The following is a 57034-nucleotide window of genomic DNA, read 5'->3' on the forward strand; positions in this document are numbered from 1 at the left end:
AAGAAAACATGAAAGCGGCGATTAAAGCCGGATTCCTGAATGCAACGGAAGTGGCGGATTACTTAGTGAGCAAAGGGACTGCATTCCGCGATGCCCATGAAATTGTAGGGAAAATCATCATTTATTGTGAAAAAGAAAAGAAAGCGATTGAAGAGTTGACTGTACAAGAGCTCGCTCAATTCAGCCAGCATATTGCAGATGATATTTACACCTATATTGACTATGAAAACATTTTAACAAAAGGAAATAAAGGTTTGATGAAGGAAATTGGTGAATAAATCACTCGAAAAATGAAAAAACCCGCGTGAGACCAAGACAATCTTGGCTACACGTGGGTTTTCACTTTTTCTGTATTGTGTATTCAATCGTCAGGAATGGAAGGGAAAACAACCACATTTTGTGTGTCGCAACCAATTGCCCATCCTTACCTTCTTTCACAAAAAAGTTTTCTTCAATAGGCAGTTTGCTGTACTCACCCCATCTGGATGATAAGTAAATGCCTGCGTCGGAAGCGGCATCTGATCTTTTGCTCGTGAGCTGCAAACTTTCGCCGACGGTTCTGACTTCCAAAACACCTGTCATTGTAGAGAAGGGGAGGGGTAACGCAATATTCATAAATACCTTTCCGTCGTTCTTTTCGTGATAGGAGTAAATTGCAATGAAAGTCATTTCATCCTCAATCTTCCGAATCCATGCGCGGGGCTTGATGCGGCCGTCCATTTCATCCACAGATACAATTTCACCAGTCATTTCGATTTCATTTGCATGAAGGGGTAAATTGATTTGCTCCGTTTTACGGCTAATGAATGAATAGATAAAAGCAAACGGTTTGAACCACTTTTTCCATCGAACGGTTGCAAATAGACGATAGTCCGTCGTGTTTTCATAGAAATCGGCTATAGTAGGGGCAATGTCTAAGTTGTAGATCCCCATTGCATCTACAAGGCCACGTTGTTCCCCGGCCACGGCAAGTTTCGTCACCGATTGTTTGCCTCTAATACGACTAACTGAAAATGAGGGTCTGTGGACGTTGGAATGTGGAATGGCCAAAGACCAACCGATAATACCTAGCAGTGCAAAGACAATGCAATTCAAAACACCATGAAATCGGAGCATAAAGTCGATTGTAATCGACGTGAGTCCGAAGCCATTGCCTAGCACATAGAGAAGCGAAAAAATGATTGTGACGCCTAAAGAAGTGAACGACGTGACGAGTAGCCATTTTTGCATACGGCTTGTAAAACGTGCACGCCATGCAATTCCAATCATTCCCGCTAACCCGACGATGTATAAAAGGACTGCAAACAATTCAATCCATCTCGAAAAAGTGATGCCGATTGCCACGATCATAGGAGCAACGAGCAATAACGTACTAAAAAATCGGTACGAACGGGCCTTATACAATCTGCCTACCAAACCGATGAAAATGGGCAATAGAAAAGCGGAATAGTGAAAATGAATACCGGTTAACCAAGTGATTAGTGGTGTAAAACCTGTATCTATTCCAGCAATATAGGCGAAATACCAGCCTCCTCCTAAAGCGATATACATCATACCGAGGTCAATCGCGAATTCTTCACAGTTCGTAAAACCCCTTTTCAAAAATCTTGTCAATCCATACAGAGCGATACAAACGGTAAATGCAGAATAGATGAAAGCGAATAGTGCGGGAAATGTTGGTGTTGTTGTTTGTAAAATCGCGATTGACACATAGGCAGGAATGCTAAAAAAAGAATAGTATTTGGAAAACCAATCTGACTTGTTCATGACCATCTTCAACGCAATCGGCACATAGACAAGTTGAGCAACTGTTAATAAGAGATAGGGCCAAGGATCTTTTGAAAGGAATGCGATAACGATAAATAAAAAGCTATGAAAGAAAGCAAATTTACGCATGTTGAACAAACTCCCCTTCATACGAAAATAGATTGCCAATCAAAGGATTCCGAACAGTTACAGCGATGCGATACATTTCCTGTTCTTCGTCATAGCTTTCGGTTACCGTCGCCAAGCCTTGCAACAATCGAGGAAGTGGAATTTCCAACTTTCCGAGTACGAGTCGTTGTTGCAAAGATTGAATCGTGAGCGCGCCATCATCTTTTACAATAAACGCCAAGTCTGCATACAGCAATGCAGGTTCTCCGAGATAATCTTTAATGATCCCACGTTTCCTATCCAAACTCATTAATGCATTGAAATATCGACGCGTAGACCCAAAATGAAAAACCCGTTCCCAATGAATTTGCGCCTCTCCATTTGCGCCGAATCGCGCACTGTTTGTAATCGTAAAAGGGATGTTCGTTCCTCGTTCAGGAAATAATAGCTTCCAGCCGACTCCTAATTTGAAAAGAGGATACAGCCAATTTGGACCGCCTGTAATAGCTGTCATTGTACCCTTTCCGTGAAAAGGGGTATCCGGTTCAATGTGATAACGCTTTTGCAGCATAGGATGCAGTTTAGTGAAGTCATCACCTAAAAGATGTTTGTAGATAGACATTGTCGAATCACCTTTTTCTTTTGCAACTTTTAGCGGTAGGAACATCACCACTACTAAAATAGCCAATTATTGATAGGGTAAGTAAAGCCAAATTGAAAGTAATCGGGTTGAACGGATGAACTGCAGTCTCTGGAACAGCTCCAATTGCAGCAATTGTCAATAACGGAAAAACTGCAAGCTGTAACGCAAATAAGTGCTTTTTCTCTCGATAGAACAGCCAAAGCAATCCGAAGAGCACTTCGACAATCCCAATGCCAAACACAATTGACGAAGTTTGCGTTGGACTAGTGGAAAACGCGCTTGCCACCATCGCCATTTCTTCAGGATGTTTGGCGAGTATTTTGGGGATGAGTCCTTGGTACATCCATACAAATGCAAACAATAGGGCGAGACCATATGAGTAAAAAAATCGTATGTATTGCGAGCGAGGAGCCTCCCCCTGTTCAAGCCATCTTTTTAAGACATCAAAACTTAACGCAGTTGCCCACCCCATCATTGGCTTGAATAAGCTTCGATCGATAATTTTTCCGAATGAAGAAAAATTCGGTTCATAATCATACTGTGTTAAAAACTTCACGCCCCCTTCCATCGGCTCATACTTCCAGAACCCTCTCCCTTCTCGGATAGGGGAAAACCATTGGTCAGTCCCAAAATGAAGAGCGGATGACCGTGAGCCATTTGAATTGTTAGTAGCCCCCGAACTCTTCCCCCAGCCTTTTACCGTAAGAAAAGGAGCAACACGCCGCTCATAAGTGAAAGCTTGCGGTTCATCAGCTTGTTTCGGCAAATACGTGATGGACGAAAACCGAACATCCCATTTTGCATGCAAGTCAGGTTGTTGCGTAGCATGCCACACATCATCCATTGATGCTTGAATGTCAATTTCCACGTAAATCGGCTTACTTTTCAATGTCATCACCTCACTAGTAGGACGATTTTGACTTGTGGAAGTTACAAAATTGGATGGTTTTGATTCAAAATATAAAATAATCAGTTCTGCGTTGCGCACCATTTTTTCTATCAATCAAATTAGCCTTTCTATCAATCACTTGACACGTTCTATCGTTCAGTTTGATGATTCTATCAATCACTTTCACAATTCTAACGAACATTTTCGAGCTTTGAGTTCACTCGGTATACGCCTAATTACTACAATTTTTTAACCCATCAAAAAAAGAAGCCCCAACGGCTTCTTTTTCTTTATCCCATAATATGATAACCTGCGTCGACGTAGATGACTTCACCAGTTACGCCGCTGGACAGGTCGCTTAGCATGGCGATGGACATTTTCGCGACTTCTTCATTTGTAATATTGCGTTTTAATGGAGCTTTTTCTTCAATTTGACCTAGGATCGTGTTGAAGGAAGGCACACCTTTTGCAGAAAGCGTACGGACAGCACCGGCAGAAATTGCATTTACGCGGATTGCGTCTTTTCCTAAATCGTTTGCTAGGTAGCGCATGGATGCTTCTAGTGCAGCTTTTGCCACACCCATGACGTTGTATCCGTCAAGGACGCGCTCAGCTCCTAAATAACTCATCGTAATGATGGATCCACCGTCAGTCATGTATTTACGAGCTTCCCGTGCAGTTGCGACAAGGGAGTAAGCACTTGAATCTTGGGCAAATGCATAACCACTTCTTGTTGTTTCAACGAAATCGTTGTGAAGGTCTTCTGCATGCGCGAAAGCGACAGAGTGGACGAGTCCGTGGATCGTTCCGAGTTGTTCACCAATTGTAGCGAATGCTTGTTGGATGCTTTCATCTTCATTGACATCACATTGGACAATCATTTTTGCTGCTAGTCCATTGCTATCTAATGCTTTTTCAAGTTTTGCAAGAGAGCGTTCTTTACGGTACGTGAAAATGACGTTTGCACCAACTTCAAACAGTGATTTAGCGACGCCCCATGCGATGCTTCGTTCGTTCGCTACACCCATGACTACAATATTTTTCCCTTTTAACTTCAATAAGTCTTCCATAATAGCCTCCTCAATCGGTAAAAAACCTATCACCTTATATTAGTACCAGATAATAAATTCAGTATACCATATTCGCTTGCGTTACAAAACTATGAAAGGATTAATTCACAAATAAAAAATCTATAAACTTATAAAAATACAGTTGACTTTATAAATATGCATACGTATACTAGGTCTAACGATAAAAGGGGTGGCCGTTATGAAGATTGGAATCGTTGGTGCTTCTGGGTATGGCGGGCTCGAACTAATCCGTTTGCTACATCAGCATCCGGAAGTCGAACAAATTGATTTATTCACTTCGTCGGAAGAAGGGTCTATGTTCTCAGCGAAATATCCTCATACGTTAACATTGTATGACCGTGCACTAAAAGGAATTAATGAAGACTCGTTAAGTAGTTGTAATGTCGTTTTTGCAAGTACCCCTGCTGGCGTGACAAGTGAGTTACTGCCTCCACTCATCAGTGAGGAACGGCGGCTCATCGATTTGTCCGGTGATTTTCGATTAAAGGACCCAGCTGTCTATAAGCACTGGTACAAGAAAGAGCCTGCGCCGATCGAAGTGATTGAACAAGCGACATATGGATTAACGGAGTGGAACAGGGATGCAATCCGACAAGCTCGTCTCCTCGCAAATCCGGGTTGTTACCCGACTGCGGTGCTCCTTTCTTTATTGCCACTTATTAAAGAACGGTTAATTGACCCAACACAATTGGTAATTGATGCGAAAAGTGGTGTGTCGGGTGCAGGGAATACACCGAGTCAAATGACGCATTTTAGTGAGACGAATGAAAACCTTTCAATCTATAAGATTCATGCACATCAGCATATCCCGGAAATTGAGCAAGCGATTGAGCAGTTTGCGAATGCATCAATTGCCGTGACATTTACAACACACTTAGTGCCGATGACGCGTGGAATTATGACAACGAGTTATGCACCCGTTTATGAAGGGATTACGGAAGAGGATTTGCTAAATTGTTTACAGGAGACGTATCAATCAAGCCCGTTTGTCAGAGTGATGCAAGATGCCAAGAAATTCTGTACGAAACAAGTTTATGGATCGAACTTCTGTGATATTCACGTGAAATTGGATCGCCGGACGAATCGGGCGACAATTATTTCAGTCATTGATAATGTCGTGAAAGGCGCCGCTGGGCAAGCAATCCAAAACATGAATATACAGATGGAATTGGATGAAACAACCGGTCTCACGCATGTACCTTTATTCATTTAATGAAGCACCCGATGATTTTTAAAGAAGAATCATGTGATTGAAGAAGTTCCGTATTGAAGTGACACGAACATAGAGGGAGGAAATTGTATGGCAGTAGCAGTTCAACAACTAAAGCGCGTTGCAGGGAAGAATATTGTAACGCCAAAAGGGTTTAAAGCAGTTGGCATCCATTGTGGATTAAAACATAAGAAATACGACTTGGCGGTGTTAGTAAGTGAAGTGCCTGCAAGTGTGGCAGGGGTATTTACGACGAATGCGATACAAGCTGCCCCTCTCATCGTGACGAAAGAAGTGGTCCAACAACAAAAGCAGATGCAAGCTGTAATCGTCAATTCCGGCAATGCCAATGCATGTACCGGTAAGCAAGGCATGATAGACGCGTTGCTGATGCAAGAAAAGACCGCTGAGAAGTTCGGGATTTCCTCTTCATTAGTCGGTGTTGCTTCGACAGGTGTCATCGGGGAAAAAATGAACATGGAACCTGTCCTAGCGGGAATTGAGAAATTGAATCCGGTCGATAGTCTTGAAGGCTCCATTCAATTTTCACAAGCCATTTTAACGACGGATACGGTGACGAAAAACACTGCGTATCGAACGGAAGTCGATGGGAAAGAAGTAATTGTGGCAGGAACGGCTAAAGGCTCTGGCATGATCGAGCCGAATATGGCAACAATGCTCGGGTTCATTACGACGGATGCAGCAATTGAATCCGATTATTTACAAAATGCATTAAAAGCCATAACAGACGTTACGTTTAATGCAATTACTGTCGATGGGGATACGTCGACGAATGATATGGTATTGGTGCTCGCAAACGGAAAGGCGGGCAATGAACCGTTACACCCTGATCATCCGGATTGGGAAGCGTTCATCCAAGCACTGCATACAGTTTCCCAAGATCTCGCGAAGATGATTGCGAAAGACGGGGAAGGGGCAACAAAACTGATTGAAGTGGAAGTGTCAGGTGCGGTAACAGCTAGTGAAGCAAGAAAAATTGCTAAAACGGTCGTCGGCTCACCGCTCGTTAAAACCGCTGTATTTGGATGCGATGCCAACTGGGGGCGTGTCATTGCTGCAATCGGTTATAGCGGTGCAGCGGTTAATCCAAATACAATTACAATAAAAATTGGGGAGCATGTTGTCGTAACAAATGGTGAACCTGTCGTATTTTCAGAAGAACTTGTCATGCTTTACTTAAAGCAGCCAGAAGTGAAAATACATGTCGAGTTAAATAATGGTAACGGTAAAGGAATCGCATGGGGGTGTGATTTGACTTATGACTACGTCCAAATCAACGCATCATATCGCTCGTAAACGGATTGTCATTAAGTTAGGTGGAAGTATGTTAGAAGGGTTATGTACGACGTTTTTTGAGCAATTCCATCAGCTTCAACAGGATGGTTATGATGTGGTTATCGTCCATGGAGGTGGCCCATCGATTAACGCTGCGCTAGCAAACGCCGGAATAGAAAGCAAAATTGACAATGGATTACGGGTGACTTGTGAAAAATCGAGCGACGTCATTAAGCACGTGTTAATTAGCGATGTGAATACGGTACTTGTCCATCAGTTAAATAAGGAGGGCATTCCAGCAATCGGACTGAGTGGTTTTGATGGAAAGTTGCTGACGTGTTCATTGTTGGATGAGGCAAGATATGGCCTTGTCGGCAAAATTGAAAAAGTGAATGCACATTTACTCGATACGCTTCTTAAAGCAGGCATATTGCCAGTTGTTTCGTGCATCGGTGCATCTGCTGAAGGAAAAGCGCTGAACATTAATGCTGATACAGTCGCCAGTGAAGTTGCACTTGCGATTGGGGCAAAAAGTTTAATGCTCGTCACTGATACGCCCGGAATTCATGTCGGGAATGCTAAACAACATGCCGCAACACCTTCACTACTTGCAAAATGGATCACGGAAGGAGCAATTTATGGTGGCATGATTCCGAAGGTGGAAGCCGCGCTTACATGCCTAGAAGCAGGTATTCCTGCGGTGCATATTGTTGATCAGCAACTTGAGGGAACTGTCATTGAAATTGAGGAGGTGTTCAGTTGAGTACGTTGTTCAACAACTATGCAAGACGATCCGTTCATCTTGTGAAGGGAAAAGGTACGTATATATACGATGCGAATGGAAAAGAGTACCTAGACTTTACAAGTGGGATTGCGGTCGTCAGTTTAGGGCATGCGCACCCGTCAATTGTGCAGGCACTTACGAAACAAAGCGAGAAGCTTTGGCATACGTCAAACTTGTTTGAAAGCCCTGAACAGGAAAAATTGGCACATTCACTTGTGCAACATACGCCTTTTTCAAAAGCGTTCTTTTGTAACAGTGGAGCAGAAGCGAATGAAGCAGCCATTAAACTGGCACGGAAACATACAGGTAAGCACGCCATCATCACGTTTGAACAATCATTTCACGGACGCACATTCGGGGCCATGGCCGCAACTGGGCAAGAAAAGGTGAAGCAAGGCTTTGGTCCGATGCTTGAAACGTTTATAACCATCCCATTCAATGACTGTACTGCATTAGAACAAGCGATTGATGAAGATGTAGCGGCAATCATGTTGGAAGTGATTCAAGGGGAAGGTGGGGTACATGCCGTTACTCCACAGTTTGCTTCTACAATTCAAAGGCTATGTAAAGAGAAGGAGATCCTTTGCATTGTTGACGAAGTACAAACCGGAATCGGAAGGACGGGAACACGCTATGCGTTTGAGCAAACTGGCTTGGAGCCGGATATCCTCACACTTGCGAAAGGGTTAGGGGGCGGTTTCCCTATTGGAGCAATGCTTGGACATGAGAAATTAGGTGAAGCCTTCGGACCAGGTACACACGGTACGACATTCGGTGGCAATCCGTTGGCTGTAGCTGTCGCGCAAACGGTCGTTGATCATGTGTTTGACGAATCGTTTTTAAAGGAAGTGCAGCAAAAAGAAGCGTACATGAAACAGAAGCTGACAGCCGTTTTGCCAGCAGAGCGATTCAGTGTCCGCGGGAAAGGGTTATTAGTCGGCATTGCATGTACGGAAGATGTCGCACCTTTTATCCAACAGGCTGAACAGAATGGATTACTGCTTGTTCAAGCGGGTCAGGACGTTATCCGCTTGCTACCGCCACTAACTGTGACGAATGAAGAGATTGACGTAGCAATCGAACGGCTAACGGCCATTTTGCTTGAACCAAGTTTGACGTAATGACTTTATTGAATTAAGGTGCTTCGGTGAAACACTATTCAACAAACAAGAACATAAAGGTACATACAAGGCGGATCTCACGGACTGGGGGGATCCGTTTTTGTATGGGGAAGAGTGTTCTGAATACTACTAAATTTAACGTGCATCATTTCAATTCTTTTAAGAAATGTGTCCATATGATATGCTCTTTAAGCATTTATATAATGTGGTATGAATCCTCTAAAATGTTGGTGGATACTATTCAGAGATCATTTAAATTAGAGTGAATTCAAAAAGAAAGAGGAGGAGATGTCATGGATGCTCAACATCATTCTAGAAAACTTACATTTACAAAGCAGACATGGCTTTTAGTGATCGGCATTGTTTTCATCGCTTCAACCCTTCGATCACCCTTAACTTCAGTTGGACCAATTATAGGGCCAATCCGAGATAGCTTGAACATGTCGAACGTGTTAGCAGGTTTCTTAACAACCATTCCATTATTAGCTTTTGCAATCATTTCACCTTTTGCGCCTAAACTGGCAAATCGGTTCGGTATGGAGCTGACATTGTTTGTATCGCTTTGTCTACTCACGATAGGCATTGTTATCCGATCTATTGGAGCAATTCCCTTATTATTAATCGGGACATTTTTAATAGGTGTCGCAATCGCATTTGGAAACGTGTTATTGCCAGGCTTATTAAAACTGAATTTCCCGCTTCAGATTGGATTAATGACAGGTATCTATTCAGTATCGATGAACATTTCTGCAACAATTGCTTCGGGAATTAGTGTGCCAATTGTGGAACAGACAAAATTCGGTTGGCAAGGGGCGTTAGCAATATGGGCGCTATTAGCCGGACTCGCCATCTTTTTATGGCTTCCACAGTTGAGAAGAAAAATGGACATTCAAGCAAAACCATCTACTGGAACAGCGAACAAAGGCAATCCTTTCTGGCGTTCCCCAATTGCTTGGGCGGTCACATTCTTCATGGGATTGCAATCGTTATTGTTTTATTCGACCTCTGCGTGGATGCCTGAAATGCTTACGAGTGGGGGGATGAGTGCCGCTCAAGCGGGATGGATGTTATCTTTGTTACAATTCTCGCAATTGCCGATGACATTCATCATTCCGATACTTGCTGGAAAAGTGAAAGACCAACGCAGCATTGTAGTGGGAATTGTTGCCCTTTACTTAATTGGATATGGTGGGGTTTGGTTAAGTGGAGGTTCATCTTTTACAGCTCTTTGGATGGTGGCTATCGGTATTGCTGGCGGTTCATCTTTTGGGCTGTCGATGATGTTCTTCACGCTCCGAACGGAAACACATATGGAAGCCGCTACTTTATCTGGCATGGCGCAGTCATACGGGTACTTGCTCGCGGCCAGTGGACCAGTTCTATTCGGTTTTCTACATGATTTAACTGGCTCATGGAACAGCTCTATGTTCATCTTCCTGATCGGATCATTGCTACTGTTCTTATGTGGCATGCAAGCCGGAAAAGATCGGAAAATTATTTCGTAATAAACGTTAAAGAGGAATTCCTTATTGTGGGAGTTCCTCTTTCGCATTTTCTTCAATTCAACCTTCACTGCAAATACGGGATAATTTCTTCAATTGCTTGCTCGCCGGCTAATGCCCATTTGCTTTTATCGTGTATTGTTGCGTCTTTGTCGATCGGCTCTTGGAATTGGTTAAACGTAGCGGTGCCGAGTGAACTCATGTCACTGTCTAGTCCAACGTTAACGACATGTTTAATGACATAAGGCTTTGTAAATTCGATACCTGCATATTGGTCATCTAGTATCCCGTCACGAACTAAGAAGGGCATACGCAAATAGATGGTTTCTCCACCTTCACGATGTAATATAGAGTCAAAACAACCTGAATGGTAATCCCATCCGCCGCCTAAATGATAGCCTTTGGGCTCAATCAAATTAAGGAATTCTCCAAAATGGGTTCTTTTTCCTTCCAATTCTGTTTGCAATTCCAACATGCTGTGCACTCCCTTTTTTGATAGTCATTTCTAACATTCACGAAATTGAATATTGCTATACATATTTGAAAAAAGAGTTGTAACTTTTAGCAATGTTTTCCGTCTAATCAGTGAATACCTAATGTCAGGAGAGAAAGAGATGAAAAAATTAGGAGCAGTGGCATTAACCGTACTTCTAGCAGGAAGCCCAGTTGTCGCTCACTCGGTATCAGCAAAGGAGGCAAACGTACAAGTGAGCAAAGAGCAAGCTGAACACGCCAGTGATTATATGAAAGCGAGTGGTGTCATTACAGCAGTCGAAGCATCTAAAAGTTCTTTGAGAGTAACAATTGAAAATGAGGAAGGAATTGAAGAAGTTTTAATCATCAACGAAAAATCATACTTATTGAGCAACAAAACGACAGCAACGATTGCGAGCGATCGTTTGAAAAAGGGAATGCATGTGGAAGCCTATTATGACAAAAACAAACCGATGATTTTAATCTATCCTGCGCAATACACACCTGAACTTGTCGTTGTAAAAGATGAAAATGGTCAAAACGTAAAGGTAAACAAATTCGATGATGAATTCCTTAGTTTAGATAAAGAATTGAAATTGACGATTGCGGGAGATACAGTCCTCCAAAACCAACAGGGCAAAGCGATTGGGAAAGCTGATTTGAAAGGGAAAGAGCTGATGGTATTTTATACAGCAACAACGAGAAGCATTCCGCCACAAACGACACCAACAAAAGTGATTGCTTTGGATCCATTGGAACAATCTGAAGAAGCAACTGTTAACAAAATCATTAAAGCGGATCACTACATGAAAGACGGGGTCAAAATGATTCCACTGCGCAAAGTTGCAGAGGCTCTAGGCTACACAGTCGTATCTCAAGGGCATATCAATGGAGCGCTCGTAAAGAAGGAAAACCGTTCTTTCACGATTACACGTGGAGAAAAGAAGTATGGTCTAAATAAAAGCCTTCGACAATTTGCAATCGCACCGGAATTAATTGGTGGGAATAAGACCTATGTTTCAGAGGACTTTTTAGATGCAATGTTAAGTGACCAATAAGGTCATTTCTGCTAAGATGATGAACGACCACTCTACAACTCTACAACCAATAAGGTCAACTTAATCCAAACATAAACAAGCCCTACATCTCTGCTTCTAAAGGCTGCAGAGACGTAGGGCTTTCTTTGTCATTCGTTGATAGTGTCGTTAAATAGTAGGCCATCATCGTGTAAGTCGATAATTTTTAGGCGTTGATCGTGTTTAACGAAAATACTTTTATAGATTTTCTCTCCGACTTCATTGGAAAACAGGATGACTCGCTTTCCTTCATTGTCCTCCACAACACTTGCTATGTAGGCATCTACGTCAATTTCGCTTGACAGAACATCGTATTCTTCATAATCAGTCAAGTCAGCCACATGATCTGCACTCGTGTTTGTTTCAACGTCTTTGGATGGTGATTCAGCCTGTTCATTGCTTTCTAGGGCGGAGTCAGGTTTCACTTGTTCTTCTGCGTTGTCATTTGCACATCCCGCGAGCAGGAGAGCACCACAAAATAAGGCTAGTCGTTTTTTCATGATGATGAACACCTCGATGCGAATTGTTTTCACTATTGCGTAAGATATAGTGGAAGTTCATTGTAAAGGAGCGTTTATGAAAAATCAAATGATTGAACAATCCATCCTGCTTTTCCATATAGTATAGAAAGGAAGCAAAAGGTGAGTGAACGAATGTATAACCATTTTCAGCAACATGGAAAATCATCCTATACAATTAGTGACCTCTTAAAAGGAAAAGACATTGAAATCATTGCAGCAACGCTTCTTTTACTCGGCAAACTAAAAGTGGACTCCGTACAAATTTATAGAAGTCAGCCAATCATTTATGTATCTTTGTTAGGTGAATTCAAATCATCTAAAGCCGATCAAGTGAATACGTTAACGGATTTCTTGGCAGCAAACGGTGATTTGACAATGGATGAAGTGTTTGAAGGAATTAAAAAACGGATGAACAGTGAGGAGGAGGGACAGTAATGGTTGAGAAAAAAGAATTTGACGCTCCATCCTTTATCAATAAAGTGATTCTCGTGCTCTTCTTGCTCCTGCTCATTTTTGGTTCAACAAAATTGGAAGGCTTAACTGTAGCGGAAGATATCGTAGGCCCGTTGTAAACGTTTGAGCATTGAAAAAAGGCTACAAAGAAGCAAGATCACCTCTTTGTAGCCATGTAATCCGTTAGGACAACCGTTCCTTAAAATCTTCGTAGTTAAATGACTTAATGACTTTTGGTCCTTCATTCACCGTATTTAATACGATAGACGGCAAGTTCATGCCATTGAACGTATTGTTTTTCACCATCGAGTAATGGGCCATGTCACAAAATACGAGTTTGTCGCCAGGTTGTAACGGTTCGTCAAATGAATAATCACCGATGACATCCCCCGAAAGACATGTTGGTCCGCCTAATCGGTACGTAATTGCTTTTTCATTTGCGACGCCTGCTCCGACGATTTCCGGCCGGTATGGCATTTCCAATACATCTGGCATATGACAAGATGCGGAAGTGTCAACAATTGCTATCGGCATGCCGTTGTGCATTGTATCCAACACGGTCGATACGAGGAAACCCGTGTTAAGGGCAACCGCTTCGCCCGGCTCCAAGTACACATCCAAGTCATACTTATTTTTCATGAACAAGATAGATTCAATAAGGGTTTCGATATCGTAATCAGGTCGTGTAATGTGATGACCACCACCGAAATTAATCCATTTCATGCCGTGTAAATACTTGCCGAACTTCTCGTCAACAACTTTGATTGTACGTGCCAGTGTATCGGAGTTTTGTTCGCACATCGTATGGAAATGCAATCCGCTAATGCCTTCCAACTCATCCGGTTCGAAGTTTTCAAGCGTCACACCAAACCGAGAATTCGTAAAGCAAGGGTTGTACATATCGACTTCGATTTCCGAGTATTCTGGGTTGATGCGAATGCCGCATTCAATCTGCTTCGGATAGTTTTTCACTTTGTCGCGGAAACGTCGCCATTGTTCAAACGTATTGAACACTAAGTGGTCAGAGTAGGAAAGGATTTCATCAAAATCCACTTCCGAAAAAGCAGGTGCATACGTATGCACTTCTTTCCCCATTTCCTCGTACCCTAGTTTCGCCTCTAACAACCCACTTGAAGTAACACCATTCAAATACTTGCCGATGAGCGGATAGACGGAAAACATCGAAAACCCTTTTTGTGCGAGCAAGATTTTGCAACCGGTTCTGTCAATGACCGACTTGAGCAACTCCAAGTTTTTGATAAGCAATGCTTCATCCACAACATAGGAAGGGGAGGGAACAGCGTTTGGATCGAAATTCAATTTCATTGTTTGCATGCCTCCCATCAGTCGATTAGTTCAGGATTGAAATCTTCTTGCCAAGGAAGTCCGTATTTGTTTAATGCATCCATGAACGGATCTGGATCGAACTCTTCAACGTTGAACACGCCTGGTTTTTTCCATGCACCCGTCATAATGAGCATTGCACCGATCATGGCTGGAACACCTGTTGTATAAGAAATCGCTTGGGAACCGACTTCGCGATAACATTCTTGGTGATCACAAATATTGTATACATAATACGTTTTCTCTTCGCCGTCTTTAACGCCTTGGAAAATACAGCCGATGTTCGTTTTTCCTTTTGTGCGTGGTCCAAGAGAAGCCGGGTCAGGAAGGATCGCCTTCAAAAACTGCAATGGGACAATCTGTTGTCCTTCGAATTCAATTGGTTCAATCGATGTCATTCCGACATTTTCAAGCACTTTCAAATGTGTCAAATAGTTTTGGGAGAATGTCATCCAGAAACGGATTTTCTTAATCCCTTTAATGTTAACAGCTAATGATTCTAATTCTTCATGATAGAGAAGGTACACATCTTTTGGTCCGATTTCAGGAAGATCGTACACACGTTTTTCAGAAAGTGGCGGTGTTTCGATGAACTCACCGTTTTCCCAATAACGACCGTTCGCTGTAATCTCACGGATGTTGATCTCCGGGTTGAAGTTTGTTGCAAATGGATACCCGTGATCACCTGCATTTGCATCTACGATATCGATCGTATGGATTTCGTCAAAATAATGCTTCTGTGCATACGCAGAGAATACACCAGTTACACCAGGATCAAAGCCGCTACCTAATAGTGCTGTAAGTCCAGCTTGCTCAAACTTCTCTTTGTACGCCCATTGCCATTTATATTCAAACTTCGCAGTATCCAACGGTTCGTAGTTTGCTGTATCTAAGTAATGCACACCTGTTGCAAGACATGCATCCATGATTGTTAAATCTTGATATGGAAGTGCAACGTTAATGACGATTTCCGGTTTGAAATCGTTAATTAATTCGATGAGTTCGTCCACATTGTCAGCATCCACTTGTGCCGTTTGGATTTTCGTACGCCCACCATCAAGCTTTTCTTTTAACGCATCACATTTTGATTTTGTTCGGCTTGCGATACAAATCTCTTCAAACACATCCGGAACTTGACAACATTTATGAACAACTACACTTGCTACTCCACCTGCACCAATAATTAACGCTTTACCCAATCAAAACACCACCCATAATTATTTTTGTTTATGAATTGCCAATAGTAATTCACGAAGTACTTTACAAGCGACGGCAGTTGAAACGCCACTTTGGTCGTAGACCGGTGATAATTCGTTCACATCACAACCGACGATATTCAATTCACTGACCGTCAAGATCCCTTGCAATAAATCCATGAACGAAACACCGCCAGCTTCTGGTGTACCTGTCCCTGGGAAAACCGAAGGGTCTAACACATCCAAGTCGATTGTTAAATACACAGGTTTCCCTTTCAACTTCTCAACAATGTCTTCTAAGCCATTAAAGTTGAACTTGTTTGTGTATACATGGTCTTTGCCCCACTCAAACTCGCTACGATCACCGGAGCGGATTCCAAATTGGAAGATCCGATCATCTCCGACAATATCCCATACGCGATGGATGACGGATGCGTGTGAAAGTTTCTCATCAAGGTACTCGTCCCGCAAATCGGCATGAGCATCGAATTGTACGATGTGCAAATCTGGATACTGTTCAGCAACAGCGCGAACTGATCCAAGCGTCACTAAGTGCTCTCCACCAATCATGCAAGGTATTTTGCCGTCTTTCACAATTTTGCTCGTAAACGCTTCGATTTGGCCTAAAGCTCTTTCGGTGTTTCCGAAGCTTAACTCCAAATCCCCGCCGTCAAAGACGTTCATATCTTCTAAGTCTTTATCTTGGTAGGGACTATACGTTTCGATTCCGAAAGATTCTCCACGCATCGCTTTGCTAGCGAAACGGGTACCTGGACGAAAAGACGTAGTGGAATCGAAAGGAGCACCAAATATCACAATGCCAGACTCATCATATTCATTGTCACAGCCAATGAATGTTTCAACATTTCTATTCAACATCTTCCAATTGCTCCTTTACGTAATTAGGTAAGGCAAACGATCCGACATGGACGTCCGTGTTGTAATACTTCGTTTGCAACCCAAGATTATTCCAATCATCCGCTTGCAAATCTTTTATCGGATCAAACTTTTTAGAAGCAAATCCGAATAGCCAATGGCCGGATGGATAGGTTGGAATATGGACTTGGTACACTTTGCAAATCGGAAAGAAACCGATAATCCGCTGATGCGCACGCTGCATGCCTAAAGCATCTTCTTCATAAAACGGACTTTCGTGTTGATTGACTAAAATTCCTTCCTCATTAAGCGCTTTGTAGCAATTGCCATAAAACTCCTTCGTGAATAGCCCTTCACCCGGTCCGAATGGATCAGTGGAGTCGACAATGATTAAATCGTATTCATCATTTTTTGAACGGATAAATTTCAATCCGTCTTCAAAATGTAAATGAACACGTGGATCTTCTAACTTCGATGCTGTTTGCGGCAAGTATTCCTTACACACATCCACGACCATTTTATCAATTTCAACCATATCAATATGTTCAATGGTGGCATACTTCGTCAGTTCGCGGACTGTTCCGCCATCTCCAGCACCAATAACGAGCACTTTTTTAATGGACGGGTTCGTCGCCATTGCAACGTGCGTAATCATATCATGGTAAATGAATTCGTCTTTCTCGGTTACCATTACAAGACCATCTAACGTTAAAATCCGTCCGAATTCTGCTGTTTGCAAGATGTCGATTTTTTGGAACTCACTTTTACCAGTGTACAAATGTTCATCGACTTTCATGGAAAATGTCACATTGGGCGAGTGATTTTCAGTAAACCATAATTTCATTGCTCAGACTCCTTTACGACATTGATATGCTCGATTTCCCGGTCTTCCGTCCCTGTCATGAAACTTCCTTTATCCTTGCAGTACTGGATATACTCAAGAATTTCACCTGTAATTCGTTCACCAGGCGCAAGAATCGGAATGCCCGGTGGATACGCCATGACGAATTCACTTGAAATACGGCCAACACTTTGCGCCATCGGCAATGTTTCTTTTGGAGCATAGAACGCTTTTTGAGGAGTGTAAACGACTTGTGGTTTAATGTATTCATGATCGAATAAGCCACTTTTGTCGGTGCTATAGCGCCTTTTAATCTCTGCGAGTGCGGAGACGAGGCGCTCCAAGTCTAAATGACGATCGCCAACGGATATGTACGCAAGGAAGTTGCCGATGTCTCCGAACTCGATCTGAATGTCGTATTCATCGCGTAAAATATCATACACTTCGATACCAGCGAGTCCGATATCCAAAGAGTGGACAGACAGCTTTGTTAGGTCAAAGTCGTAAATCGTATCACCATTTTTCAACTCATCCGCAAAAGCATAGTAGCCGCCAATTTTGTTAATCTCCTCACGCGTATAACGAGCCATGTTCATCACTTTCTTGAAAATTTCTTCACCGTGTAAAGCGAGATTTTTTCTTGAAATATCAAGAGATGACATGAGTAAATAAGAACCACTCGTTGTTTGCGTCAAGTTGATAATTTGTCGGACATACCCTTCACTCACTTCGTTGTTAATTAACAGCAAGGAGCTTTGAGTCAATGAGCCACCTGATTTGTGCATGCTAACGGCAGCCATATCTGCACCGACAGACATGGCTGAAGCAGGCAACTCATCACTAAAATAAAAATGTGTTCCATGTGCTTCATCTACAAGCACAAGCATCCCGTGACGATGAGCGAGAGCAGTAATTTCCTTCATATTGGAACAAATTCCATAGTATGTCGGATTATTAATAAGAATCGCTTTCGCATCAGGATGTTCTTTAATCGCTTGTTTGACGTCTTCCACCGCCATCCCAAGCGGAATGCCCAGTTCTTTTTTGGAACCCGGATTCACATAGACCGGAATGGCGCCACTAATGATTAACGCATTAATGGCACTCCGGTGTACGTTTCTTGGCATAATAATCTTTTCGCCCGCTTTACAAGCCGTCATCACCATTGCTTGCACTGCGGATGTCGTTCCATTCACCATGAAAAAGGCATGCTTCGCCCCAAATGCGTCGGCAGCAAGTTCTTCAGCCTCTCGAATAACAGAAACAGGGTGAATAAGGTTATCCAATGGTTTCATGGAATTGACGTCAAAAGACATACAGTTTTCGCCTAAAAAAGCGGTCAATTCCTCATTCCCTCTACCACGTTTGTGGCCAGGAACGTCAAATGGAACGACCCTCATTTTTTTATATTTGTTAAGCGCCTCCATAATTGGGGCTTTTTGTTGTGAAAGAATGTTCATGATACGCTCCTCTCACTCTTCATATATATTGGAACCACTGAATATTTCAATCATTTCTTTACGTAAGTTGTTTGTGATATATAACCGCTCTTTCGGAGGGATTTCATAAACATCCGTATTGAAAAGATAATTTTGTAAGTTAATGTCTTTAATCAGCAGTTTTGTATGAAAAATATTGGACTGATATACATTGACATCAATGGCATCGTATTTCTGTAACGTTTCGCTATCGATATAGTCTTGGATCGATGTCATTTTATGATCTCTAAACAACTTCTTCCCTCTGTCATCGCGTGTAAACCCACGGACCCGATAATCAGTCGTAATGATATCCGAATCGAAGCTTCCTATTAGATAATCAAGTGCATTGAGCGGCGAGATTTCACCGCATGTGGATACTTCGATATCTACACGAAAAGTGGCGATAGAATTATCCGGATGGTATTCAGGGTACGTATGGACGGTGACATGGCTTTTGTCTAAATGACTTACAACCGAATCCCGGGTTTTTAAAATATCGATTGCCCCTCGATTACACGATTCGTCTATTAAAGCGACAGGTAATGTCTCTTCCGTAATTAGGATTGTGACACTAGCGCCTTGCGGATCGTAATCTTGCTTACTCACATTCAATACATGTGCGCCAATGATTTCTGTGACGTCATATAAGATGTTTGTCAGCCGTTCAGAATTGTACTGCTCATCGATATAGGCAATATAATCTTTTTGCTCCCGCTCACTTTTTGCATAGCTTACATCATAGATGTTAAAGCTAAGTGTTTTTGTGAGGTTGTTAAAGCCGTACAATTTCAGCTTATTTTCCAACCCAACTATCACTCCTTCTATTCGGGTATCAGGCTAGCAAGAACCGTAAAATTGCTGATGAGTAAAATGTGTAAAACTGTCATCTCTTCAAGCATCTCCACATCACTCAATCTTACGGGACAACCATTGCCATTGTAATAAAATCAATCTAATTATAAAGTAAAAAAAGGGTGAGTCAAGATAATTTACAACCGATTAATTAAATAGGAAATTCAATGCATTTTCTTCGTTGAAATTGAAGAAAGTTTGACCGTGAAAATCTGATTACATGAACTAAAAAATTCATCACGAAATTGCGCTTACAGTTAGGGTTGTTTTGGATTTGTAGCTATTAACGTTATAATAATTTCAATGGAATTTCAAGTGATAGCATTATTCAGTTAATATGAAAGGGGCAAACCGAATGTATGAACTAAAAACGAAAGAAACTGATAATAGTGTGATTGAATGTATTGAAGCTGTGGATAACCCGAAAAAACGTGAGGATGCCTATAAGCTCCTTGATATTTTTACAGAAGCTACGGGCTATGAAGCAAAAATGTGGGGGCCGAGTATTATCGGTTTCGGATCGTATCATTATGTATACAAAACCGGTCACGAAGGAGATGCACCGTTAGTCGGGTTTTCTCCGAGAAAAGCAAAGATTAGCCTGTACTTTGCTCCTGGAGACACTGCAAGAGAAGAAACACTTGCGAAATTTGGGAAGCATACATCAGGGAAAGCGTGTGTCTATATTAATAAAGTGGCTGACATCGATGTTGATGTCTTGAAACAATTGATTGACCAATCGATCGACTTTCTTCGGAGAACTTATCCTGACGGTAACTAACGATTGTGTTATGCATTAGCAGGTTTGTTGATTAACCATCTATTTATCAGTAGACTACTTTGAACCCGTTGACTTGCGTTCCGGCGCACGCTTTCCGCGGGGCACGGGTGAGCCTCCTCGTCCGCTTCGCTCCCTGTGGGGTCTCACCATTCGTGCTATACCCCCGCAGGAGTCGGCGCCTGCACTCCAGCCAACTAGTTTGTGGCGACAACTTATTTGCTTCTCACTTGATAAAACGCTCATCAGGATTGGAGCAGAAGACGGGGTAGTGCAAAGATATGCTCAAAACGGTTCGCTTTCGTTCGCAAAAGCTGTTCTTCGTTACGGCATTTCCTGCGGGAACAGCGCGTGCTGAAGACCCTGTACTGAAATGCCTTCTGGAACTTAGGGAAAAGAAAAAGGATATCATCAGGCAGATAGTCAATTTATCAAAAGAACGAGTGGATTTTAAAGTGCTTCTTTCGTTTCCAGGATCGGGGAGACCACCGCAGTAAGGATCATCGGTGAGTTAGGCGACATCCGCCGTTTTAAGAATCATAAACAGATATAAACGCATTCGCAGGAATTGATATTCAAAGGTATCAATCCGGCAAGCTTCAGTATGAGGATCGAAACAATAAGCGAGGAAATCGGAGATTAAGAAAAATCCTATATTTAATGGTGATGTCCATGATTTCACTCCGAAAGCGAACAAAGAATACGATTGTGGAATACTATGATCAATTTAAAAAGCAACCCCAGGGTAAGCCCCATTAGGTTGCCGTGGATGCATGTATGAATAAGTCGCTGAAAGTGGCATTTCACCTTAATCAACATGGCATCCTTTATGATTACGAATCAGCAAAAGTTGGTTCGTAACAAGACAACTTTACTATAGCACAAATGACCTTGCGAAAAAATAGTTATTTGTTAGGTCTTTTTGGCATACATACTTTTATTGAACTAGTGTCACCTGTTGCTAGGAGTGAAGGCGCTCGACTCCTGCGGGAATAGCATGAGCCTTGAGACCCCACAGGGCGCATGCTTTTCGCGACCGAGGAGGCTCAAGCCATGCCCGCGGAAAGCGAGCGCCGGAACGGAAAGCAACAGCTAGTTGAAATCATCAGCCATTTAGTTTTTCTATACCCCAAAAACAATTTAGCAAAGAACTTGACTCCGAGTAAGAACGCGTCCGCCTCGAGGAGAAAACCGGTATATAACAAGGATTACAAGGGAAATTGTGTAGTCTTATATCTTACAAATTGGTTAATCAACACGCCTGATGCATTAGATTATTCATCGGATTGTCAAGCTATGTAGGGCGTAAAATTTCAAATATGTCGAGCAACAATGGATGAACGTGTCTGTCAACAAGTTGAGGCTGTTAAACGAGTCGTTTCGTTTAGCAGCTTCTTTTGTTTGCTTCATTTTACGGCGCGTACTTGCATACACTAAATGAAACCAAGCTCCACATTGGAGGGACATGAATGGACATTTTACAGAAGGTTGAACGATTCAGAGATGAAGAGAACAAGCTGAAATGGGAAGGTACCTTTGCACAGTATTTGGACATTTTGCGTGAACGGAAAGAAGTTGCACAAACGGCGCACTCAAGAGTATATGAAATGATAAAAAGTCACGGTGAAACGAAGAAAAATGGGCATACCATCTATCATTTTTTTGAAAATGAAATTTTTGGACTCGAGGACACTGTAGAACGTCTTGTGAATGAATATTTCCATCCAGCGGCAAAACGTCTTGATGTCCGCAAACGGATATTGTTATTAATGGGACCAGTGAGTGGTGGGAAATCTACCATTGTTACGTTGTTAAAGAGAGGTCTGGAACAATATTCGAAAACAGAGGAAGGCGCAGTTTATGCAATTAAAGGCTGTCCGATGCATGAAGATCCATTGCATTTAATCCCTGAGCACTTACGAGATGACTTCTTTGAGGAGTTCGGCATCCGCATTGAAGGAAGTTTATCACCACTGAATACAATGCGGTTGGAAACGGAGTACGATGGCCGTATTGAAGATGTGCTAGTTGAAAGAATGTTTTTCTCGGAAGACAAACGGGTTGGAATCGGAACGTTTACACCATCTGATCCGAAATCACAAGACATTGCTGACTTAACGGGAAGTATTGATTTCTCAACAATTGCCCAGTACGGGTCGGAATCTGATCCTCGTGCTTATCGGTTTGATGGCGAACTTAACAAGGCAAATCGTGGCATGATGGAGTTTCAGGAGATGCTCAAGCTAGATGAGAAATTTCTATGGCATTTATTATCGTTGACACAAGAAGGGAATTTCAAAGCAGGGCGATTTGCGTTAATCAGTGCAGATGAATTAATTGTTGCACATACGAACGAAACGGAATACCGGGCTTTCATTTCCAATAAAAAGAATGAAGCGTTGCATTCCCGGATCATCGTTATGCCGATTCCATATAACTTGAAAGTGAGCCAAGAGGAGAAAATCTATGAGAAGATGATCCGGGAAAGTGATATGCATCACGTGCACATCGCGCCACATGCTTTACGTGTCGCAGCGATCTTCTCCGTATTGACGAGGTTGAAAATTTCTAAGAAACAAGGCATCGACATCGTCAAGAAAATGCGGTTGTACGATGGGGAAAATGTAGAAGGTTTCAATTCCGCCGACTTGGAAGAATTGAAGAAGGAGTTCCCGAATGAAGGCATGGACGGCATTGATCCACGGTACGTCATTAACCGGATTTCCTCTGCCATTATCCGTAAAGAAGTCGATGCCATTAATGCATTAGACGTATTGCGCGCATTAAAAGAGGGGCTCGATCAGCATGCGTCCATATCGAAAGAGGACAAAGAAGAATACTTGAATTACATTTCAATCGCTCGCAAAGAATTTGACGAAATTGCTAAGAAGGAAGTCCAAAAAGCTTTTGTTTATTCATACGAAGAGTCTGCGAAAACGTTAATGGACAATTATTTGGATAATGTTGAAGCGTTTTGTAACAAGCATAAGTTGAAAGACCCGCTCACTGGTGAGGAAATGAATCCTGACGAGAAATTGATGCGTTCCATCGAAGAACAAATCGGCATATCAGAAAACGCGAAGAGAGCGTTCCGTGAAGAGATCCTGATCCGCATTTCTGCATATGCACGAAAAGGAAAGCGTTTTGACTACCAATCGCACGAGAGACTACGTGAAGCAATTCAAAAGAAATTATTCTCCGATTTGAAAGATGTCGTCAAAATCACGACGTCTTCTTCGACGCCAGATGAAACACATTTGAAGAAGATAAACGAGGTCGTAGCACGTCTTATCGAGGAGCATGGCTACAATTCCATTTCTGCGAATGAACTATTGAAATACGTAGGCAGTCTTCTTAACAGATGATTTATCCGAATATTACAATTAAACGCCAGTCGTTGCATATACTACTAAAAACGAGTGGACTGGGGTAGGTGAAAAGGAATGAATGACGAAAAAGGCGAATCCTATGTCGTTTCCCAAGAGAACTGGTCGCTTCACCGTAAGGGTTACCAAGATCAACAACGTCACTTAGATAAAGTGAAAAAGGCAATTCAAAATAATTTGCCCGACTTGATCAGCGAAGAAAGTATTGTCATGTCCGATGGAAAAGATGTCATTAAAATACCGATTCGTTCTTTAGATGAATATAAAATTCGTTATAACCATGACAAATCTAAGCATGTTGGGCAAGGCAACGGAAAGAGTCAAGTCGGGGATGTTGTTGCAAATGATGGGAGCCAAAATGCCGGTAAAGGAAAGCAAGCTGGCGATCAGGCAGGTAGTGATTATTACGAAGCAGAAGTATCCATTGCGGAAATCGAAGATCATTTATTTAAAGAGTTGGAGTTACCGAACTTGGAGCAGCGCGATCAATACGAGATTACTGACGAAGATATCGCGTTTAATGATATACGGAAAAAAGGGCTGATCGGCAATATTGATAAGAAAAGAACGATCATCGCTGCGTTCAAGAGAAATGCGATGGAAGGGCATGCCGATATCTTGCCGATTTACAATGATGATTTACGATTTAAAACGTGGGACCCGATCGTCAAACCACAATCGAAAGCGGTTGTGCTCATGATGATGGATACAAGTGCGTCAATGGGGACGTTCGAGAAATACGCTGCGAGAAGCTTCTATTTTTGGATGACAAGATTTTTACGGACGAAATATGAAAAGGTGGACATTGAGTTCATTGCTCACCACACATTAGCAAAAGTCGTTTCGGAAACAGACTTCTTTTCAAAAGGGGAGAGTGGCGGAACAATCTGCTCGACTGCATACGAAAAAGCACTCGATTTAATTGAGAAAAAATACAATCCATCGAGTTACAATATTTACCCGTTCCATTTTTCGGATGGTGAAAATATGTCTTCCGATAATGCAAAATGCTTAACGCTCGTGGAGGCATTAATGGAACAAAGCAATATGTTCGGCTATGGTGAAGTGAATGCCCATAGCCGATACTCCACATTGATGAATACGTACAACAAAATCGATGACCCGAAGTTCCGCCATTATGTGTTGAAAGATCATAAAGACGTGTACCACGCATTGAAGAAGTTCTTCTATAAAAATCTGGAGGATCTCGATGAAGGGACATATAGAACTTCAACGTGCCGTGGAGGAAATTACAGAAATCGCCAAAGGATTTGGATTGGATTTTTATCCGATGCGTTATGAAATCTGTCCCGCAGATATCATCTATACGTTTGGTGCATACGGAATGCCGACAAGGTTCAGTCATTGGAGTTTTGGAAAACAATTTCATAAGATGAAGCTACAATATGATTTAGGGTTAAGCCAGATTTATGAACTGGTCATCAATTCCAACCCATGTTATGCATTTTTATTGGAAAGTAATACTCTTATTCAAAATAAATTAATCATTGCACATGTCCTCGCACATTGCGATTTCTTCAAAAATAATGCGCGTTTTACGAATACGCGGCGTGATATGGTAGAAAGTATGACGGCCACTGCTGAACGGATAGCACATTATGAAATGAAGTATGGCAAAGATGAAGTTGAACAATTTTTGGATGCCGTCCTCGCTATTCAGGAGCATATCGATCCATCACTCGTCAGGTGGCGGGATGGCAACCAAGAAGTTGAGCAAGAAGCAGCAGCGCCAGTTTCACGAAAAACTGCGTACGACGACTTATGGGAATTGGATTACAAAAAATTGAATTCACCATCTAATGAAGTGAAAAGAAAAAAAATCCCTGCTCAACCCGAAAAAGACTTGCTCCTCTTCTTGTTGGAGCATAGTCGTGAATTGGAAGAGTGGCAGCGGGATATTTTAACGATGATCCGTGAAGAAATGTTGTATTTCTGGCCACAAATGGAAACAAAGATTATGAATGAAGGATGGGCGACGTTTTGGCATCAGCGGATATTACGCGAGATGGATTTGACGGCTGACGAAACAATTGAATTTGCCACGTTGAATGCAAATGTGATTCAGCCATCCAAAACATCGATTAATCCCTATTATTTGGGTTTGAAAATTTTTGAGGACATTGAACGCCGCTACAACGAGCCGACAGAAGAAATGATGCAATTAGGTGTGCGTCCTGGATCAGGGAGAGAGAAAATGTTTGAAGTGCGGGAAATGGATTCCGACATTTCGTTTGTCCGCAATTATTTAACAAAAGAAATCATACAAAGTGAAGATATGTATGTATTTGAGAAAAAAGGAAGTCAATATAAAATCTCCGATAAAGACTATCAAATTGTGCAAGATCGACTTATTGCGCAGCGTGTAAATGGCGGTTTTCCATACATCGTCGTTGAGGATGGAGACTACATTCGTAATGGGGAACTATACCTCGTGCATAAATTTGAAGAGACTGAGTTGGACGTACCGTATTTAGAAAATGTACTTCCGTATATTCATCAACTGTGGGGGCGGATTGTGCATTTGGAAACGTATGTGGATTCTAAACTTGTCGTTTTTTCCTATGATGGAAAGAAAGTTCATCGAAGATTTGCCTAGATTGCTAGAAGCCGTTTCATTCATCGATTCATTCGAGAATGGAACGGTTTTTTTGATGGTAGAGTAGCCGGAGGATGGATTCTTTAAGTGGAGATATTGATAATGTTTAATTATTTCAGATAATGATGTAAAGTAATAGGTAAATCACTTAAAGAATTGAGGAGATTGGGTGGAAATTCGAGAAGCGGTAATAGGGGATGAAGAAGGGATTGCTCTCGTCCATGTGGACAGTTGGCGAACGACCTACAAAGGTATTGTGTCAGATGAATATTTGGATCAGTTATCCGTTGAACAACGAACGGAAAATTGGCGACGAGGAATTGGAAATAATAGTTTGTATGTAGCAGTTGAGGACGGAGAGATTGTCGGTTTTGCTATAGGAGGTAAAGAACGGACTGGCAACTATTCAGCTAATTGTGAGCTTTTTGCCATTTATCTGTTGCAAAAAGTGCAAGGAAAAGGAATTGGTAAGCAATTAATGCAAGTAGTTGCTATGGACCTGAAAAAACAGGGTTCCACAAAAATGCTCGTTTGGGTCCTCGATTTGAATCCCGCTAAGAAGTTCTACGAAGCAGTAGGTGGCCAACGAGTTGGAGAAACAATGATTGAAATCGGTGGCGAATCGTTTAAGGAAATTGCTTTTGTATGGGATTTGGAGAAGTTTGTAAACAAATAGGAGGTGCATCAATGAAGATCAGACACGCACAACCGCTAGATGCTGAGAGGATTGTAGAATTGATTAAACATGTGGAAAATAGTTCGGAAAATATGATGTTTGAGGCAGACGAACGGAACATTTCTGTGGAGCAATTCACTAAACGCATTGCTTCATTACAAGAAAGTGGATCTACAATAGTAGTAGCAGAGACTGGTGAGGATTTGGTGGGTTATTTAATGGTGAATCGTGGAGGGGCAATAAGGACCCATCATTCTGCTTATCTGGTTATCGGAATCTCTAGCGATTATCGCGGACAAGGGATAGGTAAAGCGTTATTCAGTGCTCTTGACGAATGGGCCCGCAACAACCATCTACATCGGCTTGAATTGACGGTACTAAAAACAAATCAAGCTGCCATAGCTTTGTACGAGAAGAGCGGCTTTGTTAGAGAAGGTGTTAAGAAAGATTCGCTCTACGTGAATGGTCAATATATCGATGAATACTATATGGCGAAAATACTATGAGTAAAACATCCATACACCTCCCATCTTCCTTCCGAGAAAAAATTGTTAACTGTTTTGGTGTTGAAGGTCGTGAGTGGCTAGCGACATTAGAGTTAAGGGTGCAGCAGGTTGCACATAAATGGAATTTAACGGTAGTTGCTCCTGTACCAGATCTTTCGTATAACTATGTACTTTTTGTTGAGAATTCTGATCAAGAAGCATGCGTACTTAAAATGAGTTTGCCGGGTGAAGAATTTGAAAATGAACTGCAAGCTCTAAAAATATACGACAGTATTGGTTGTGTTAAATTACTACACGCTGATGTGTTAAACGGAGCCATGTTACTTGAAAGATTACAGCCTGGAGCAATGCTAAGTACGGAACGTGATGAAGATAAAGCAATTCACCTTTTTTGTGAAGTATGGAAAAAGATTCGAAGACCACTACCAGAACGTCAAAGCTTCCCATTCGTAACGGGCTGGGCAACTGCTTTTACTGCTTATTGTTCCTTAATTAGTTCTGATCAACCCATACCAGTGGAAGTCGTGCAGAAAGCGGATAACTATATGCAGGAATTATCAATGAATGCTCATGATATCCAATTGCTTCATGGAGACTTGCATCATGATAATATTTTGTTTTCAGAGCAGAAAGGCTGGATTGCGATTGATCCTAAAGGAGTAGGTGGCGACCCGGTTTTTGACATAGTTCCCTTTTTGGTTAATCATCTATTTAAGAATGAAGACCCTCGTTCTGTTTTGAATAAAAGAATAGATCGCATATGTGAAAATTTGGTGTTGCATCGTAGTAGACTGTTGAAAGCGGCATATGCCATGTCAATTTTAAAAGCGTGCTGGTCGATAGAGTCAAAGGATTGGTACTGGAAGGAAATGTACCAATGTGCACAATGGATCGAAAAATTACTACTAGAAGAGCAGGAGGAATGCTGAATGAGTCAAGATACAATGTATATCATTGATCAAAAAGAAGGATTAAGTGCGGAATTCAGTAAGTTGGTTGCGATGATGGAGTATACGAGAAAGACAACACTCGATGAAGTGCAAAATCTGTCGATTGAGGAACTTGATTATTTATATGCTGATGATGCAAATTCAATTGGCATGCTTCTTGCGCATATGGCATCTGTAGAGAAGTTTTACCAAATAGACACTTTTGAAAAACGCGAAATCACAGAAGAAGACGTAGCGCTTCTGAACCCGGGATTGCAATTAGGCGAACGTGCAAGGGAGGAAATAAACGGACAATCCATCAAAGTCTATGTAAATGAACTCGCGGAAGTGAGAAAAAAGACGATCGAAACCTTTAAGTCTTTACCGGATAGTTGGTTATTCGAACAGAAACCATTTTTCGGAGGACACCCGACGAACATCTATTTCAAATGGTTCCATGTATTCGAAGATGAACTGAGTCACCGTGGTCAAATTAGGTTGATTAAGAAAATGATGAAGAAGTAAATGATTGTCTAAAGCATTCAACCGTCGTGAATACATACGACAACGCAGCCGTACCGGTATAATTGGTATGGTTTTTTTCTTGGGAGATGTTACTAAATACAATTTCTCCCCCACTCGTCGAACTTCCAACAAGCTCCTGTTACAAGTACAATAAAAAGGGTAGAGCAGTACAAAATGAATCTTATCCCATAGGAAATTCGTACAATAATATAGAAGCTAAACAGAACAGAGGTGCATACGATGAAACAAGAATGGATGTCAGATGAAGAATTCGACAAAATCTTTGATGAGAAATCATCGGAAATTAATGAGCAGTTAGAGAGTGAAATATTGATTGCCATGATCGGGGATGTGAATGCGGGGAAATCGTCTACGATTAACCGGTTAATGGCGTCAGAAGTTGCGCAAGTTGGTGCAAAACCGGGAGAGACACAAGAAATTAATAAATTCGTTTACAAAGACAAAATCATTTTTGTTGATACGCCTGGACTAGATGATATTTATAGCGAGCATTCAGCCGAAACGTTGAAATTTTACAAGCAGGCGGATGTCATCCTGTTTTTCTTAAATGCAGCAGGTACCGTGTTATCTGAAGCAGAGCTTATTTCATTGAAGAAAATTGCTAAAGTGAATAAAGACCTCATTCTTGTGCTGAATAAAATTGACGCAGCAGACGATATTCCTGCGCTTGTGAAATATGTACAAGACCATACGGGTTATGAATATCCCGTCACACCTATTTCATCTCGGACCGGTGAAAATATCCACCTGTTGCAAAAAGAAGTCCTGGCTTTATTGGAATCCAAAAAAAAAGACATTTTAATGGCCGCAAACATGGTCGATAAATCAACAATCGCCAACCGCTGGATACTCGGGGCAGGTGCATCAGCTGCTACAATTGGAGCAGTTCCAATTCCAGGTTCAGATTTCGTTCCGCTCACCGCCCTGCAAGTGAGTCTCATGTTAAAACTTTCGACATTGTATGGGAAACCGATCTCAAAAGACAATGCGAAAGAGTTAATAATTGCAACCATTGTAGGAAATATCGGTAAGACGGTTTTCAGGCAAGTCATCAAAATTGTACCAGGTGCTGGTATGGTAGCAGGAGCAAGTGTGGCGGGTGCGATGACAATTGCACTTGGACATGCAGTTAAATATGCACACGAAAACAATATTGACTTAACACCGAAAGCTTTAAAACCTATTTACAATATGTTTCTGAAAAAAGCTTCGTCTCAAACAAAATCACGGAAAGAGAAGTAGGACGTAAATGTTCTTTTCCCTGAAAGGGTGACTACGATGAATATCGGATTAATTGGTAAAGGTGCACTCGGTACTTTTCTGCTGGAAAAAATCAATGTCGACCAACTCATTCCAGGTTGTCGCATAACGGCAATTATTGATGAGAGAGAACACGCACACATTGACTTGGCGCGCATTGCTCATGATTATGAATGTGTACCGTTTGATTCGATGGATGCATTTCTTGATTCAACGATCGATTTGGTTGTTGAATGTGCCAATATAGACGTTGTTCGTAAATATGGGGAAGCCATCTTGAAGCGGAAAAGCCTTCTACTCATTAGTATTGGTGCGTTTTCTGATGTAGTGCTAAAAGAACGAATGGAAAAGATTGCGTTAGAAAAGGGCCACCAAATTTATTTACCTTCAGGCGCAATAGGTGGGCTAGATATCATAAAAGCTGCAAACTTCGCCGGTGCACTCGATCATGTGACGTTAACGACGAGGAAGCCTGCACATTCTCTTACATCCGTCCATTTAGAAGAGGAACAAGTAATTTTCCAAGGCTCTGCCAAGGAGGCAATCCATAAGTTTCCGAAAAACGCCAATGTCGCTATTGCATTGTCACTAGCGGGGCTAGGTATTGAAAAGACGAACGTCACGATCATTGCAGATCCTTATAGCAAGAAGAACGTGCACCATATTCATGCATCAGGATCTTTTGGAGACTATGAAGGAACAATTATGAACAATCCTTCACCCGAAAATCCAAAAACTAGTTATGTAACGGGTTTAAGCATTTTAGCTACGCTGAAAAATGTGCATGAGCCAATCAAAATCGGTTGAATTTGTCTATTCCATGTCAAAACTCAACTGTATCCACATAACCCAATAAAAAGTTATTCCAAACTATTCCTATTTACAAACCGCTATGGTTAAATGAAGGAAGATAACCGTTACGAAATTACTATACTTCGAACGAATTTAACGTCTTTTATTTAGAAATAGGAATTAAGGTGGGGAAAATGGATGCATTTTATTGAACGGGTGACAGATGACCATGTTGTGAAAGCCATTGAAGAGAATTTGGCAATCATTCGTTTTGACTTGGATCGAAAAGTCGCATATGTCAATGATAATTTTTCACATGCGATGGGGTATTCAAGTGAAGAAATGATTGGGATGCCACATCAGGACTTTTGCTTTCCGGCGTATGTAGCGAGTGTAGCGTATGAAAATTTTTGGCGTGACTTAACTAGAGGGGTGCGTCAGCAAGGGAAGATTGAGCGGAAGGACAAATTTGGTCAAAAAGTTTGGTTACAAGCAACGTATATGCCGATTTACAGCACAAAATTTCGGAAAGTCATTGGTATTTCGAAGGTGGCGACTAATATCACGAAGCGTCAGACGTCTATTACGAACTTAGTAGAGGATCTTCGGAATATGTCCGAAGAATTGACTAATCGTGCTGCTGTCGGCATTGAGAGAAGTGAAGAAGTACTGCAGATTATTGAGGCAATTGCAGTGGCTTCTGCTGAAAACACATTAACATTAGGAAAACTGGAAACACATGCAGAGGGCATTCAAGACATTGTAAAAACAATCCGAGCCATTGCTGCACAGACGAATTTGCTTGCATTGAACGCAGCAATTGAAGCAACGCGAGCGGGGGAACATGGTAGAGGATTTGACGTAGTTGCAAAAGAAGTGAGGAAGTTGTCGGCTAACGTGGAACAGTCAATTGTCGAAGTACGAGAAGGTGTTGAATCCATAACGAGTGAAATTCAAAACATATCAAAGGGTACAGCGGTAGCCGAGCAACATATTCAACGTTGCCAAGAACGAATTGAAGTCGCTATGGAAGATTTCCTTGTCATCTCATCATCGGCTTCTGCTTTGGATGATCAGTCTAAAAGAGTATCCGACATTATATAAAAAATTGACCGAGCGAGATGTCTCGGTCGATTTTTTATAGATCGGGTGTACGAAATGTATCCCCTTCGTTGAGCTTGCCTGACGTAAACCCTCGATAAAACCATTTCTTCCGTTGTTCCGCTGTGCCGTGTGTAAAACTTTCAGGAACACTATAACCTTGAGTTCGTTGTTGAATTGTATCGTCTCCAACGGCACTCGCAGCGTTGAGCGCTTCTTCCAAATCGCCTTCTTCCACAACCCCCATACTGTTTGCGTGATGTGCCCACACACCCGCAAAATAGTCAGCTTGTAGTTCTAGTCGAACGGAGTACTCATTATATTCCTCCTCGCTCACTTGCGCTCGTATACTCGCCATTTTATCGCTAGTTCCTACTAGTTTTTGTACATGGTGCCCGACTTCATGGGCCACGACATAGGCCATCGCGAAATCCCCTGGAGCATCAAATTTTGATTGCAGTTCATTAAAGAAACTTAAGTCAATATATAATTTCTCGTCTGCAGGACAATAAAAAGGTCCGACTGCTGAACCGGCTAGCCCACAAGCAGATTGCACACTTTCAGTGAATAAAACGAGCGTTGGTTCACGATACTCGAGTCCTTCCTCTTGAAATACGCGCGTCCACACCTCTTCGGTATCTGCTAATACGACTGAGACGAAATCAGCTAACTCTTTATCTTGCTCTGTTTCTACATAAGCTGTATTTGAAGGTTCGCCAGATAAGTTGCCAAGAAGTTCTCCAGGATCACCACCGAGGAACATGACAACGAGAACAAGAACAATTCCGCCAATGCCTCCACCGACGAGTGTTTTTCCACCCATCCCTCTTCGGTCCTCCACATTTTTACTTTTTCTTCTGCCTTTCCATTCCATTAAACACCCTCCTCACCAACCATTAATCCATTAGCAATTTGCTTTGTTTTACCCACTTTTAAGTGAATCGAAGCGTTATGAAAAAAAGATATTGAATGCTGTTAAGCAATCAATATCCATGTCATTTTGAAAACATGATTTCTTTGCTGTCATGTCCTTTAAAAGTGATTTCAATTTTTATCATTTTGTAATCAGAGAACTCGAATGCTTCGGCAACTTGCTTAATCAATTCAGTTTCCTCTGTCTCTGGAGTAGGCTTCATTTTCTCAAGTGCATCGTTTATTTTGTCCAACGCTTTTTTACCATGTAGATGTACTTCGTCTTTCTTATGGGAATACTCTGCTTCAGATCGGTCTTTCTTCTCTGTGAAACTGGCGGAAAGCACTTCACTTTGTTCATTCGTATCAATAACGACTGAAAAAGCTGTAATGTCATATGTATCCACGATTTCTTTTGCTTCTTTGTCAGAAACAAGATTTTGATTGCTGCAAGCAAACAACATTGATGAAAGCACAGTAATTATAAAGAATCCAATTTTCTTCATTGTCCATGTCACGCCCTTTCATTCCTTCCTATATACTTAACATAACCGCTAATCTGCGAAGATATACTGTTAGTCATTTAACATGAAACTTCTGTGCAACATGTTCGTAGAATAGACAAGAAAGGGGAGTCATGTATGGAAACGAACCAAACGATGTCCTTAAAAGAGTGGATTATTACACTTATATTAATCACATTGCCGATTGTTAATATTATCATGCTCATTATTTGGGCGACGGATAAACAAGAACGACGAAATACTTTTGCAAAAGCCTATTTGATCGTTATGGGTTGTGTATTTGCATTTATTTTTGTGATTTATGCTGTCATTTTCTTCTTCGCAATTACATTCGGTTTGATGCTTGGACAATAATACATACTAAATGTATTACTTCATTTCGTACTGTTTGATATTGCAAGAAGAATAGAATTCTTTGTCGAAATCAGACAGGTGTCACATCTAACCACTTTTGAATTATTTGTGACGAACTAACTAGGAAAGTAAAGGATTTTCCAAATAAAAAGCGATAAACGTTTAAATTGTGTCGCTTGAAATGATATGATGGGGAGGATGATAATAGAGAATACCTCTAAGGAGCGTATATAGATGACGAAAGAAATGGATATTACTTTTAACGAAAAAAGTCCTGCGCTTGAGAATGAGCGATCAAGCACACTCATTGCAGATTTGAAATCACTATTTAAAGCACCCGTCCTACTTGCCAATGCGCTACCGGTATTTGTGGGATTTTGGCTTGCACTTCACTTCACGGGTGGATCATTGTTCGCTAACAGTAAGCTGTTTTGGCTAACGATAATCGGGAGTACCATCCTTATGGGCGGTGCACTCGTTTTGAATAATTGGTATGACGTTGATATCGACACAGTGATGAAACGTACGCAACAACGTCCAACTGTTACCGGGCATTTCTCGTTAAGAACTGTATTCGGAATCGGAATTACAATGTCTGCAGTTGGTCTCATCATGTTACTGTTCACCACGTTTGAAGCAGCAGTATATGGATTCATTGGATGGTTTACGTATGTAGTGATGTATACGATGTGGACAAAGCGTAAATACACTTTGAATACGGTTATTGGAAGTGTTTCAGGAGCAGTTACGCCAATGATTGGGTGGGCGGCGATTGCACCGGCTTATCATATTGTCCCAATCATGCTGTTTATGATTTTGTTCATTTGGCAAATGCCGCATACATTCGCGATTGCAATGAGAAAATACAATGAGTACAAAGCTGCGAATGTTGCCATGTTGCCGGTTGTCCGCGGATTTAAGATGACGAAGCGCCAAATGTTTGTCTATATTGCGTGCTTACTGCCGTTGCCATTTTACTTAGGTTCATTAGGTATGGTGTTTATCATCCTTGCAACGATCTTGAACATCGGTTTCCTTGCTGTATCCATTCGAGGTTTCTTTACAAAAGACGATGATAAATGGGCATATGTCATGTTCATGTATTCAGTTAATTATATTGCGATTCTGTTTTTGTTAATGGTTGCTGTCACATTACCGATCTAATAATGAAGTGTGGAGGATGGGTGCATGAGAAGAAGGACCGTTCGTAAAGAGCAAAATGAACGTTATCGGTTTTCGGATTTTCTGTTAGATGTATTGTTTTTCATCCCAGAACTACTCTTTCTTCCATTTAGACTGCTTGTGTGGTTAGTAAGACCCTTGATTCGCTTTATTGGTGATTTTTGGTGATTATGTTTATAAACCAGTGCTCCTTCTCTTCAATTGTGAGAGAAGGAGCACTTTTTTTAGTTTGAACTTACTGCAGTGAGTTGTTCACGAACTTTTTTCGTTGCTGTTAGCATGTTTTCTAACGAAGCGACTGTTTCTTCTTTTTTTCTTGTTTTTAAGCCACAGTCAGGGTTAATCCAGAACTGTTTCACGTCCAGAACTTCTAGTCCTTTTTCAATGATTTCAACCATTTCTTCTACAGATGGGACACGCGGGCTGTGAATATCGTAAACGCCTAATCCAATTCCTTTGTCATAATGGAACGTGTTAAATGCATGCACAAGTTCTCCATGGCTTCTTGATGTTTCAATGGAAATGACGTCAGCATCTAGTGCACTGATGGAATCGATGAAATGATTGAAATCACAATAGCACATATGGGTATGGATTTGTGTCGTATCTTGGACGGTAGTAGTGGAAATACGGAAAGCATTTACAGCCCAATCCAAGTATTCATTCCATTCGTCCTTCTTCAACGGTAAACCTTCTCGTAGTGCAGGCTCATCGACTTGAATCATATGAATACCTGCTGCTTCTAACGCTTCAATTTCTTTTCGTAGGGCAAGAGCGATTTGGTACGTCACATCTTTAAGGGAAAGATCGTCACGTACAAATGACCAGTTCAACATTGTAACAGGGCCTGTCAGCATCCCTTTCATCGGCTTGTCCGTAAGAGATTGCGCATAGACCGATTCTTTGACAGTCATTGGTTCGACAAATGCAATATCTCCATAAATGATTGGCGGTTTTACACAACGGGATCCATAGGAAACGACCCAAGCTTTTTCTGTAAATACATAGCCGTCCAACTTTTCGCCGAAGTACTCGACCATATCTGTCCGTTCAAATTCACCGTGTACAAATACGTCTAGGCCAATCTTTTCTTGGATGTCGACCCATTGTTTAATTTCATCGAATACGAAATCACCATACTGTTGCTCCGTAATTTCACCTTTGCGCCATTTCGTACGCGTTGCACGCACTTCAGGTGTTTGAGGAAAACTTCCAATAGTAGTTGTCGGCAATAAAGGTAAGTTAAATGCTTCTTCTTGTTTTACACGACGCTCTGCAAATGGTGTAGGGCGTTTACTTGGTACGTTGCCGATATTGTTGACGGCTTGCAAAACATCTTGGCGATTGCGAGCGGGTAATTGAGCAAGCTGTTCACATGCGTCAACACTTTCACGAAGTTCATGAACAATAGCGTCGGCTCCTTCGCGAACAGCTTTTACAAGAGTTGATACTTCAACAATTTTTTCATCTGCGAAAGCAAGTGCCGTTTTAATGGTCGAGTCCAATTTTTGCTCGGATGCAATTGTCACAGGAACGTGTTGCAAGCTACAAGAAGGTTGAATCCATACATTTTCAACTGACACATGTTGCTGAAGTGTATCTAATAACGCCAATTTGTTTTGCAAGTTTGCGCGCCAAATGTTTCGACCGTCAATCACACCTGCTCCAAATACTTTATCAGCAGGGAAGCCATGCGCCTCTAGACTCTTTTGATTGTTTTTCATTCCGTGTACAAAATCCAAGCCAATCCCATCAACCGGAAGGGCAATTGTCTCTTCGTACCATTCAACTGAATCGAAGTACGTTTGAATGAATAACTTACTATGCGTGACCGCTTTTCGAAGTTGTGAATAGATTTCATGAACGGTTTTCATTTCATCCTGTGTAATAGTAGTGGAAAGGATCGGCTCATCCAATTGGATCCACTCGACTCCTTCCGCTTGCAATTCTACAAGTACTTTTTCGTAGAGTGGTAGTAATTGAAGTAAGAAAGCTGGAATATCTTTTGTCTCATAACCTTTAGAAAGCTTTAGGAATGTATACGGTCCAATGAGTACCGGCTTTCCTTCAATGCCAAGCTCTTGTTTTGCTTCACGGTAGTCGATGAGGGGCTTGTTTTCGGTTACAGCTAGTTTGCGACCTTCATATTCAGGGACAATATAGTGATAGTTTGTATCAAACCATTTTGTCATTTCGCACGCAACTGTAGACGCGTTGCCACGTGCCATTGAGAAATATGTAGATAAAGGAACTTGCCCGCCATTCCAGCCGTAGCGTTCAGGAATCATCCCGAACATAACTGCTGTATCCAACACACGATCATAGAGCGTGAAGTCGCCAACGGGGATGAGGTCAATGCCGCTCTCTTTTTGTTTTTGTAAACGGGAAAGACGAATGTCTTTTGTTACCTGCAACAATTGCTCTTCACTTGTTTTGCCTGCCCAGAATGATTCTAACGCTCTCTTCCACTCACGGTTTTCACCGATATACGGATAGCCGATTGTACTACTAATTACTGTCATCTGTCTCGTCTCCTTCAATTTTGGAATTTTGTGCATAAAAAAATACATTTCTACGGAATGTTAGAAATGTACGTGTAGCCCGATTTCCGGGTAAATGCATGCTGAAAAAGCACGCAATTCATTTGCGTATCGTCTAACACCTCCCCATTCACCGTAGGTTAGCAGCGTTGTTCAAATAGGCTGGTATCTGGCTTCGGCAATATGCCGTTACAGTGGCGGGACCGCGCCGGATTGAGCACCGGCTTCCCATTTAAGATCTGACCAAAATCAGACCACCTATTTCCATAGCTATTAGATTAGTAGTGATGCCTAAAGTTAGCATAGTAAAAAATATCTGTCAACTAAAGATTCGGATTTAGGAGAATTGCTAGAGGACTGTTAGGTAGAGATTGTTAGGTTGTAAACGCTTACTAGAATGCGAAATATCTTTTACTAGCACCTACTCATTTGGCATAGAGTAAAGAAACTGAATGAAGAAGGGAGAAGTTCGTTGTATCATCAGAACGTTTTTCGCCAACCGGTAAGGAAGATAACAGTCGTCGGTAATGGGCAAGTTGCTGTTGAACCAGACGTAGCAACTATTCAATTTGAAGTGCGTACTGTAGACGAGCAAGTCCGTGTAGCACAAGAAGAAAATGCCGCAATCATGAATCAAGTGATCCAATCGTTCGTACAACTAGGCATTCCTCGAGCGAATATACAAACCGTTTCATATACGATCTATCCAAAATATGATTACGTCGACGGGGAACAAGTATTTAGAGGATATGAAGTAAACAACGCCATTTCTGTGAAATTAACGAATATTGATCAAGTTGGCATTGTCATCGATACAGCGGTTGCGAACGGTGCAAATCGTGTTTCAAGCATCCAATTCAGCGTCGAAGATCCATCAATGTATGAACAAGAAGCCATTGTAGCTGCTTTGCAAGATGCACAGACGAAAGCCCAAACTATCGCAAATTCTATGCAACTGGCCGTTCCTCCTCAGCCAATAAGAATTGTAGAGGAAGTGAATCGTGTAAGTCCTACTCCGTATTATTCTGTCGCCGCAGAAAAATCAACAACACCCATTGAGAAAGGACAGTTAGTCATTACAGCGACGATGCGCGTTGACTATTCGTTTTAATTAATGCCGAATTCGTCAGGAGGGATTCGGCTTACTTTTACTGTTTTACTAGAATAAGCAGGCTTTTTGACAGACTTTGTAGAATGTAGAGATAGGTGAGAAAATTGAGGGGGGAAGTCTATGAATTATGTCGTTCAACAGATTGAGAACTTGCGCACGATTGATATTTCAAGGCTTGTGAAAGAAAGCGAAGATGAAGGATATCGTTTTGTTACTCGTTTAGTGAACGATTATGAAGACAGTTCAAATACATTCGACGAACGAGGGGAAGGGCTGTTTTGTGTTCAAAACAATACAGGTGAAGTCGTCGCTATCGGAGGCATCAATCAATCTCCTTTTTCAGAAAATCACGAGGTAGCTCGATTACGGAGATTTTATGTGTTACAAGCATATCGACGTCAGGGTGTCGGTACGTTGCTTCAAAACGCGATCATCAATCATGCCAAGAAGCACTTTAAAGAGATTACCGTTCGGACAGAATCAGCGAAAGCAGACGCATTTTATCGTGCATGTGGTTTTTCGTTCGATGATTCCGCTTCAGAAACGACGCACATTTTAAATTTTGATGATAAGGAATGAATGAAGTGATGGACTTTGAAGAATATGGTAATGAAAACGCACCTCTCCTGCTCTTTTTGCACGGGGGAGGTGTAGGGGGGTGGATGTGGGATAAGCAAATTGACGATTTCAGTCACTACCATTGTATCGTACCAACCCTTCAAGGACATGGAGTTAGAAGGAATGAAGAAGAATTTTCAATTCGGGGAAATGCAGAAGAGATGATTGACTTAATCAAAGAAAAGGGAGCTGGCAAGGACGTACATATTATTGGCTTTTCAATTGGTGCTCAAATCTGTTTAGAGATGATTGATCTTGCGCCGACTCTTATTACGTCAGCAGTTATCAACAGTGCGACAGTCATCCCAATGAAATTTGTACAACCTTTAATTGCCCCGACAATCCTACTAACTTTTCCGTTGGTCAAAAGCCGATCATTTGCGAAAGTTCAAGCAAAGCAGCTATATATGGATGGAGAATACTTCGAAAAATACTATGAAGACAGTGTGAAACTGAAACCATCAACGCTTATCCAAATGTTAAAGGAAAACATGTCATATGCACTTCCAGAAAATCGATCTAATAGTACAGTGAGAATTTTAGTGACAGTTGGTGAAAGAGAGACGAGAATACTAAAGAAATCGGTCAAACAAATCGTCGAACACTATGTAAACTGCAAAGAACTCTTTATTCCAAATATGGGACATGGTTTTCCAGTCGCACAACCTCAACTTTTCAATGAGGTTGTGGAGAAATGGATAACAAAAGGTAACGTACATAAGTTGTAAATGGGGGAATTACGTTGAAGAAATGGGAAGTATTAAACTCGGAGAACGTCTATCAATCACCATTTGGTAATTTACGGAGAGATACGTGCCAAATGCCGGACGGAACGATCATTCAAGATTATTATGTGAACGAATATGCAGATTGGGTAAATGCAATCGTCCTAACGAAGGAAAATGACATCATTCTCGTCGAGCAATACCGTCATCCTGGTGGAGATATATTCTTGGAAATCCCTGCAGGCAAAGTTGAAGAAGGGGAAACGTATGCGGAAGGAATTGTACGTGAGTTGCGCGAAGAGACAGGATATGTTTCTATGCAACAACCTATTCTATTAGGGGAATTCCTGGTGAATCCAGCGACGCAGACGAATAAAGTAATCACCTTTTTAATCAAAGATGCTTACTATGCGTTTGAGCAAGACTTGGATGAAACGGAAGTAATAGATGTAAAAAGGTATCCTTTTGAAAGTGTTGAAAAGATGATTCGAGAGAGACAAATTACGCAATTGTTTTCGGTAAGCGCATACTATCTAGCTAAGAATTATATAGAAATGAACAAAGGTACTCAACAGGAGGAAAAAGTCTATTGAGTCAACAGCATGTACTAGTTATCGGTGGGACTGGAATGTTAGCTGGCGTAAGCCGCTATTTAGCGAAAGAAGGATGCATCGTTTCAGTTATTGGCAGGACTATTTTAAAATTAGACCAGCTAATAGAGGATTGTCCACCTCATTCAATCTATCCTATTCAAGCGGATTACAATACGAATGAAATTTTCACAAAAGTAATAGATGCCATAAAGAATCGGGGACCCTTTAGTGTAATCGTCAGTTGGACGCCGAATTATCAAACACTTGAAAGGATTTGTGAATTGAATGAACAGGAAAATACCTTTCGACTAATCCATGTTAAAGGGAGCAGAAGGTATTTTGATGATGAAGAAATACGCATTCCACTTAATTGTAATTATGAAAAGGTATTTTTAGGATTCGTGATGGAAGCCGGAAACACCAGATGGCTGACGCATGAAGAAATAGCTGATGGTGTTATCCAACAAATGTTAGCACCAATTGAAGATCGGATTGTTGGTCAATTACATCCTTATAGTCAACGGCCAAGCTAGAAAGGTGGAAAATGCTTGCTGAAACGAAAATATGGAAGCCGGTATGATTGGAAGCGTATTGCGAAAAAAAGATATACAGAATCGTATAAGACCTCTCCACAATTTACAGGGTATATTAGTTTATTTACAATGTGCGAAGTGGTTGAACCTCTCAACATGACTTACAAAGAGAGGACTGTTTGTATTGCGGATAAGGGATACAGTTGGTTGCAACATTTCCCTGAAGGTAAGCGCTATTCTGTAACGACTGTCTTTAATGCTGAAAATCAAATCGTTCAATGGTATATCGATATTTGTAAACAAAATGGTTATTGTAGTGTGAACGGTCCCTGGATGGATGACTTATATTTAGATTTAATTGTCTTGCCAACAGGTGAAATAATAGAGAAAGATCAAGAAGAACTAGACGCAGCGTTAAATGCTCGAATTATTTCCAAACAAGATTACTTGCAAGCTTGGACTGACTTTAGTGAATTAAAAACGATGATTATAGATGATCAATTCGCCCTTCTTGAAATGACCACAACGCATTTTGATGAGCTTTCTATGGGAATTGTGGATGGACAAGAGATTCCCTACTTGCCAATGAAAGAAGGGTAACTATTCGGCAGAAGAAGTAAAGGAAGTGTATTGAATGAATAACGTTAAAAGAGCACTTCAATACCGTGATGAAGGAAAATTGCAGGAATCCAATGAATTGCTTCTTAAACTAGTAGTAAATGATCCGAATAACGCGGAATTGAATTACCAATGCGCTTGGAGTTTTGATGTGCTCGGTGAGGAAGCGAAAGCCGTACCTTATTATGAGAAAGCACTTGAAATTGGATTGAATGATTCGGATACGTTAGGTGCAACCATTGGACTTGGCAGTACATACCGAACGCTTGGCCAATATAAAAAATCGAAGTTAGTTTTCGAAAAGGGAATTGACCGCTTTCCTCACAACAATGCATTGAAAACATTCTACTCAATGACGTTGTACAATTTAGGCGAGAACAAAAAAGCAATGGAAATTCTTCTTACTTGTATCGTGGAGACTACAAATGACACAGATATAGCACTTTATAAGAGAGCTATTGGTTTCTACGCGGACAAACTGGATAAGACGTGGTAATGAAATTATAGGCATACTAATTGCCAAAAAGGACTGATTCGCTTGAATGAAAGATTTACTATTCTTGAAAGTGAAAGAGAGAAAGTATTAAAAAATTACTTTAAACAAGGCGTTGATGGACCGCTCGATATATTTCCAAGTAAAGACAAACGGAAATTTATAATTGCGCAAGAACTAATTAAACGGTTTCAAGTCGGGAAGGAGTATCAAGAAGTAGAGATAAATCGCATCTTGAAAGAGGTATATCCTGACTTTGCGACCATCAGACGCTACTTCATTGATTATGAATTCATGAAGCGGAGTGATGATGGGAAGGTGTATTGGATTGAAAGCGAATAAAATCAAGACGCTGAATGAGGAGAATTTACTGTTTATTGAAAAGGTCTTTGCAAAACATTCCGATTTATATAGTGCCTTAATTGCGAGTGCCAATTCTCCACGTAACTGTGGATTGTTTGAATTTTCATCAGGGAATCGTCGTCCACTCATTGCTTCAATACATGAAAGTGAATGGCATCCTCACTGTGTCTATACGCGTCTTGCTTATGATCTTGATGAACCTGATTTACAGTTGCTTCAATTTTGTATCGAGTTCTTGCGAGATGAATTTGATAAACCATTGTTCTTCTTACTAGATGATCGTTTCAATGCATTGGCAAGCATTCTAGTGGAATTTGGATTCCCAATGATTCGGAAAACTGAAGTTGTACATATTCAACCAGCTACACATCATAGGAATGATACCGCGCTTACAACTGTTGCGCAAATTAGTGAAAATGTCGATTGCATGAACAGTTTAGTAGAATTAAGCAAATGTACATATACAGAAACGCATGTAAGTAATCCTGTCGGCAACCATTCATTCCAATCATGGAGAGAAGTGGTTTTGGATGGATTGCTTTTGGATTATAGCTATGTTGTGCTTGAAGGGGAAAAGGTACTTGCATTCAGCTTGCTGTATGAAGGAGAGGAGAATAATTGGGAACTAGGTTGGGTAGGGGCTAATAATGATTCGAATCTATACTTATTAGATGCCATTCTTGCCCGACAACTTGCAGATGCAAAGGAAAACAAAATCGCCTTCATTGAAAAGGAAGTAGATTCAACTTGTCCTTATTCCCTTCATATTTGCAAATCGGTACCGTATGAAGTTGTTGAAACATTGTTTGCTTATGTCAACTAAACTTACAAAGGATGATAGACGATGAATATCCTCATTACACCACCTCGTAATAGGCAAGCGCTAGCAGCTTTTCTAGAAGAGATGAACACAGATCAAACAAAACACGTCGGCTATTGTGGAAATGTGAAGGAAGAGATTTACGATACGATTTCAACCGATTTTTCGGATTTGGACGTAGATCAATCCTTTGCAGTCGCTTATCAACATGATCGCATTGTTGGTGCAATCGGGCTGGATATCGACGAGGAGGACCTAAGTGCTGAAGTATGGGGTCCGTTTATTAGTGACGTAGCGGACCAGTCTAGTGTAGCTGAAGAGTTGTGGCGTAAAGTACTTGAATTTTCCGGTTTGCAACTATCAAACTTTTATTTTTTCCTCTCCAAAGAAAATCGTTTTGGACAACAGTTTGCTTTGGCACACGGAGGAGTTGAAAATGGTCACCATTCAATTCTACTTGCAAAGAAAAGTGACAAACGTGATGTAGATGGCAGTGGGATCCAGCTTTACATGTCGAAAGATTATCAAGATTTCAAGGAACTTCATGAACGTGAATTTCCGTCTACATACTTTAATGCAGAGCAAATAATTAATCGCCTAAGTGATACCCATAAATTGTTCATTGCTCGTACGAGTGACGGAAAAATGCAAGGCTATGTCTACGTGGAAGCACAACCAACACATCATGAAGGTTCGATTGAATACATTGCTATTTCCAATGACTTTCGCAAACAAGGCCTCGGTACAAAGCTACTAACCTTTGCGATGCAAGAGTTGTTTCAACATGACACCATTGAAGAAATTTCACTTTGCGTAGAAAGTGCAAACGAGCAAGCTCTGAAATTGTATCAAGCTGCAGGTTTCGAGGTGCTCCATGAGTTGATTAGTTATAAAATTAATCGTTTTAGTGGAGTTGTTTTAAGATGATCACCAATGAGTCACTCATTCAACTCATACAAGAAGACGAATGGATGTTGGATATATTAAAAAGTGCGCAGTCACTCAATCTACCGGATTGGTGGATATGCGCAGGATTTGTACGAGCAAAAGTATGGGATGTGTTACACGGATTTAGTAAAAGAACCCTCTTGCCTGATATTGATGTAATTTACTTCGATTCCACGGTGCAAAGTGTTGAACTTGAAAAAGAATATGAACAGACATTGCTTCACCTTCAACCTCATCTCCCATGGTCGGTGAAAAATCAAGCAAGAATGCATATTGTCAATAGAATTCCACCCTATGAATCATCTATAGATGCAATCTCCAAGTTTCCGGAAACTGCTACAGCGCTTGGGGTTAAACTGAATAATCATGGAAAAGTTGTCTTGGCGGCACCTCATGGTATTGAAGATGTCGTGAACTGTCAGGTGAAGCCAACACCGTACTTTACTCAAAGCGAGGAACAAATGGAGATTTACAAAGATCGAGTGATAAAGAAAAACTGGAAGGCTAGATGGAACAAGCTTGAAGTGTTTGGCATGGTAAGTAAGGAGGAATATGTCCGTGAATTTTAACGTAGATCATTCGATAGTATCGACAGTTGTTTCTGAACTTCATAAAGTTTGCATAGCTAGAAGTGTAATTCCGATTCTTTCAGGCATTAAAATTGTGGCAAGTAAAAATGGATTAAAACTAACCGGTGGCAATTCAGAGATATTCATTGAAAAGACAATCCCACTTGAGCTCAATGGTGAAAAAGTAGTTGAAGTCATTGAAGAGGGGAGTGTTGTCGTTCAGTCGAAATTCATTAATGAAATACTAAAAAAGCTGCCGGGGAACGTTCATGTTCAAGCTGACCTGAATAATGCGATACGTATTCAATCCGATGAGGTAGTCATGAAGATTCCAGGATTTTGTGCTGAAGAATACCCAAAGTTACCGGAAGTCCATGCTCAACAATCCGTTGAGTTACCACTTGGAACAATAAAAGAAGCAATTCAACAAACGATCTTTGCTGTTTCAAAAAATGATGTTAAACCTGTTCTTACAGGTGTAAGGATGGAATTTGAAAAGGGCAAACTGATTTGTTTTGCGACCGATTCGAATCGAATGTCTCGCTGTGAGCTGCCAATACCATCCGAATTAAATAAAGCATTTGTTGTACCTGCTGCAAGCATGCTGGAGGTTATAAATTTGAAGGAGGCTGACGCTACGATCCTTAGCATACTTCAAGAAGGTAACTTACTTGTAATGGAAACTGAGCATACGAAACTGGTTTCGGTATTAATTGAAGGCAACTATCCAGTAACACAAGGGTTAATTCCAACAGGTTATATGTCCTCTATTACATTACATCGAAAAGCTTTACAAAATGGTGTAGATCGGGCTTGCGTTTTCTCGAGAGAGTTAAAACATAACAATGTGTTATTGAAGCTTTGTGATCGAACAACCATTAGTATTTCTTCAAGTTCTACAGAAATGGGCATGATTGAAGAACGACAGAAGGTTGTACATATGGTGGGGCTGGATTCATTCGAAATCACGCTTGATGGCAAGTATTTAGTAGAAGCGTTAAGAGGAATTAAAGAGGAGTTTGTTGAAATACAATTTAATGGTGCTATGAAGCCGATTGTTATTAAACCGGCACAAAGTAATACATATGTACAGCTCATTTCACCACGCCGAACACATTAAGAGGAGGCCGTCATGGGATACATAGAAGACTTGCGGAGCATTGTAGGACACCGACCGCTCATTTTTGTTGGATCGGTCGTAGTTGTGGTCGATAAAGTAGGGAGAATTTTATTGCAGCAAAGAAAATTTCCAGAAGGCGCTTGGGGCATTCCAGGAGGATTAATGGAACTAGGTGAATCGACGGAGGATGTTGCAAAACGTGAATTGTATGAAGAAACACGTTTACAGGTGGAGGAACTAACATTAATCAATGTCTACTCTGGACCCGAGCACTTCATAAAAGCGGCAAATGGTGATGAATTCTATGTCGTAACGACTGCCTATTATGCAGAGCATGCAAAAGGGGACGTCGTCGTTGATGAAACTGAGTCGTTCGCTTTCCATTATTTTTATCCCAATGAATTTCCTGAAGGAATTGTGAAAAGTCATCAAGCGATATTGGATGAATTTCTGTTGAAACATTATTCGTCTTTACGTGTAGTTGCTAAATGACAAAGAACATACGAGGAGAATGAATATGAAACAATGGACAAAGGAAATTGAAATTGATGCACCGATCGAACATGTATGGAAGTACTTGGACGGTTCTTTAGAGAATATGCAAAAAATCATGCCACAAGTGGTTTCAAATGACCCGGTTTTGATTACCGAAGAGGTAGTTGGCAGTGTGTATTTACAAAAATATCGGGAAGGCAAACGTGTCATGGAGTATGAAGTAAAAACGTTGGAGTATATAGATTCTCCTAATGAGAAAAAGCTGAAAGTAGGTTTTGCGCTTGCTAATATGTTTGACATTACAGCTCGCTATCAATTAATCAAGTTGAATGAAGAGCAAACGAAATTAATTTATACAGCAACAAATGATCCGTTAAAATGGTTTGTGAAATTATTCTTGATGTTTGCAAACGATAAAGTCGTTGTCGAATTTGTCGAACGTGTAAAACGAGTAGCTGAAAGTGAAAAGTGAGGGGAAGCAATCATGAATGAAGCAGCAAAGACCTACTGGGAAAGCTATTGGGGTGACAAAGAACCACCAGCATCTGTAAGTGCCTGGATGTTCGGAGATACACCTGATGAGCTTGCACAGTTAGTCATTGACCAGAAAAAAACAGCAACATGCTCAGCATATATTCTGTATGAATTAGAAAATGAACCACTTCCTACAACTGAGGATTACAGTGTAATTCTAAACAGTCAAGAAGAACCCGTTGCAATCATAAAAACTGTGAACGTTGAAATCGTTCCGATGAATGAAGTGACTGAAGAATTTGCATTGGCGGAAGGTGAAGGAACCTATGAAGAATGGAAAGCCGCACACGTTCGCTTTTTCAAACAAGAATTAAAAGAAGTCCATCGGTCGTATTCGGAGGATATGCTCCTTGTCTGTGAAAGATTTACATTGATTGACGTAAAAAAATGAGTGGAGGTATGGGTATGAGTCCAAAGTTAGAAAGAGTAGGTACGACATATATTCCGGTAAAAGATGTGGAGAAAGCAGCCCAGTGGTATGTAGAAAAACTGGATGCGCAGTTAAATTATCGGGATGAAGATAAGGCGATATTAAACTTAGCCGATCAAAGTTTCTTCCTCGTAAAGTCAAAAGAAAACGAAACGGCGAACTTCTATGATGAGAAAGGGAACGAGCGTTTTTCACTTACTTTTGAAGTAGATGGTTTACAAGCGTTAGAAAGTTTACGTGAACATTTCATTGAATCTGATGTAACAGTAGGTGAGATTGAAAATAGAGGGCATGCCGGCCGCAATTTTGTCTTTCAAGACCTAGATGGCAATCAATATGACGTGTGGAGCGAGTTAAGCCCTTCATTTAAAAATCGACAACGTGACGAAAGTCTAACCAACAGCTGAATCAACTGATTTTGTAGTTGGACAGTAGGAAAACAATCTTAAGACAGAATGATGGTATTACCACTTTTTACTGTATTAATTTGTGTAAAATACGGACTTATATTATAGATGTCAGTATTACTATATATATATTATTAACCATCATTAGGGGGATTCACTTGGGCTATGTTAGTAAACTCAGAGAACTCATCGGTACACATCCTATTATTATGGTAGGAGCCAATGTATTGGTAGTGGATGAGGAAAATCGATTGCTTTTACAATTACGAGCGGATAATAAATGTTGGGGTTTACCTGGAGGATCAATGGACCTCGGTGAATCCTTAGAAGAAGTTGCAAGACGTGAACTCTTCGAAGAGACTAATTTAGTAGCTAATGAATTAACATTATTTAATATTTTCTCTGGTGAAAAATTCTACTATAAATATCCTCATGGTGATGAAGTATACAATGTCGTTGCAACTTTTGTTTGTAAAGATTATGAAGGGGAAGTAAAGAAGGAAGAGCTGGAAGTGTTGGACTTGAGATTCTTTCCAATCGAAAATCTTCCTACAAAAATTAGCCCACCTGATTTTCCGATTATTAACCAATACGCTGCTAGTCAAGGAGGCATGAAAGGTGAAGATTATTCGATTAGATGAAATACAAGGGAAAAGCATTAGCCAATACGACTCTAATTTCATCATGAGAAAAATCCTTATGACCGATAAGAACGCTCATGTCGGAATGATGCAGCTGGATGAAGGGGGAATCGTAGGTTACCATGATGCAACAGTTCCACAACTGCTCATCATCCTCGATGGGGAAGGTTGGGTCCGTTCCGGAGAAGATGAAAAAGTAAAGGTCGTAGTAGGGGATGTTGTTTTATGGGAAAAAGGGGAAGGTCACGAAACGACTTCAGATCAGGGAATGAAAGCAATTGTTATTGAATCAGAAGGATTGGATTTTGGTTCGTTTTAAGGAGGATGAACGAATAAGGTAGATTGCATTTTTCGTATAAGGGGCATTGTTTTTCCTAAACTGGAGATAATAAACCCAAATACAATATTGGGTGTTGAAATCGGTGAAAAGGAAATTTCTTCTTGTGGTTTTGTTTAGTATAGGATTTTGTGGCTTGCATGATGAATCAATAAATGCGAAAACAAACGTTCCTCCTTCTTTTGAGGAGAAAATTACTGAAGGTAAACAACTCACACCTATAGAAAGCCAATTAATGTCTTTTTTGAATGGTTTGATGGTAAACGAGCCAAAACAAGCTATTGAGTTATGGATATTAGGTGTGAATAATCGTAGTGGTGCTGTTCAATATGCGATGTTGTCCCCAGCGCTCCGCAAACAATCAAGAAGTAAATTTGAGGAAACTCATTGGATAACAGGTCAGTCTAGTCCTTCAGTTAGTAATTTTCGTTTCACCAACGTAGAAAAGCTTAGCGAAACGCAAATGCGATATACTGTAGTATATGATTTATTCGCATCCTATGGAGACTTTGGTGGAGGACAGAAGATGATAACCGTGGAGAAGAATTTAGAACCTTTTTTAGAGTATTGGTTTATTACATCCATCCTAACAGAATATAACGAGTGGGAAGCATTTACACCAGCTGAGACGGTTGTCAAATAGTACACGTAAACCCCGCACTTCCATAGCAAATAGAAGTGCGGGGTTGTTTTTCCTTATGGCCATCTAACTTGTTTTTTCTTCCTTCTGTCTTGGCGTAATTCTGCAAATTCCTTTGCGATTTCCTCTTGCATATCTTTCGGTTTGATCTTTTGATTTTTAGGTGTCTGTGGCAAGGAACTTGCGTTGTTTCCTCCCGTTTTGTGCTCGTCTTTTCCCACGTCTAACAGCTCCTTTCATAAGTCGTGTACAATATAATATGGCTTTGGAAATCGTTTTTTATGCTTAGATGATTGCCGGCTGTATGGAAGGATAACTAGATGTAAATCATATTGGCATCCTTTTTCCATGGAATAAAATCCACAAGTGCTTGCTTTCGTTTTATGATATCGTCGTTGGGGTATGCTACAAAAGAGCATACTTTTAAGGAGGTTCGGGATACATGTCACTAAGTGAAGAATTGAAAAAACTTAAAGAATTTAAGTGCGATTCACGTTGTGTGTTGAGTGTTTATTTGAACACAAACCCTGCTGACCCGGAGCAACAAAACGGTGCCTGGAGAATTCATTTGAAAAATGGATTGAAGCGGATCACCGAGTATTTGGAAGCCTCTCAAGATGAAAAGGAAATAAAAGCGTATAAAAAATTGAAAGACAAAGTGATGAAAGAAATTGAAGACAATCAAAACGACTTAAACAAAGGCGTCGTAATTTTTGCTGCTGATGACCCTGAACTGTGGTCTGTTCATTATGTTCAAGTACAAGTGAAGACGAGTTTTCATTGGGAAGACCATCCGGTCGTTGAAGAAATGGAATATATGTTAAAAGCATATCCTGAAGCGGGAATTGTATTACCAAGCTTTGGTGAAGTGCGCATCCTGGACACATCAATGGGCTTTGTAAATGGCGAGAAGTCGTATGCGTTCGATTCAGGATTAGAAGTATGGAGAGAGCAGAAAGGGTTAAATTCATCCTATCAAAGAGGAACTGGTGGCAGCCATTCCGATGATTTGGATCAGCGCTTAAAAGAAAACTTAGAACGTTTTTATAAAGAAATGGGCGAGATTGTTGAGAAGATGAGGAAAGAATTAAAATGGAAAGAGATCTATGTCGTCGGTGAGGCTGAACTTGCCAATTCTTTTGCAAGTTCATTAAAAGAAAAACCAACGAATTGTATTAACAAAAATTTAATTAATGTAGAACCAAGAAAAATTCTACATCAAGTATTTGAGAAATAAGGACACTTATAAACCGTTCCTCATATGAGGAGCGGTTTTGTCTTGGTTGCCGATAGCCGGACGGAATGAAGATTTTCGACATATCATACAGAAATGAGAAGACAAGGAGGTTGAATGAAATGGGGCTATTTATCAATAAGACACATCACCAATATCTTCTGGCAGGCAGCCGTCCATCTGACGAATCCAATCAACAATCCTATCGGTCTGATTCCTTGTCAGAGCTTTTAAAAGAGCAGAAAAACGTACTGGAAGCGATGAAAAATCAACAACAAGCAATTGAAAAAAAGGTTGGCAAACAGCATCGCCTTCAAACAGACCGGTGGACGACGACGAGGATGCGAATAGATGAAGTGTTGGACAATCAGGAACAACAATTCCAATTCGAACAAGATGCTCTTCAAGCGATAGAGCAATTACAACGGCAAAATATAAATCTTCAAGATGTATTGCAACAAAAAAGTTCAGTACATGACGAACTCGTTCATCAAATTGAAACGTTGACTTATTCGAATGAACAACTAATGAGTCGGTTAAACAAGCTTGATGAGGACCAAGAAGTGATGTTGAGTAAGATGGACGAACAAATAGAAAAGCAAAATCAATTTGCAACAAGCCTACAAGAACAAAAAACCGTTCAATCTAGAATTGTTGAGCGATTAGACAATCAAGAAGGATTGATTGATAAAATCTTGAGGCAGCTAGATTACTTTCGTTCGATATTGTACGAACGCACACATTTCATCTCTGAAAAAATTGACAACAGTATTTCGTTCCTGAGTAGTAGAAAAACAGAATCAAAATGAACGATTCTGACCAAGAAAGCTGATGAAATTCGGTATCATTCTCTCTCTACGTCAATATAGTATGTAGAAGGGGAGGGAAGGATTTGTCGACAGAAGAAAGAGAGTCTAGAGAACAAACAGAACCAAAAACAGAGTTATTACCTGCATCTGCAGAAGCAGAGAAAAAAACATCTATTGGGTTGACTGAAAATGTAGGAGGAATGCTTAGTTATATTTTCATTATCGGGATTGTCTTTTTATTTATCGAAAAAGAGAACCGATTCATCCGTTTTCATGCATTGCAGTCCATCTTTCTGACAATAGCTGTCTTTTTAGCAAGTGTTGTTTTAGGATTTATTCCAATTATCGGTTGGGTTGCAAACTTGTTGTTAGGACCACTTGCTTTTGCGTTAGTGATTTTCATGATGGTGCAAGCGTATCAAGGGAAGTTTTATAAACTGCCGTTTATTGGAGAATTAGTGGAGAAACAACTTGATAGTGTTTGATGAGAGAGCTGTCCCCGTGATGAAGGACAGCTTTTTCAATTTGTTAGTATTTACTAAAACTCGTTATAAATAATTTGCAATTGCTATTTATAATTAAGGCGTAAATTATTACGCTATTCTCTAAAAAGTGAAAAGTAGATTAAGATAATGCTATACTTAGTTGCATGTAGGAAAGTACCTAAAAAGGGGATGAAACAATGGTCGTATTTGCACAACCGACAGTGGAACAGTTTTTTAGAACGTATGCCATAACCAATTTTGCGCTTAACAGTGACGAAACGAAATTGATTTTCAATACCAACTTGAACGGAAAGATGAATTTGTGGGCAATGGATCTTCCTAGCTCGTATCCGTATTTATTTGCTCAACGAGATGAATCTTGCAACTTTATAAAATTTGGACCAGCAAATGACTATGTACTTGCTGGGTTTGATAAAGATGGCGATGAAAATTACCAAATCTATGCGATTCCATTTGAAGGTGGCTTACCCCATCCATTAATAACGGGCGAACCGAATGAGAAATATTATTTTAGTCATTTAAGTGAAGATGGAAAACGCATCTATTATGTCACTTCAGAAGATAATCCGTCGTACTTGAATACACATATGCGTAACTTGGAGACGGATGTAGATACACTGATTCACATTGGAGAAGTGTCACCGACTGAGCTTGCTGCTGTGTCGGATGATGAGAAGGCATTTGTTTATTCCCAAGCGTTTGCGAATACGTATGTCGTCAGTTTTGTGAAACTCGGTGAAGATACATTTCATTTAACGCCTGATCATCAACAAGTACATGTTGCGTATGACGCAGTTTTTACAGACAATGACACGATTCATTTTGTGACTGATTATGAAAGTGATCACAAGTATATCGCGAAATTTGAGTTATCCTCGAAGACCTTTACAAAAGTGTTAGAGGTCGAAGGGGAAAGCATCCAAACGATTAAGTGGAATAAAGAGAAGAACGATTTGTATTTCTTAACGACGAAAGGTGTAACTGATCAGCTCTATCGCTATTCGCTCATCACTGCTTCTATTGAAGAGTGCAAGCTCCCTGTCGATGTGATTGATCAGATTCACTATACAAAGGCCGGAAATATCTATGTATTAGGAAGAAGTGCAACGGTGCCGCAAAATATTTATTCGTCTATCGACGGGAAAGTGTGGAGTCGTCTGACGGAAAATCGAGTACTTGGTGTGAGCGAAGAAGGTATGGTTGAACCGGATGTCGTTTCGTACAAATCATTTGACGGTATGGAAATTGAAGCATTGTTATTTAAAGCGAAGCCTGAAAATGACAATGGTTTTACAATCTTTTGGCCACATGGCGGTCCACAAGCGTCCGAGCGTAAGATGTTCCGTTCAATGTTCCAATGTTTCTTACATCGTGGCTATACAATTTTTGCGCCAAATTTCCGAGGAAGCACAGGCTATGGTTCTGCATTTACAAAGATGGTCGAACAAGATTGGGGAGAAGGTCCTCGCCTTGATTGCCTAGCAGGAATAGACTGGCTCGTTGATAACGGCATTACGGATAGTGATCGTCTTTTCCTTGTCGGTGGTAGTTATGGTGGTTACATGGCATTGCTTTTACACGGACGCCATGCAGAGCGCTTTAAAGCTGTAGTTGATATTTTTGGACCATCAGATCTATTCACGTTTGTCAATTCAGTCCCTCCGCACTGGAAGCCAATTATGGAACGGTGGTTAGGTGACCCTGAACGTGATAAAGAACGTTTCATCAAAGATTCACCTGTTACGTATTTAGACGGAATGACGAAACCAATGCTCGTTATACAAGGTGCAAAAGATCCACGTGTCGTTAAAGAGGAATCGGATCAAATCGTTGCCAAATTACAAGAAAAAGGCAGAGATGTTGAATACCTTGTTTTGGATGATGAAGGACACGGATTCTCTAAGAAAGAAAATGAGATTAAGGTGTATTCGCTTATGCTTGATTTTTTGGAAAAGCATCAGCAATAAAAGGGAAACAGCTATTCTCCAGAGAAAGGTACTGGAGATAGCTGTTTTTCTTTACCATCAATTTTCGAATACTGACAAGCCTACTTTAATTTTTGGCATGTAATCATCGTAAATGTAAATGGTGGCTTATCTGTATGATTCTTATTTGGTTCAATTAGTGTAGTTTGCTCGATCAAACCGTAATTTTTGAATTCTTGAGTAATGGAGTCTGTGTCATAAAAGAACATCCGCAATCCTTCCATTAGTTCATAATAGTCTTCTCCGAGTTTTTTCCCTTTACCATACATCGGAGCTTCCTTTGAAATCGTGGTGAAAACCATATAACCGTTTGGCTTTAAAGAATGATAACATTCTTGTATAAGCTTTTCCCGATCTTGTTTGTTCAATAAATGAATGAGTGCATAACAAAATACCCCATCGTAAAGTTTGTCGTCAAAGGGCATTTCAGTTACGGACCCGTGGAAAATTCTGTTCGTCACGCCATGTTGTCTTGCTAATTCAATCGCTGTTTTTGAAATTTCTATCCCTGTTACATTGATGCCGTTGTCTGTAAATATCTTTGCATTTCTGCCGTAGCCAAAACCGGGAATTAATACATCCACAACATTCTTTTCAACAAAGAGATTCTTTGTTAGGATGGCGGCTTCTGATGGTTCAAATCCCCACATCAATTGGTTCTCAGTAAAGCTTGATTCCCAAAACTCTGTCATAGTTTGAACTCCTTTTATGTTTTGCACATGTTGTCTGATGAATGATAGTACGTATATCATAGTTAATACAATTACATTGTTTACGCTAGAAATATGAATCAAGCAGTACTAACGGTTTTATAACCATTGATAACCCTTCTTACTCCCAATCTTGTCGCTGCATATCTTCGGCAATTAACTGAAGATCATCCGCTGCAATCGTCAGCACCTCATAATCGCTTTTCTCTGCATAACTGACCGCCATCTTTTTCATGAACTTCGGCGAGCCATCATTTTCTTCGTCGTAAACAATTAAAATGGCATCTGAATTGCGTAATAGGAATTTATCCCGCTCGATGAATTGCCAAGGTGCTTCATAGGGGCGTTTTGTCAAACTGACTGTGTAATCCGCATGTGCGAGGATGAATTCATACGCTTGTTTTTTCGCATCGTTCCAGTTTTTCTCCTGCTCTTCGAATGGTGTGATAACAGCTAGCTGTAGTTCAGGAAAATCGTCTTGCAAGTCAATGACCGTTTCAGCTGCCCACGTTTCAACGCCAGGCTGTCCGCTAATGATGACCCATTCAAGTCCACTTTCCAGTAGGGGAATCATTCGGCTTTCCAATGCTTTCTTAATGATGGCAATCCCCTCGTGCTTATCATTGAAAATGCCTAACTCATGTGCTTTGTATCCTGTTATGACAAGACGTTTGATCATTTGCTCATTCCTTTTTACTTTGTTTAGTACGATTCCAAATGTGAAGGGTGATAGCCTTTCCAAACTACATCCAAATAATGCTGGGCATCCGTATTTCCTTCCGTACTGACGAAGAGTAATCGAGACTCATTGTTAATAGCTAACGCATCACAAATTGCTTTACCTTCGTCAGTTGTTCGTAAGTAATACAGTAATCCCATCGGTATCGCGCCTGATTCTCCTGAAATGATACGCGGGTCGTTTCCAATCGGATTGCCTAATACACGCATACCAAGAGCGGCTAAACTGTCAACGCAGGAAAACGAGGCAGTAGCGGCCTTTTTCAATAGTTCATAAGCATGTGTATTTGGTTCACCACATGACAAACCAGCCATAATTGTCGCTAGATCGCCAGTCACATGTTCAATGTGGCCGTCATGTGTCGTCAACGAACGGAAATAGCAATCAGCTGCGGCTGGTTCAACGACTAAAATCTTTGGTGGATTAGTTGGGTAGGCATTCATCATTGCCGCAGCAATGGACGCTGCAAAAGAACCGACTCCCGCTTGTAAAATCAAATGTGTAGGAGGTTCTGGTAGCTCCTCAATCATTTCATATGCAATGGTTGCATACCCTTGCATGATCCATAATGGAATTTCCTCGTAACCTTCCCAACCTGTATCTTGTACGAGTACCCAACCATTCTCTTCAGCAAGTTGAGCACACATACGAACCGTATCATCATAATTCATATCAGTTATGTACGCTTCTGACCCTTCAGCTTGAATGGCCTGCAACCGTTGCTGGGAAGCTCCTTTTGGTAAATAAATGACTGAACGATGACCTAGCTCTTTCGCAGTCCATGCGACACCCCTTCCGTGATTGCCGTCAGTTGCTGAAATGAATGTCAACTCGCCAAGTTGTTCGCGGACAGCAGAAGACGTTAAATCTGAAAATGACAGTGTAGAAATGTCTTTATTCAATGCTTGAGCGATGTAGTTGCCCATCGCATAAATGCCTCCCATTACTTTAAATGCGTTCAAGCCAAACCGATTCGATTCGTCTTTTACATGTAATTGGGCGATTCCTAAATGTTTAGCTAGATCTTGGAGTGAAACGAGTGCCGTCTTTGTGTAAGAGGGGTGCGACTGTTGGAACTGGTAAATCGAACGGATTTGTTGATCGTTAAATTGGGATAGTGCTTCATCCATAGCAAGATCTTTGGTATGGAAACGATTAAGCGTCCATTTTAAGTGTGTATTCATCTAACATCCTCCTCATCATCTATCTATGCATCTATTATACTGTAATCCCGTAAGAATGCAGTTTAATGGATTGTCGGATGATTTGCATTATAGTGATTTATCATTATGATAGAAGGTACTAGTGGTAGTTGGGAAAGGGGATTAAGGAGAATGAATAAGAGAGAACAAACTGTTTTTGTGTTAGTAGATGTACAAGGAAAACTGTCTGAGATTGTTCATGAAAGTGTGAAGATGCTCACAAATT

Annotated in this window: 68 protein-coding genes and 1 riboswitch (2 of these 69 running past the window's edge); of the genes, 49 read left to right on the forward strand and 19 right to left on the reverse strand. The window is 40.8% G+C overall.

Features of this window, described 5'->3' with window-relative positions:
- On the forward strand, positions 1-278 hold the end of the coding sequence (gene argH, locus ACVHUV_RS09800; RefSeq protein ID WP_462084478.1) for an argininosuccinate lyase. The gene continues 1051 nt to the left of window position 1, outside the view; the window shows 278 of its 1329 coding nt (coding positions 1052-1329); the start codon falls outside the window, past its left edge; its stop codon occupies positions 276-278.
- 61 nt (positions 279-339) lie between these two features.
- On the opposite strand, the gene ACVHUV_RS09805 is transcribed toward argH, so the two are convergent.
- The 4 genes from ACVHUV_RS09805 to fabI all read right to left on the reverse strand — a co-directional run bounded on the left by ACVHUV_RS09805 (position 340) and on the right by fabI (position 4477).
- Positions 340-1896 carry a YndJ family protein gene (locus tag ACVHUV_RS09805; protein WP_462084479.1) on the reverse strand — a complete coding sequence of 519 codons (1557 nt, stop codon included), beginning with the start codon at positions 1894-1896 and terminating at the stop codon, positions 340-342.
- Positions 1889-2497 (reverse strand): DUF4166 domain-containing protein, encoded by a 609-nt coding sequence (locus tag ACVHUV_RS09810; RefSeq protein ID WP_462084480.1) that lies wholly within the window; start codon positions 2495-2497, stop codon positions 1889-1891. Before ACVHUV_RS09810 ends, ACVHUV_RS09805 begins: the two co-directional genes overlap by 8 nt.
- Before the next feature lie 7 nt (positions 2498-2504).
- The gene (locus ACVHUV_RS09815) at positions 2505-3521 is read right to left on the reverse strand and encodes a DoxX-like family protein (protein ID WP_462084481.1); all 1017 of its coding nucleotides are present in this window, start codon (positions 3519-3521) and stop codon (positions 2505-2507) included.
- Positions 3522-3697: 176 nt separating this feature from the next.
- Complete coding sequence (gene fabI, locus ACVHUV_RS09820; RefSeq protein WP_317941911.1) at positions 3698-4477, reverse strand: enoyl-ACP reductase FabI; 780 nt, start codon at positions 4475-4477, stop codon at positions 3698-3700.
- A 199-nt stretch (positions 4478-4676) separates the two neighbouring features.
- Here fabI and argC point away from each other — a divergent pair, with 199 nt between their 5' ends.
- The 5 genes from argC to ACVHUV_RS09845 all read left to right on the forward strand — a co-directional run bounded on the left by argC (position 4677) and on the right by ACVHUV_RS09845 (position 10414).
- Complete coding sequence (argC, locus tag ACVHUV_RS09825; RefSeq protein ID WP_462084482.1) at positions 4677-5711, forward strand: N-acetyl-gamma-glutamyl-phosphate reductase; 1035 nt, start codon at positions 4677-4679, stop codon at positions 5709-5711.
- Between the two features lie 87 nt (positions 5712-5798).
- Positions 5799-7025 carry a bifunctional ornithine acetyltransferase/N-acetylglutamate synthase gene (gene argJ / locus ACVHUV_RS09830; RefSeq protein WP_462084483.1) on the forward strand — a complete coding sequence of 409 codons (1227 nt, stop codon included), beginning with the start codon at positions 5799-5801 and terminating at the stop codon, positions 7023-7025.
- Entirely contained in the window at positions 6988-7767 is a 780-nt protein-coding gene (argB, locus tag ACVHUV_RS09835; protein WP_462084484.1) for an acetylglutamate kinase, read from the forward strand. Before argJ ends, argB begins: the two co-directional genes overlap by 38 nt.
- Positions 7764-8909 carry an acetylornithine transaminase gene (argD, locus tag ACVHUV_RS09840; RefSeq protein WP_462084485.1) on the forward strand — a complete coding sequence of 382 codons (1146 nt, stop codon included), beginning with the start codon at positions 7764-7766 and terminating at the stop codon, positions 8907-8909. The genes argB and argD overlap by 4 nt, the downstream gene beginning before the upstream one ends.
- Positions 8910-9202: 293 nt before the next feature.
- Positions 9203-10414: a CynX/NimT family MFS transporter gene (locus ACVHUV_RS09845; protein WP_317941906.1), complete on the forward strand. Its 1212-nt coding sequence runs from the start codon at positions 9203-9205 to the stop codon at positions 10412-10414.
- Positions 10415-10478: 64 nt separating this feature from the next.
- Here the strand turns inward: ACVHUV_RS09845 and ACVHUV_RS09850 are convergent, their stop codons facing one another.
- A complete protein-coding gene (locus ACVHUV_RS09850) occupies positions 10479-10886 on the reverse strand; it encodes a YugN family protein (RefSeq protein ID WP_317941905.1) in 408 nt (135 codons plus the stop codon).
- Between the two features lie 139 nt (positions 10887-11025).
- Between ACVHUV_RS09850 and ACVHUV_RS09855 the strand changes: the two genes are divergently transcribed.
- Positions 11026-11943: a stalk domain-containing protein gene (locus tag ACVHUV_RS09855; protein WP_462084486.1), complete on the forward strand. Its 918-nt coding sequence runs from the start codon at positions 11026-11028 to the stop codon at positions 11941-11943.
- 128 nt (positions 11944-12071) lie between these two features.
- Here the strand turns inward: ACVHUV_RS09855 and ACVHUV_RS09860 are convergent, their stop codons facing one another.
- Entirely contained in the window at positions 12072-12461 is a 390-nt protein-coding gene (locus ACVHUV_RS09860; RefSeq protein WP_317941903.1) for a hypothetical protein, read from the reverse strand.
- 141 nt (positions 12462-12602) lie between these two features.
- On the opposite strand from ACVHUV_RS09860, the gene ACVHUV_RS09865 reads away from it, so the two are divergent.
- On the forward strand, positions 12603-12917 hold the full coding sequence (locus ACVHUV_RS09865) for a hypothetical protein (RefSeq protein ID WP_317941902.1): 315 nt from the start codon (positions 12603-12605) through the stop codon (positions 12915-12917).
- A complete protein-coding gene (locus tag ACVHUV_RS09870; protein ID WP_317941901.1) occupies positions 12917-13054 on the forward strand; it encodes a hypothetical protein in 138 nt (45 codons plus the stop codon). Before ACVHUV_RS09865 ends, ACVHUV_RS09870 begins: the two co-directional genes overlap by 1 nt.
- A gap of 64 nt (positions 13055-13118) precedes the next feature.
- Here ACVHUV_RS09870 and nspC read toward each other — a convergent pair whose 3' ends face one another.
- Genes nspC through speD form a run of 6 tightly spaced genes read right to left on the reverse strand, consistent with a single transcriptional unit; the run spans position 13119 to position 19477 of the window.
- Positions 13119-14261: a carboxynorspermidine decarboxylase gene (gene nspC, locus ACVHUV_RS09875; protein WP_317941900.1), complete on the reverse strand. Its 1143-nt coding sequence runs from the start codon at positions 14259-14261 to the stop codon at positions 13119-13121.
- A gap of 17 nt (positions 14262-14278) precedes the next feature.
- The gene (locus ACVHUV_RS09880; RefSeq protein ID WP_371389740.1) at positions 14279-15478 is read right to left on the reverse strand and encodes a saccharopine dehydrogenase family protein; all 1200 of its coding nucleotides are present in this window, start codon (positions 15476-15478) and stop codon (positions 14279-14281) included.
- Positions 15479-15496: 18 nt separating this feature from the next.
- Positions 15497-16354: an agmatinase gene (speB, locus tag ACVHUV_RS09885; RefSeq protein WP_462084487.1), complete on the reverse strand. Its 858-nt coding sequence runs from the start codon at positions 16352-16354 to the stop codon at positions 15497-15499.
- Positions 16344-17195, reverse strand: coding sequence for a polyamine aminopropyltransferase (speE, locus tag ACVHUV_RS09890; protein ID WP_462084488.1), 852 nt, complete (start codon positions 17193-17195; stop codon positions 16344-16346). The genes speB and speE overlap by 11 nt, the downstream gene beginning before the upstream one ends.
- Positions 17192-18652, reverse strand: coding sequence for an aminotransferase class I/II-fold pyridoxal phosphate-dependent enzyme (locus ACVHUV_RS09895; protein ID WP_462084489.1), 1461 nt, complete (start codon positions 18650-18652; stop codon positions 17192-17194). The genes speE and ACVHUV_RS09895 overlap by 4 nt, the downstream gene beginning before the upstream one ends.
- A gap of 12 nt (positions 18653-18664) precedes the next feature.
- Positions 18665-19477 (reverse strand): adenosylmethionine decarboxylase, encoded by an 813-nt coding sequence (gene speD, locus ACVHUV_RS09900; protein ID WP_317941895.1) that lies wholly within the window; start codon positions 19475-19477, stop codon positions 18665-18667.
- Positions 19478-19880: 403 nt separating this feature from the next.
- On the opposite strand from speD, the gene ACVHUV_RS09905 reads away from it, so the two are divergent.
- The 13 genes from ACVHUV_RS09905 to ACVHUV_RS09965 all read left to right on the forward strand — a co-directional run bounded on the left by ACVHUV_RS09905 (position 19881) and on the right by ACVHUV_RS09965 (position 32119).
- Positions 19881-20306, forward strand: coding sequence for a DUF1801 domain-containing protein (locus tag ACVHUV_RS09905; protein WP_462084490.1), 426 nt, complete (start codon positions 19881-19883; stop codon positions 20304-20306).
- Between the two features lie 499 nt (positions 20307-20805).
- Positions 20806-20856, forward strand: a complete 51-nt coding sequence (locus ACVHUV_RS09910) for a hypothetical protein (RefSeq protein ID WP_462086890.1) — start codon at positions 20806-20808, stop codon at positions 20854-20856.
- A 20-nt stretch (positions 20857-20876) separates the two neighbouring features.
- Positions 20877-21062, forward strand: coding sequence for a transposase (locus tag ACVHUV_RS09915; RefSeq protein ID WP_462086891.1), 186 nt, complete (start codon positions 20877-20879; stop codon positions 21060-21062).
- 710 nt (positions 21063-21772) lie between these two features.
- A complete protein-coding gene (prkA, locus tag ACVHUV_RS09920; protein WP_317941893.1) occupies positions 21773-23668 on the forward strand; it encodes an ATP-dependent protease PrkA in 1896 nt (631 codons plus the stop codon).
- 78 nt (positions 23669-23746) lie between these two features.
- The gene (yhbH, locus tag ACVHUV_RS09925) at positions 23747-24991 is read left to right on the forward strand and encodes a sporulation protein YhbH (protein WP_462084491.1); all 1245 of its coding nucleotides are present in this window, start codon (positions 23747-23749) and stop codon (positions 24989-24991) included.
- Positions 24900-26306: a SpoVR family protein gene (locus ACVHUV_RS09930; protein WP_462084492.1), complete on the forward strand. Its 1407-nt coding sequence runs from the start codon at positions 24900-24902 to the stop codon at positions 26304-26306. Before yhbH ends, ACVHUV_RS09930 begins: the two co-directional genes overlap by 92 nt.
- Before the next feature lie 169 nt (positions 26307-26475).
- Positions 26476-26982: a GNAT family N-acetyltransferase gene (locus ACVHUV_RS09935; RefSeq protein ID WP_462084493.1), complete on the forward strand. Its 507-nt coding sequence runs from the start codon at positions 26476-26478 to the stop codon at positions 26980-26982.
- Positions 26983-26993: 11 nt separating this feature from the next.
- Positions 26994-27488: a GNAT family N-acetyltransferase gene (locus ACVHUV_RS09940; RefSeq protein WP_462084494.1), complete on the forward strand. Its 495-nt coding sequence runs from the start codon at positions 26994-26996 to the stop codon at positions 27486-27488.
- The gene (locus ACVHUV_RS09945; RefSeq protein ID WP_462084495.1) at positions 27485-28417 is read left to right on the forward strand and encodes an aminoglycoside phosphotransferase family protein; all 933 of its coding nucleotides are present in this window, start codon (positions 27485-27487) and stop codon (positions 28415-28417) included. The genes ACVHUV_RS09940 and ACVHUV_RS09945 overlap by 4 nt, the downstream gene beginning before the upstream one ends.
- A gap of 15 nt (positions 28418-28432) precedes the next feature.
- Entirely contained in the window at positions 28433-28942 is a 510-nt protein-coding gene (locus tag ACVHUV_RS09950) for a DinB family protein (RefSeq protein ID WP_462086892.1), read from the forward strand.
- Between the two features lie 240 nt (positions 28943-29182).
- Positions 29183-30205, forward strand: a complete 1023-nt coding sequence (locus tag ACVHUV_RS09955; protein ID WP_462084496.1) for a YcjF family protein — start codon at positions 29183-29185, stop codon at positions 30203-30205.
- Between the two features lie 36 nt (positions 30206-30241).
- The gene (gene nadX, locus ACVHUV_RS09960) at positions 30242-31030 is read left to right on the forward strand and encodes an aspartate dehydrogenase (RefSeq protein ID WP_462084497.1); all 789 of its coding nucleotides are present in this window, start codon (positions 30242-30244) and stop codon (positions 31028-31030) included.
- Between the two features lie 183 nt (positions 31031-31213).
- Positions 31214-32119 (forward strand): methyl-accepting chemotaxis protein, encoded by a 906-nt coding sequence (locus ACVHUV_RS09965; RefSeq protein ID WP_462084498.1) that lies wholly within the window; start codon positions 31214-31216, stop codon positions 32117-32119.
- Positions 32120-32153: 34 nt separating this feature from the next.
- Here ACVHUV_RS09965 and ypfJ read toward each other — a convergent pair whose 3' ends face one another.
- Together ypfJ and ACVHUV_RS09975 are read right to left on the reverse strand one after the other, a co-directional pair.
- Positions 32154-32990: a KPN_02809 family neutral zinc metallopeptidase gene (gene ypfJ, locus ACVHUV_RS09970; RefSeq protein ID WP_462084499.1), complete on the reverse strand. Its 837-nt coding sequence runs from the start codon at positions 32988-32990 to the stop codon at positions 32154-32156.
- Positions 32991-33111: 121 nt separating this feature from the next.
- Positions 33112-33546 (reverse strand): YusW family protein, encoded by a 435-nt coding sequence (locus ACVHUV_RS09975; protein WP_317941884.1) that lies wholly within the window; start codon positions 33544-33546, stop codon positions 33112-33114.
- Positions 33547-33669: 123 nt separating this feature from the next.
- On the opposite strand from ACVHUV_RS09975, the gene ACVHUV_RS09980 reads away from it, so the two are divergent.
- The 3 genes from ACVHUV_RS09980 to ACVHUV_RS09990 all read left to right on the forward strand — a co-directional run bounded on the left by ACVHUV_RS09980 (position 33670) and on the right by ACVHUV_RS09990 (position 35256).
- Complete coding sequence (locus tag ACVHUV_RS09980) at positions 33670-33906, forward strand: hypothetical protein (RefSeq protein WP_462084500.1); 237 nt, start codon at positions 33670-33672, stop codon at positions 33904-33906.
- Positions 33907-34140: 234 nt separating this feature from the next.
- Positions 34141-35070 (forward strand): heme o synthase, encoded by a 930-nt coding sequence (gene cyoE, locus ACVHUV_RS09985; RefSeq protein ID WP_462084501.1) that lies wholly within the window; start codon positions 34141-34143, stop codon positions 35068-35070.
- A gap of 24 nt (positions 35071-35094) precedes the next feature.
- Positions 35095-35256, forward strand: a complete 162-nt coding sequence (locus tag ACVHUV_RS09990; protein WP_371389752.1) for a hypothetical protein — start codon at positions 35095-35097, stop codon at positions 35254-35256.
- A gap of 56 nt (positions 35257-35312) precedes the next feature.
- Here the strand turns inward: ACVHUV_RS09990 and metE are convergent, their stop codons facing one another.
- Positions 35313-37610: a 5-methyltetrahydropteroyltriglutamate--homocysteine S-methyltransferase gene (gene metE, locus ACVHUV_RS09995; protein WP_462084502.1), complete on the reverse strand. Its 2298-nt coding sequence runs from the start codon at positions 37608-37610 to the stop codon at positions 35313-35315.
- A gap of 161 nt (positions 37611-37771) precedes the next feature.
- Positions 37772-37905: riboswitch (cobalamin riboswitch) on the reverse strand.
- 195 nt (positions 37906-38100) lie between these two features.
- Between metE and ACVHUV_RS10000 the strand changes: the two genes are divergently transcribed.
- The 19 genes from ACVHUV_RS10000 to ACVHUV_RS10090 all read left to right on the forward strand — a co-directional run bounded on the left by ACVHUV_RS10000 (position 38101) and on the right by ACVHUV_RS10090 (position 49626).
- Positions 38101-38739, forward strand: a complete 639-nt coding sequence (locus ACVHUV_RS10000; protein WP_462084503.1) for an SIMPL domain-containing protein — start codon at positions 38101-38103, stop codon at positions 38737-38739.
- A gap of 120 nt (positions 38740-38859) precedes the next feature.
- On the forward strand, positions 38860-39318 hold the full coding sequence (locus tag ACVHUV_RS10005) for a GNAT family N-acetyltransferase (RefSeq protein WP_317941878.1): 459 nt from the start codon (positions 38860-38862) through the stop codon (positions 39316-39318).
- Positions 39315-40085 carry an alpha/beta fold hydrolase gene (locus tag ACVHUV_RS10010; RefSeq protein ID WP_317941877.1) on the forward strand — a complete coding sequence of 257 codons (771 nt, stop codon included), beginning with the start codon at positions 39315-39317 and terminating at the stop codon, positions 40083-40085. The genes ACVHUV_RS10005 and ACVHUV_RS10010 overlap by 4 nt, the downstream gene beginning before the upstream one ends.
- Before the next feature lie 14 nt (positions 40086-40099).
- Entirely contained in the window at positions 40100-40675 is a 576-nt protein-coding gene (locus ACVHUV_RS10015) for an NUDIX hydrolase (protein ID WP_317941876.1), read from the forward strand.
- Positions 40672-41208: a Rossmann-fold NAD(P)-binding domain-containing protein gene (locus ACVHUV_RS10020; RefSeq protein ID WP_317941875.1), complete on the forward strand. Its 537-nt coding sequence runs from the start codon at positions 40672-40674 to the stop codon at positions 41206-41208. Before ACVHUV_RS10015 ends, ACVHUV_RS10020 begins: the two co-directional genes overlap by 4 nt.
- Before the next feature lie 15 nt (positions 41209-41223).
- Entirely contained in the window at positions 41224-41808 is a 585-nt protein-coding gene (locus tag ACVHUV_RS10025) for a ribonuclease FAU-1 family protein (protein WP_462084504.1), read from the forward strand.
- A 34-nt stretch (positions 41809-41842) separates the two neighbouring features.
- Positions 41843-42322, forward strand: coding sequence for a tetratricopeptide repeat protein (locus ACVHUV_RS10030; RefSeq protein ID WP_317941873.1), 480 nt, complete (start codon positions 41843-41845; stop codon positions 42320-42322).
- Positions 42323-42364: 42 nt separating this feature from the next.
- On the forward strand, positions 42365-42661 hold the full coding sequence (locus ACVHUV_RS10035; RefSeq protein ID WP_317941872.1) for a DUF2087 domain-containing protein: 297 nt from the start codon (positions 42365-42367) through the stop codon (positions 42659-42661).
- Entirely contained in the window at positions 42648-43505 is an 858-nt protein-coding gene (locus ACVHUV_RS10040) for a hypothetical protein (protein WP_462084505.1), read from the forward strand. The genes ACVHUV_RS10035 and ACVHUV_RS10040 overlap by 14 nt, the downstream gene beginning before the upstream one ends.
- Positions 43506-43526: 21 nt before the next feature.
- Positions 43527-44429 carry a GNAT family N-acetyltransferase gene (locus ACVHUV_RS10045; RefSeq protein ID WP_462084506.1) on the forward strand — a complete coding sequence of 301 codons (903 nt, stop codon included), beginning with the start codon at positions 43527-43529 and terminating at the stop codon, positions 44427-44429.
- Positions 44426-45019 (forward strand): nucleotidyltransferase family protein, encoded by a 594-nt coding sequence (locus ACVHUV_RS10050; protein ID WP_462084507.1) that lies wholly within the window; start codon positions 44426-44428, stop codon positions 45017-45019. The genes ACVHUV_RS10045 and ACVHUV_RS10050 overlap by 4 nt, the downstream gene beginning before the upstream one ends.
- Positions 45009-46139, forward strand: coding sequence for a DNA polymerase III subunit beta (dnaN, locus tag ACVHUV_RS10055; protein ID WP_462084508.1), 1131 nt, complete (start codon positions 45009-45011; stop codon positions 46137-46139). The genes ACVHUV_RS10050 and dnaN overlap by 11 nt, the downstream gene beginning before the upstream one ends.
- Positions 46140-46151: 12 nt before the next feature.
- Positions 46152-46631: an NUDIX hydrolase gene (locus ACVHUV_RS10060; protein ID WP_317941867.1), complete on the forward strand. Its 480-nt coding sequence runs from the start codon at positions 46152-46154 to the stop codon at positions 46629-46631.
- A gap of 25 nt (positions 46632-46656) precedes the next feature.
- On the forward strand, positions 46657-47106 hold the full coding sequence (locus tag ACVHUV_RS10065) for an SRPBCC family protein (RefSeq protein ID WP_462084509.1): 450 nt from the start codon (positions 46657-46659) through the stop codon (positions 47104-47106).
- Between the two features lie 12 nt (positions 47107-47118).
- The gene (locus ACVHUV_RS10070) at positions 47119-47559 is read left to right on the forward strand and encodes an ASCH domain-containing protein (RefSeq protein ID WP_462084510.1); all 441 of its coding nucleotides are present in this window, start codon (positions 47119-47121) and stop codon (positions 47557-47559) included.
- 14 nt (positions 47560-47573) lie between these two features.
- Complete coding sequence (locus ACVHUV_RS10075) at positions 47574-48005, forward strand: VOC family protein (protein WP_462084511.1); 432 nt, start codon at positions 47574-47576, stop codon at positions 48003-48005.
- A gap of 158 nt (positions 48006-48163) precedes the next feature.
- Positions 48164-48646 (forward strand): NUDIX hydrolase, encoded by a 483-nt coding sequence (locus ACVHUV_RS10080; protein ID WP_462084512.1) that lies wholly within the window; start codon positions 48164-48166, stop codon positions 48644-48646.
- On the forward strand, positions 48624-48965 hold the full coding sequence (locus tag ACVHUV_RS10085; RefSeq protein ID WP_371389775.1) for a cupin: 342 nt from the start codon (positions 48624-48626) through the stop codon (positions 48963-48965). Before ACVHUV_RS10080 ends, ACVHUV_RS10085 begins: the two co-directional genes overlap by 23 nt.
- Positions 48966-49068: 103 nt before the next feature.
- Positions 49069-49626 carry a hypothetical protein gene (locus ACVHUV_RS10090; protein ID WP_462084513.1) on the forward strand — a complete coding sequence of 186 codons (558 nt, stop codon included), beginning with the start codon at positions 49069-49071 and terminating at the stop codon, positions 49624-49626.
- A gap of 53 nt (positions 49627-49679) precedes the next feature.
- Here the strand turns inward: ACVHUV_RS10090 and ACVHUV_RS10095 are convergent, their stop codons facing one another.
- Positions 49680-49844: a hypothetical protein gene (locus ACVHUV_RS10095; protein ID WP_317941863.1), complete on the reverse strand. Its 165-nt coding sequence runs from the start codon at positions 49842-49844 to the stop codon at positions 49680-49682.
- A 221-nt stretch (positions 49845-50065) separates the two neighbouring features.
- Between ACVHUV_RS10095 and ACVHUV_RS10100 the strand changes: the two genes are divergently transcribed.
- From ACVHUV_RS10100 to ACVHUV_RS10115, 4 genes are all read left to right on the forward strand, one after another.
- Positions 50066-50860 carry a VLRF1 family aeRF1-type release factor gene (locus ACVHUV_RS10100; protein WP_317941862.1) on the forward strand — a complete coding sequence of 265 codons (795 nt, stop codon included), beginning with the start codon at positions 50066-50068 and terminating at the stop codon, positions 50858-50860.
- A 119-nt stretch (positions 50861-50979) separates the two neighbouring features.
- Positions 50980-51666, forward strand: a complete 687-nt coding sequence (locus ACVHUV_RS10105) for a hypothetical protein (RefSeq protein WP_462084514.1) — start codon at positions 50980-50982, stop codon at positions 51664-51666.
- A gap of 83 nt (positions 51667-51749) precedes the next feature.
- Complete coding sequence (locus ACVHUV_RS10110) at positions 51750-52151, forward strand: DUF4870 domain-containing protein (RefSeq protein ID WP_462084515.1); 402 nt, start codon at positions 51750-51752, stop codon at positions 52149-52151.
- Positions 52152-52348: 197 nt separating this feature from the next.
- Positions 52349-54139 carry a S9 family peptidase gene (locus ACVHUV_RS10115; RefSeq protein ID WP_462084516.1) on the forward strand — a complete coding sequence of 597 codons (1791 nt, stop codon included), beginning with the start codon at positions 52349-52351 and terminating at the stop codon, positions 54137-54139.
- An 80-nt stretch (positions 54140-54219) separates the two neighbouring features.
- On the opposite strand, the gene ACVHUV_RS10120 is transcribed toward ACVHUV_RS10115, so the two are convergent.
- From ACVHUV_RS10120 to dpaL, 3 genes are all read right to left on the reverse strand, one after another.
- Positions 54220-54849: a class I SAM-dependent methyltransferase gene (locus tag ACVHUV_RS10120; protein WP_317941858.1), complete on the reverse strand. Its 630-nt coding sequence runs from the start codon at positions 54847-54849 to the stop codon at positions 54220-54222.
- A 139-nt stretch (positions 54850-54988) separates the two neighbouring features.
- Positions 54989-55546 (reverse strand): SLOG family protein, encoded by a 558-nt coding sequence (locus tag ACVHUV_RS10125; RefSeq protein ID WP_462084517.1) that lies wholly within the window; start codon positions 55544-55546, stop codon positions 54989-54991.
- Between the two features lie 23 nt (positions 55547-55569).
- Positions 55570-56790, reverse strand: a complete 1221-nt coding sequence (dpaL, locus tag ACVHUV_RS10130; RefSeq protein ID WP_462084518.1) for a diaminopropionate ammonia-lyase — start codon at positions 56788-56790, stop codon at positions 55570-55572.
- 150 nt (positions 56791-56940) lie between these two features.
- On the opposite strand from dpaL, the gene ACVHUV_RS10135 reads away from it, so the two are divergent.
- On the forward strand, positions 56941-57034 hold the beginning of the coding sequence (locus ACVHUV_RS10135; protein ID WP_462084519.1) for an isochorismatase family protein. It continues 446 nt past the right edge of the window; only the first 94 of its 540 coding nucleotides appear in the window; the start codon lies at positions 56941-56943; the stop codon falls past the right edge of the window.

Source organism: Sporosarcina saromensis, from assembly GCF_054901285.1.

Excerpts from the sequence above, each read along its gene's own strand:
- ACVHUV_RS10065 (WP_462084509.1), top strand. The coding sequence starts at position 46,657 with ATGAAACAATGGACAAAGGAAATTGAAATTGATGCACCGATCGAACAT.
- ACVHUV_RS09980 (WP_462084500.1), top strand. The coding sequence starts at position 33,670 with ATGGAAACGAACCAAACGATGTCCTTAAAAGAGTGGATTATTACACTT.
- nspC (WP_317941900.1), bottom strand. The coding sequence starts at position 14,261 with ATGAAATTGAATTTCGATCCAAACGCTGTTCCCTCCCCTTCCTATGTT.
- yhbH (WP_462084491.1), top strand. The coding sequence starts at position 23,747 with ATGAATGACGAAAAAGGCGAATCCTATGTCGTTTCCCAAGAGAACTGG.
- ACVHUV_RS09945 (WP_462084495.1), top strand. The coding sequence starts at position 27,485 with ATGAGTAAAACATCCATACACCTCCCATCTTCCTTCCGAGAAAAAATT.
- ACVHUV_RS09990 (WP_371389752.1), top strand. The coding sequence starts at position 35,095 with ATGAGAAGAAGGACCGTTCGTAAAGAGCAAAATGAACGTTATCGGTTT.
- ACVHUV_RS09870 (WP_317941901.1), top strand. The coding sequence starts at position 12,917 with ATGGTTGAGAAAAAAGAATTTGACGCTCCATCCTTTATCAATAAAGTG.
- argJ (WP_462084483.1), top strand. The coding sequence starts at position 5,799 with ATGGCAGTAGCAGTTCAACAACTAAAGCGCGTTGCAGGGAAGAATATT.
- ACVHUV_RS09930 (WP_462084492.1), top strand. The coding sequence starts at position 24,900 with ATGAAGGGACATATAGAACTTCAACGTGCCGTGGAGGAAATTACAGAA.
- ACVHUV_RS09845 (WP_317941906.1), top strand. The coding sequence starts at position 9,203 with ATGGATGCTCAACATCATTCTAGAAAACTTACATTTACAAAGCAGACA.
- ACVHUV_RS10125 (WP_462084517.1), bottom strand. The coding sequence starts at position 55,546 with ATGATCAAACGTCTTGTCATAACAGGATACAAAGCACATGAGTTAGGC.
- dpaL (WP_462084518.1), bottom strand. The coding sequence starts at position 56,790 with ATGAATACACACTTAAAATGGACGCTTAATCGTTTCCATACCAAAGAT.
- prkA (WP_317941893.1), top strand. The coding sequence starts at position 21,773 with ATGGACATTTTACAGAAGGTTGAACGATTCAGAGATGAAGAGAACAAG.
- ACVHUV_RS09940 (WP_462084494.1), top strand. The coding sequence starts at position 26,994 with ATGAAGATCAGACACGCACAACCGCTAGATGCTGAGAGGATTGTAGAA.
- ACVHUV_RS10045 (WP_462084506.1), top strand. The coding sequence starts at position 43,527 with ATGAATATCCTCATTACACCACCTCGTAATAGGCAAGCGCTAGCAGCT.
- ACVHUV_RS09895 (WP_462084489.1), bottom strand. The coding sequence starts at position 18,652 with ATGAACATTCTTTCACAACAAAAAGCCCCAATTATGGAGGCGCTTAAC.
- ACVHUV_RS09955 (WP_462084496.1), top strand. The coding sequence starts at position 29,183 with ATGAAACAAGAATGGATGTCAGATGAAGAATTCGACAAAATCTTTGAT.
- nadX (WP_462084497.1), top strand. The coding sequence starts at position 30,242 with ATGAATATCGGATTAATTGGTAAAGGTGCACTCGGTACTTTTCTGCTG.
- argB (WP_462084484.1), top strand. The coding sequence starts at position 6,988 with ATGACTACGTCCAAATCAACGCATCATATCGCTCGTAAACGGATTGTC.
- speB (WP_462084487.1), bottom strand. The coding sequence starts at position 16,354 with ATGTTGAATAGAAATGTTGAAACATTCATTGGCTGTGACAATGAATAT.
- ACVHUV_RS09905 (WP_462084490.1), top strand. The coding sequence starts at position 19,881 with ATGTATGAACTAAAAACGAAAGAAACTGATAATAGTGTGATTGAATGT.
- argC (WP_462084482.1), top strand. The coding sequence starts at position 4,677 with ATGAAGATTGGAATCGTTGGTGCTTCTGGGTATGGCGGGCTCGAACTA.
- metE (WP_462084502.1), bottom strand. The coding sequence starts at position 37,610 with ATGACAGTAATTAGTAGTACAATCGGCTATCCGTATATCGGTGAAAAC.
- ACVHUV_RS10060 (WP_317941867.1), top strand. The coding sequence starts at position 46,152 with ATGGGATACATAGAAGACTTGCGGAGCATTGTAGGACACCGACCGCTC.
- ACVHUV_RS10100 (WP_317941862.1), top strand. The coding sequence starts at position 50,066 with ATGTCACTAAGTGAAGAATTGAAAAAACTTAAAGAATTTAAGTGCGAT.
- ACVHUV_RS10120 (WP_317941858.1), bottom strand. The coding sequence starts at position 54,849 with ATGACAGAGTTTTGGGAATCAAGCTTTACTGAGAACCAATTGATGTGG.
- ACVHUV_RS09805 (WP_462084479.1), bottom strand. The coding sequence starts at position 1,896 with ATGCGTAAATTTGCTTTCTTTCATAGCTTTTTATTTATCGTTATCGCA.
- ACVHUV_RS10030 (WP_317941873.1), top strand. The coding sequence starts at position 41,843 with ATGAATAACGTTAAAAGAGCACTTCAATACCGTGATGAAGGAAAATTG.
- ACVHUV_RS09850 (WP_317941905.1), bottom strand. The coding sequence starts at position 10,886 with ATGTTGGAATTGCAAACAGAATTGGAAGGAAAAAGAACCCATTTTGGA.
- ACVHUV_RS09965 (WP_462084498.1), top strand. The coding sequence starts at position 31,214 with ATGCATTTTATTGAACGGGTGACAGATGACCATGTTGTGAAAGCCATT.
- ACVHUV_RS10005 (WP_317941878.1), top strand. The coding sequence starts at position 38,860 with ATGAATTATGTCGTTCAACAGATTGAGAACTTGCGCACGATTGATATT.
- ACVHUV_RS09810 (WP_462084480.1), bottom strand. The coding sequence starts at position 2,497 with ATGTCTATCTACAAACATCTTTTAGGTGATGACTTCACTAAACTGCAT.
- ACVHUV_RS09860 (WP_317941903.1), bottom strand. The coding sequence starts at position 12,461 with ATGAAAAAACGACTAGCCTTATTTTGTGGTGCTCTCCTGCTCGCGGGA.
- ACVHUV_RS10010 (WP_317941877.1), top strand. The coding sequence starts at position 39,315 with ATGAATGAAGTGATGGACTTTGAAGAATATGGTAATGAAAACGCACCT.
- ACVHUV_RS09855 (WP_462084486.1), top strand. The coding sequence starts at position 11,026 with ATGAAAAAATTAGGAGCAGTGGCATTAACCGTACTTCTAGCAGGAAGC.
- ACVHUV_RS10105 (WP_462084514.1), top strand. The coding sequence starts at position 50,980 with ATGGGGCTATTTATCAATAAGACACATCACCAATATCTTCTGGCAGGC.
- cyoE (WP_462084501.1), top strand. The coding sequence starts at position 34,141 with ATGACGAAAGAAATGGATATTACTTTTAACGAAAAAAGTCCTGCGCTT.
- ACVHUV_RS10115 (WP_462084516.1), top strand. The coding sequence starts at position 52,349 with ATGGTCGTATTTGCACAACCGACAGTGGAACAGTTTTTTAGAACGTAT.
- ACVHUV_RS10050 (WP_462084507.1), top strand. The coding sequence starts at position 44,426 with ATGATCACCAATGAGTCACTCATTCAACTCATACAAGAAGACGAATGG.
- ypfJ (WP_462084499.1), bottom strand. The coding sequence starts at position 32,990 with ATGGAATGGAAAGGCAGAAGAAAAAGTAAAAATGTGGAGGACCGAAGA.
- ACVHUV_RS09950 (WP_462086892.1), top strand. The coding sequence starts at position 28,433 with ATGTATATCATTGATCAAAAAGAAGGATTAAGTGCGGAATTCAGTAAG.
- fabI (WP_317941911.1), bottom strand. The coding sequence starts at position 4,477 with ATGGAAGACTTATTGAAGTTAAAAGGGAAAAATATTGTAGTCATGGGT.
- speE (WP_462084488.1), bottom strand. The coding sequence starts at position 17,195 with ATGAAATTATGGTTTACTGAAAATCACTCGCCCAATGTGACATTTTCC.
- ACVHUV_RS10075 (WP_462084511.1), top strand. The coding sequence starts at position 47,574 with ATGAGTCCAAAGTTAGAAAGAGTAGGTACGACATATATTCCGGTAAAA.
- ACVHUV_RS10070 (WP_462084510.1), top strand. The coding sequence starts at position 47,119 with ATGAATGAAGCAGCAAAGACCTACTGGGAAAGCTATTGGGGTGACAAA.